The organism is Peribacillus sp. Bi134 (genome assembly GCF_918698065.1).
In the GTDB taxonomy this organism is placed as follows: Bacteria; Bacillota; Bacilli; order Bacillales; family DSM-1321; genus Peribacillus.
The window spans coordinates 1-57,671 of record NZ_CAKKLN010000002.1; the positions used below are offsets into that span (position 1 = coordinate 1).

Annotated in this window: 50 protein-coding genes, 4 tRNA genes and 1 rRNA gene (1 of these 55 running past the window's edge); 39 read left to right on the plus strand and 16 right to left on the minus strand. The window is 41.1% G+C overall.

All coding sequences use genetic code 11. From position 1 onward, the window contains the following. The 9 genes from LQ188_RS02980 to dnaA form a co-directional block, all read right to left on the minus strand. Positions 1–121: ribosomal RNA gene (locus LQ188_RS02980) — 16S ribosomal RNA — on the minus strand; the annotation flags it as partial. A gap of 327 nt (positions 122–448) precedes the next feature. Further along, on the minus strand, positions 449–1,516 hold the full coding sequence (locus LQ188_RS02985; protein WP_230176260.1) for an HD-GYP domain-containing protein: 1,068 nt from the start codon (positions 1,514–1,516) through the stop codon (positions 449–451). 389 nt (positions 1,517–1,905) lie between these two features. After that, positions 1,906–4,458, minus strand: a complete 2,553-nt coding sequence (gyrA, locus tag LQ188_RS02990) for a DNA gyrase subunit A (RefSeq protein WP_230176020.1) — start codon at positions 4,456–4,458, stop codon at positions 1,906–1,908. A gap of 95 nt (positions 4,459–4,553) precedes the next feature. Further along, the gene (gyrB, locus tag LQ188_RS02995; protein WP_063577547.1) at positions 4,554–6,479 is read right to left on the minus strand and encodes a DNA topoisomerase (ATP-hydrolyzing) subunit B; all 1,926 of its coding nucleotides are present in this window, start codon (positions 6,477–6,479) and stop codon (positions 4,554–4,556) included. Positions 6,480–6,553: 74 nt separating this feature from the next. Beyond that, positions 6,554–6,817: an extracellular matrix regulator RemB gene (remB, locus tag LQ188_RS03000; RefSeq protein ID WP_101223983.1), complete on the minus strand. Its 264-nt coding sequence runs from the start codon at positions 6,815–6,817 to the stop codon at positions 6,554–6,556. A gap of 12 nt (positions 6,818–6,829) precedes the next feature. Beyond that, positions 6,830–7,948 carry a DNA replication/repair protein RecF gene (gene recF / locus LQ188_RS03005; protein ID WP_048687943.1) on the minus strand — a complete coding sequence of 373 codons (1,119 nt, stop codon included), beginning with the start codon at positions 7,946–7,948 and terminating at the stop codon, positions 6,830–6,832. A 21-nt stretch (positions 7,949–7,969) separates the two neighbouring features. Continuing rightward, a complete protein-coding gene (gene yaaA / locus LQ188_RS03010; RefSeq protein WP_034316192.1) occupies positions 7,970–8,182 on the minus strand; it encodes a S4 domain-containing protein YaaA in 213 nt (70 codons plus the stop codon). A gap of 220 nt (positions 8,183–8,402) precedes the next feature. After that, positions 8,403–9,539, minus strand: a complete 1,137-nt coding sequence (dnaN, locus tag LQ188_RS03015; protein ID WP_101223982.1) for a DNA polymerase III subunit beta — start codon at positions 9,537–9,539, stop codon at positions 8,403–8,405. 192 nt (positions 9,540–9,731) lie between these two features. Then, positions 9,732–11,081 carry a chromosomal replication initiator protein DnaA gene (gene dnaA / locus LQ188_RS03020; RefSeq protein ID WP_057914144.1) on the minus strand — a complete coding sequence of 450 codons (1,350 nt, stop codon included), beginning with the start codon at positions 11,079–11,081 and terminating at the stop codon, positions 9,732–9,734. A 932-nt stretch (positions 11,082–12,013) separates the two neighbouring features. On the opposite strand from dnaA, the gene rpmH reads away from it, so the two are divergent. The 11 genes from rpmH (at position 12,014) to LQ188_RS03075 (ending at position 22,411) form a co-directional block, all read left to right on the plus strand. Further along, entirely contained in the window at positions 12,014–12,148 is a 135-nt protein-coding gene (gene rpmH, locus LQ188_RS03025; RefSeq protein ID WP_034316183.1) for a 50S ribosomal protein L34, read from the plus strand. Positions 12,149–12,228: 80 nt separating this feature from the next. Further along, entirely contained in the window at positions 12,229–12,585 is a 357-nt protein-coding gene (gene rnpA / locus LQ188_RS03030) for a ribonuclease P protein component (protein WP_230176021.1), read from the plus strand. 175 nt (positions 12,586–12,760) lie between these two features. Continuing rightward, positions 12,761–13,549 carry a YidC family membrane integrase SpoIIIJ gene (gene spoIIIJ / locus LQ188_RS03035; RefSeq protein WP_048687953.1) on the plus strand — a complete coding sequence of 263 codons (789 nt, stop codon included), beginning with the start codon at positions 12,761–12,763 and terminating at the stop codon, positions 13,547–13,549. Then, positions 13,546–14,166: an RNA-binding cell elongation regulator Jag/EloR gene (gene jag, locus LQ188_RS03040; protein WP_101223980.1), complete on the plus strand. Its 621-nt coding sequence runs from the start codon at positions 13,546–13,548 to the stop codon at positions 14,164–14,166. The genes spoIIIJ and jag overlap by 4 nt, the downstream gene beginning before the upstream one ends. Positions 14,167–14,498: 332 nt before the next feature. Then, entirely contained in the window at positions 14,499–15,884 is a 1,386-nt protein-coding gene (gene mnmE / locus LQ188_RS03045) for a tRNA uridine-5-carboxymethylaminomethyl(34) synthesis GTPase MnmE (protein ID WP_101223979.1), read from the plus strand. A gap of 21 nt (positions 15,885–15,905) precedes the next feature. Then, positions 15,906–17,792, plus strand: a complete 1,887-nt coding sequence (gene mnmG, locus LQ188_RS03050; RefSeq protein ID WP_230176022.1) for a tRNA uridine-5-carboxymethylaminomethyl(34) synthesis enzyme MnmG — start codon at positions 15,906–15,908, stop codon at positions 17,790–17,792. 30 nt (positions 17,793–17,822) lie between these two features. After that, positions 17,823–18,539: a 16S rRNA (guanine(527)-N(7))-methyltransferase RsmG gene (rsmG, locus tag LQ188_RS03055; protein ID WP_101223977.1), complete on the plus strand. Its 717-nt coding sequence runs from the start codon at positions 17,823–17,825 to the stop codon at positions 18,537–18,539. Between the two features lie 378 nt (positions 18,540–18,917). After that, positions 18,918–19,778, plus strand: a complete 861-nt coding sequence (gene noc / locus LQ188_RS03060) for a nucleoid occlusion protein (RefSeq protein ID WP_101223976.1) — start codon at positions 18,918–18,920, stop codon at positions 19,776–19,778. Between the two features lie 263 nt (positions 19,779–20,041). After that, positions 20,042–20,803 (plus strand): AAA family ATPase, encoded by a 762-nt coding sequence (locus LQ188_RS03065; RefSeq protein ID WP_034316249.1) that lies wholly within the window; start codon positions 20,042–20,044, stop codon positions 20,801–20,803. After that, positions 20,796–21,656, plus strand: a complete 861-nt coding sequence (locus LQ188_RS03070; RefSeq protein ID WP_230176023.1) for a ParB/RepB/Spo0J family partition protein — start codon at positions 20,796–20,798, stop codon at positions 21,654–21,656. The genes LQ188_RS03065 and LQ188_RS03070 overlap by 8 nt, the downstream gene beginning before the upstream one ends. Before the next feature lie 53 nt (positions 21,657–21,709). After that, complete coding sequence (locus tag LQ188_RS03075) at positions 21,710–22,411, plus strand: DUF554 domain-containing protein (RefSeq protein WP_230176024.1); 702 nt, start codon at positions 21,710–21,712, stop codon at positions 22,409–22,411. 54 nt (positions 22,412–22,465) lie between these two features. On the opposite strand, the gene yyaC is transcribed toward LQ188_RS03075, so the two are convergent. After that, a complete protein-coding gene (yyaC, locus tag LQ188_RS03080) occupies positions 22,466–23,101 on the minus strand; it encodes a spore protease YyaC (protein ID WP_101223973.1) in 636 nt (211 codons plus the stop codon). A 391-nt stretch (positions 23,102–23,492) separates the two neighbouring features. Between yyaC and LQ188_RS03085 the strand changes: the two genes are divergently transcribed. From LQ188_RS03085 to rlmN, 25 genes are all read left to right on the plus strand, one after another. Continuing rightward, the gene (locus LQ188_RS03085; protein WP_101223972.1) at positions 23,493–24,329 is read left to right on the plus strand and encodes a mechanosensitive ion channel family protein; all 837 of its coding nucleotides are present in this window, start codon (positions 23,493–23,495) and stop codon (positions 24,327–24,329) included. Positions 24,330–24,349: 20 nt separating this feature from the next. Further along, a complete protein-coding gene (locus LQ188_RS03090; RefSeq protein WP_034316158.1) occupies positions 24,350–24,547 on the plus strand; it encodes a DUF951 domain-containing protein in 198 nt (65 codons plus the stop codon). A gap of 167 nt (positions 24,548–24,714) precedes the next feature. After that, positions 24,715–25,815 (plus strand): redox-regulated ATPase YchF, encoded by a 1,101-nt coding sequence (gene ychF, locus LQ188_RS03095; protein WP_034316156.1) that lies wholly within the window; start codon positions 24,715–24,717, stop codon positions 25,813–25,815. Positions 25,816–26,011: 196 nt separating this feature from the next. After that, entirely contained in the window at positions 26,012–26,296 is a 285-nt protein-coding gene (rpsF, locus tag LQ188_RS03100) for a 30S ribosomal protein S6 (RefSeq protein WP_034316153.1), read from the plus strand. Positions 26,297–26,364: 68 nt separating this feature from the next. After that, complete coding sequence (gene ssb, locus LQ188_RS03105) at positions 26,365–26,889, plus strand: single-stranded DNA-binding protein (RefSeq protein WP_057278276.1); 525 nt, start codon at positions 26,365–26,367, stop codon at positions 26,887–26,889. Positions 26,890–26,937: 48 nt separating this feature from the next. Further along, positions 26,938–27,177, plus strand: coding sequence for a 30S ribosomal protein S18 (rpsR, locus tag LQ188_RS03110; RefSeq protein ID WP_053348323.1), 240 nt, complete (start codon positions 26,938–26,940; stop codon positions 27,175–27,177). A 237-nt stretch (positions 27,178–27,414) separates the two neighbouring features. After that, complete coding sequence (locus tag LQ188_RS03115) at positions 27,415–28,362, plus strand: YybS family protein (RefSeq protein WP_230176025.1); 948 nt, start codon at positions 27,415–27,417, stop codon at positions 28,360–28,362. A 41-nt stretch (positions 28,363–28,403) separates the two neighbouring features. Next, positions 28,404–30,374, plus strand: coding sequence for a DHH family phosphoesterase (locus LQ188_RS03120; protein ID WP_063595549.1), 1,971 nt, complete (start codon positions 28,404–28,406; stop codon positions 30,372–30,374). Next, entirely contained in the window at positions 30,371–30,820 is a 450-nt protein-coding gene (gene rplI, locus LQ188_RS03125; protein WP_101223970.1) for a 50S ribosomal protein L9, read from the plus strand. Before LQ188_RS03120 ends, rplI begins: the two co-directional genes overlap by 4 nt. A 140-nt stretch (positions 30,821–30,960) precedes the next feature. Further along, positions 30,961–32,325, plus strand: a complete 1,365-nt coding sequence (dnaB, locus tag LQ188_RS03130) for a replicative DNA helicase (protein WP_034316139.1) — start codon at positions 30,961–30,963, stop codon at positions 32,323–32,325. 279 nt (positions 32,326–32,604) lie between these two features. Beyond that, positions 32,605–33,897: an adenylosuccinate synthase gene (locus tag LQ188_RS03135; protein ID WP_230176026.1), complete on the plus strand. Its 1,293-nt coding sequence runs from the start codon at positions 32,605–32,607 to the stop codon at positions 33,895–33,897. Between the two features lie 275 nt (positions 33,898–34,172). After that, positions 34,173–34,248, plus strand: a tRNA-Lys gene (locus LQ188_RS03140). Between the two features lie 8 nt (positions 34,249–34,256). Beyond that, a tRNA-Glu gene (locus LQ188_RS03145) sits at positions 34,257–34,328 on the plus strand. Positions 34,329–34,351: 23 nt separating this feature from the next. Continuing rightward, a tRNA-Asp gene (locus LQ188_RS03150) sits at positions 34,352–34,427 on the plus strand. A gap of 29 nt (positions 34,428–34,456) precedes the next feature. After that, positions 34,457–34,529, plus strand: a tRNA-Phe gene (locus tag LQ188_RS03155). A 412-nt stretch (positions 34,530–34,941) separates the two neighbouring features. Then, positions 34,942–36,360, plus strand: coding sequence for a M23 family metallopeptidase (locus LQ188_RS03160; RefSeq protein ID WP_230176027.1), 1,419 nt, complete (start codon positions 34,942–34,944; stop codon positions 36,358–36,360). Between the two features lie 281 nt (positions 36,361–36,641). Then, complete coding sequence (gene yycF / locus LQ188_RS03165) at positions 36,642–37,349, plus strand: response regulator YycF (RefSeq protein WP_034316131.1); 708 nt, start codon at positions 36,642–36,644, stop codon at positions 37,347–37,349. Between the two features lie 5 nt (positions 37,350–37,354). Further along, positions 37,355–39,187, plus strand: coding sequence for a cell wall metabolism sensor histidine kinase WalK (gene walK, locus LQ188_RS03170; RefSeq protein WP_230176028.1), 1,833 nt, complete (start codon positions 37,355–37,357; stop codon positions 39,185–39,187). Further along, a complete protein-coding gene (yycH, locus tag LQ188_RS03175; RefSeq protein WP_230176029.1) occupies positions 39,184–40,515 on the plus strand; it encodes a two-component system activity regulator YycH in 1,332 nt (443 codons plus the stop codon). The genes walK and yycH overlap by 4 nt, the downstream gene beginning before the upstream one ends. Beyond that, positions 40,502–41,299 (plus strand): two-component system regulatory protein YycI, encoded by a 798-nt coding sequence (gene yycI, locus LQ188_RS03180; protein WP_230176030.1) that lies wholly within the window; start codon positions 40,502–40,504, stop codon positions 41,297–41,299. Before yycH ends, yycI begins: the two co-directional genes overlap by 14 nt. 6 nt (positions 41,300–41,305) lie before the next feature. Continuing rightward, entirely contained in the window at positions 41,306–42,100 is a 795-nt protein-coding gene (locus LQ188_RS03185) for an MBL fold metallo-hydrolase (protein ID WP_076368488.1), read from the plus strand. A 272-nt stretch (positions 42,101–42,372) separates the two neighbouring features. After that, positions 42,373–43,593 carry a S1C family serine protease gene (locus LQ188_RS03190; RefSeq protein WP_230176031.1) on the plus strand — a complete coding sequence of 407 codons (1,221 nt, stop codon included), beginning with the start codon at positions 42,373–42,375 and terminating at the stop codon, positions 43,591–43,593. 176 nt (positions 43,594–43,769) lie between these two features. Further along, on the plus strand, positions 43,770–43,931 hold the full coding sequence (locus LQ188_RS03195; RefSeq protein WP_101223962.1) for a CxxH/CxxC protein: 162 nt from the start codon (positions 43,770–43,772) through the stop codon (positions 43,929–43,931). A gap of 361 nt (positions 43,932–44,292) precedes the next feature. Beyond that, positions 44,293–44,772, plus strand: coding sequence for a 23S rRNA (pseudouridine(1915)-N(3))-methyltransferase RlmH (gene rlmH / locus LQ188_RS03200; RefSeq protein ID WP_101223961.1), 480 nt, complete (start codon positions 44,293–44,295; stop codon positions 44,770–44,772). Positions 44,773–44,851: 79 nt separating this feature from the next. Then, a complete protein-coding gene (gene rlmN / locus LQ188_RS03205) occupies positions 44,852–45,919 on the plus strand; it encodes a 23S rRNA (adenine(2503)-C(2))-methyltransferase RlmN (RefSeq protein WP_101223960.1) in 1,068 nt (355 codons plus the stop codon). A 61-nt stretch (positions 45,920–45,980) separates the two neighbouring features. Here the strand turns inward: rlmN and LQ188_RS03210 are convergent, their stop codons facing one another. Then, positions 45,981–46,313, minus strand: coding sequence for a heme oxygenase (locus tag LQ188_RS03210; RefSeq protein ID WP_230176032.1), 333 nt, complete (start codon positions 46,311–46,313; stop codon positions 45,981–45,983). A 293-nt stretch (positions 46,314–46,606) separates the two neighbouring features. Here LQ188_RS03210 and LQ188_RS03215 point away from each other — a divergent pair, with 293 nt between their 5' ends. Both LQ188_RS03215 and LQ188_RS03220 read left to right on the plus strand, forming a co-directional pair. Further along, the gene (locus LQ188_RS03215; RefSeq protein WP_230176033.1) at positions 46,607–48,055 is read left to right on the plus strand and encodes a DEAD/DEAH box helicase; all 1,449 of its coding nucleotides are present in this window, start codon (positions 46,607–46,609) and stop codon (positions 48,053–48,055) included. A gap of 338 nt (positions 48,056–48,393) precedes the next feature. Beyond that, positions 48,394–50,463, plus strand: coding sequence for a catalase (locus LQ188_RS03220; protein ID WP_230176034.1), 2,070 nt, complete (start codon positions 48,394–48,396; stop codon positions 50,461–50,463). A 53-nt stretch (positions 50,464–50,516) separates the two neighbouring features. Here the strand turns inward: LQ188_RS03220 and pepT are convergent, their stop codons facing one another. The 5 genes from pepT to LQ188_RS03245 form a co-directional block, all read right to left on the minus strand. After that, a complete protein-coding gene (gene pepT, locus LQ188_RS03225; protein WP_101224030.1) occupies positions 50,517–51,752 on the minus strand; it encodes a peptidase T in 1,236 nt (411 codons plus the stop codon). 141 nt (positions 51,753–51,893) lie between these two features. Continuing rightward, positions 51,894–53,357, minus strand: a complete 1,464-nt coding sequence (locus LQ188_RS03230; protein ID WP_101223956.1) for an alpha-amylase — start codon at positions 53,355–53,357, stop codon at positions 51,894–51,896. 293 nt (positions 53,358–53,650) lie between these two features. Next, positions 53,651–55,372 (minus strand): CotH kinase family protein, encoded by a 1,722-nt coding sequence (locus LQ188_RS03235; protein WP_230176035.1) that lies wholly within the window; start codon positions 55,370–55,372, stop codon positions 53,651–53,653. Positions 55,373–55,441: 69 nt separating this feature from the next. Continuing rightward, positions 55,442–56,137, minus strand: a complete 696-nt coding sequence (locus tag LQ188_RS03240; RefSeq protein ID WP_230176036.1) for a DUF4956 domain-containing protein — start codon at positions 56,135–56,137, stop codon at positions 55,442–55,444. Between the two features lie 32 nt (positions 56,138–56,169). Beyond that, positions 56,170–56,853 (minus strand): polyphosphate polymerase domain-containing protein, encoded by a 684-nt coding sequence (locus LQ188_RS03245; RefSeq protein WP_230176037.1) that lies wholly within the window; start codon positions 56,851–56,853, stop codon positions 56,170–56,172. Between the two features lie 256 nt (positions 56,854–57,109). On the opposite strand from LQ188_RS03245, the gene LQ188_RS03250 reads away from it, so the two are divergent. Further along, positions 57,110–57,671 carry the 5' end (the start) of an aspartate aminotransferase family protein gene (locus LQ188_RS03250; protein WP_101223952.1) on the plus strand. Its footprint extends 791 nt past the window's final position, so the window shows 562 of its 1,353 coding nt (coding positions 1–562); it begins with the start codon at positions 57,110–57,112; the stop codon falls past the right edge of the window.

Consider the following 57,671-nt stretch of genomic DNA (forward strand, 5'->3'; position numbering starts at 1 on the left):
ACGTGTTACTCACCCGTCCGCCGCTAATCTCAGGGAGCAAGCTCCCATCGATTCGCTCGACTTGCATGTATTAGGCACGCCGCCAGCGTTCGTCCTGAGCCAGGATCAAACTCTCCGAAGAAATGTTTGACTTGCTCATTTGCTTTTTTAATAGTGTGTGCTCACTTAAAATTTAACGTTGGCGCTTTGTTTTGTTCAGTTTTCAAAGAGCAATTTATCGTCGTTCGTTTGGAAACGACTTTAATAATATATCAACTATATTATTTTTTGTCAACAACTTTTTTTCTTTCGCTGTCGACTTAGTTATTATATCTAGTATCAGGAATAAAAGCAATAGTTATTTTAAAATAAATAATATACATGAATTCATAGATTTCAAATCCTCTGACTGTACACCTAATCAAGAAGAAAAAGCATACATTTTAAGAGTAAACTTTTTCTTTGAACTTTATAGTATTTCTTCTATATATAATTCACGATTAATCCCTAAATTGATTATTTGTCCACTATCCATCACCTTTATGACCGGTCTTGTTTGCGAGACGGCATCAATGAAAATGATTTCAGCGATGAATCCATTGTTCAGTTTGACCATGCTTCCCATGGAAAAATTAGCGAAGCTTGATAACAAGGTTTTAACTACCCCAATATCGAATTTACCAAAGTCATCATGTAAGATCATCTCCAATACCTTAAACGGTGATTGTTTCTTTCTATATGTCCTTTCGGAAGTCATGGCGTGAAATACATCTGCAACAGCAATGATTTTTGAGAATAGATTCATGGGCTTTGTTTTCAATCTTTTGGGATAACCCGTTCCATCTAACCTTCCATGATGCTCTAGAACGGCTAACTTCACACTATCCTTTATGCTTGAACTATCTTTAATCATCTTATAGCTGAAAATAGGATGAGCATGTATCTCCTCATAATCATCCGCTGTCAGGCTTTCCGTTTTATTTAATAACCTTGGTGACAGCTTTGCCATCCCGCAATCTGCCAGACATCCGCCAATTGCCGCTTGGTAGACATCAGCCCTATTGCATTTCATTTTATATGCAATATATCCTCCTATCAATCCAATGGAAATGGCATGATGATATACATATTCTTCTTTATTGCAATAGTGGTGGAGCATCAAAATGTTTCCTGGTTCCTCTAAAGCCTTATCCATAAGGGGAATCATGATTAAACGAATCATGGCCACCTCGACTTTACTGCCCGCCTGCCAATTTTTAAATAATCGTTTATATGTTTCTACTGACTTAAGATACAACTCCGTAAAATCCGATGACTCTTCGATTTCATCCAATTCTGGATCCATTACTTCTTTCGGCAGAAATTTCTTTCCATCAATCAAAGTTTTTTCAACGCTTACCTCTGTTATTAAAAAGGCTTGCAAAGCCTCAATCAATCGCTTGGTCAATATTGTTTTTTCATACATAATGGGGTGGTTCGAAAGACCTCTAATTTCTTTCGAGAGGATGCAGCCTTCAATTAAATAGCGAGTTTTCACTAGCAAAACGTTTCACCTCGGTAGTATTAATGAGTATCATTTTACTTGAAAAACATGGTAAAAACTATCTTTATTATGATTAAATACCTAAAAAAAATCAATTTATTAGCAAGCTTATGCGAAACTAACGAGTCTTTTTACCCATATTATCATTTTGAAATCCGCTAATGCGCAAAAAAAGGACCCAGCTTAATTGCTGGGTCTACAGTTTTTTTACGGCCTATACAATTTGAGCATTGATTTCCTCTACAGGTACTCGCTTTCCCGCAGGAGTCCCGCTCCAATCAACTTTGTTTTAACTTTTGATAGAACCCTTTGCCTTAAAATTCAAAGGGAATTTCAAAAGGGGTTCAGAATTAAAATTCCGAACCCCTTTTTTTATGAGAAGATTATTCTTCCGTATCTTTTTCAGTTTCTTCATTTTCTTCAATTACGGTAGGTTCAGGATCAGAATCCGGATCTAGATTTGTTACCGCCTCTATATCCATGTCTTTTTCTTCTTCTTCTTCCCTTCCTACGATGGCCACCGTAGAAACATATTCATTATCTGCGGATTCGAGTCGGATGAGCTTAACACCCTGTGTATTACGGCCCGTTTTAGAAATGCCTTCGACTTCCATTCGGATCAATACACCAGCTGCTGTAATCAGCATCAAATCTTCATCTTCACCCGTAACTGTTTTCACGGCTATAAGTTCACCATTTTTCTCAGTGACATTACATGTTTTTATTCCTTTTCCTCCACGGCTTTGAATACGGTATTCTTCCGCAGAGGTCCGTTTTCCATAGCCGTTTTTCGTAACGATCAGGACTTCTTCATCATCTTCAAGAATTTCCATTCCGACAACTTCATCATTCGTCCCTAAGGAAATCCCTTTCACTCCCGCCGCAGTACGTCCCATTGTCCGTACATCCGTCTCAGGGAAACGGATCATCATCCCGGCTTTCGTTCCAATTATGATCTGTTTCTCTCCATTCGTAAGACGGACAGAAATCAATTCATCATCTTCACGTAAGCCTAGGGCAATTAAACCATTATTACGGATATTTGCAAAAGACGACAAAGGTGTACGCTTCGATATCCCATGTCTGGTCGTAAAGAATAAATACCAATCGTCCGCAAATTCCTTCACAGGTATGATTGCATTGACCCACTCGCCTTTATCGACTTCCAACAAGTTGATAAGCGGCAATCCTTTTGCTGTCCTTCCATATTCAGGTATTTCATAACCTTTGGAACGATAGACCTTACCTTTGTTGGTGAAGAATAATAGAGTGTCATGAGTCGAAGTGGTTAACAAGTGACCGACAAAGTCATCTGTATTCGTGCCCATACCCTGTATTCCACGACCCCCGCGTTTTTGACTGCGGTATGTGGTTGCAGGCAAGCGTTTAATATAACCGTTATGCGTAAGTGTCACGATTATATTTTCCTCTGGGATTAAATCTTCATCTTCCAGGCTTTCAAACCCGGCTAATGTGATTTCAGTTCTCCGTTTATCATCAAAACGTTCTTTAATTTCAAGAAGTTCTTCACGAATAATTTCAAGAACCTTTTCCTCATCAGCAAGAATCGCTTTATATTCTGCAATTATAGCCATTAATGCCTGGTATTCATCTTCAATTTTTTCACGTTCCAGACCTGTCAAGCGCTGTAAACGCATATCCAGGATAGCTTGCGCCTGTTTTTCGGAAAGTGAGAATTGTGTCATTAAGCCTTCACGGGCAATATCTGTCGTTTGGGAACTGCGGATCAACGAGATGACTGCGTCCAAATTATCAAGTGCAATACGCAAACCTTCTAAAATATGGGCACGGGCCTCCGCTTTCCGCAGTTCAAATTCAGTCCTGCGACGTATGACTACCTGCTGATGCTCCAAGTAGTAGCGTAGGCATTGTTTTAAATTCAGCACTTTAGGCTGACCGTCCACCAAAGCAAGCAGATTGATTCCGAAGGTGGTCTGCATCGCAGTATGCTTATACAGGTTGTTTAAAAGGACATTCGCATTAACATCCTTTCGAAGCTCCATGACGATACGCATGCCATTGCGATCCGATTCATCGCGTAAGTCGGTAATGCCTTCGATTTTCTTATCTCGGGCAAGTTCTGCAATTTTTTCAATCAATCTTGCTTTATTCACTTGATAAGGGATTTCCTTAACAAGGATTACCTGCTTACCATTCGGTTTCTCTTCAATCTCGACTTTCGCCCGTTGAATGATTGACCCTTTACCGGTTTCATAGGCCTTTCTGATTCCGCTTCTCCCTAAAATCAAACCGGCTGTCGGAAAGTCCGGCCCAGGAATATATTCCATCAACTCTGGAATTGTAATCTCAGGATTCTTGCTTAAAGCCAATACGCCGTCAATTACCTCACCTAATTGATGGGGCGGAATATTGGTTGCCATTCCTACCGCTATTCCTGATGAACCATTCACCAACAAGTTCGGGAAACGGGCAGGCATGACGGCTGGTTCTCTTTCTGAACCATCGTAGTTATCCTGGAAATTGACCGTATCTTTATTTAAATCGCGGAGTAACTCCATCGAGATTTTCGACATTCTCGCTTCGGTGTACCTCATTGCGGCAGCTTGGTCACCATCGACCGAACCGAAATTCCCATGTCCATCTACAAGCATATAGCGATAGTTAAAAGGCTGCGCCATCCGTACCATCGTTTCATATACTGCCGAATCACCATGCGGGTGATATTTACCGATAACTTCCCCGACAATACGGGCTGATTTCTTAAATGGTTTATCCGAAGTCATTCCAAGATCGTTCATTGCATAAAGAATTCTTCGGTGTACCGGTTTCAAACCGTCCCTTACATCAGGCAAAGCCCGCGACACGATAACGCTCATCGCATAATCCAAAAACGATGTCCGCATCTCGGTACTTATATTTATTTCTTTAACACCTGATCTTTCATTTTCTGACATGGAGCCAACCTCCTATTAAAAGCTTATATCTCATTTAAGTTTAACTGTTCGTGCACTATGTAAAGAACAGGATGTAAAAAGCATCCTGTCAAAAATCAGATATCAAGATTTTTTACATAAATTGCATTTTCTTCAATGAAGTTACGTCGCGGTTCCACCTTGTCGCCCATCAGCATCTCGAAAGTTTCATCTGCCTCGGCAGCATCTTTCAAACTGACTTGAAGCAGCGTTCTCGTTTCTGGGTTCATGGTCGTTTCCCACAATTGCTCCGGATTCATTTCCCCCAGCCCTTTATAACGCTGCAGGTTAGGCTTTGGAGTACTTGGCAAACTTGCCATGATTTCTTCAAGCTCGCGGTCATTATAAGCATAATCCACTTTTTTCCCTTGCTGAATCTTGAAAAGTGGCGGCTGAGCAATATATATATATCCATACTCGATGATTTTTCGCATATACCGGTAGAAGAATGTCAACATCAGTGTTCTGATATGGGCACCATCCACATCCGCATCGGTCATGATAACAATTTTATGGTATCTGGCTTTTTCAGTATTGAATTCATCACCAATGCCTGTTCCAAGTGCTGTGATGATCGTACCTATTTCTTCATTATGCAGGATTCTGTCCAATCGCGCTTTTTCAACATTCAGGATTTTACCCCTTAGCGGCAAGATAGCTTGGAAATGGCGGTCCCGCCCTTGTTTTGCCGATCCTCCCGCAGAGTTTCCTTCAACGATGTATAATTCGCTGATACTCGGGTCCTTAGAAGAACAATCTGCCAATTTACCTGGTAGATTGGATACTTCCAAAGCACTTTTCCTCCGGGTCAATTCACGTGCTTTCTTCGCAGCCATTCGGGCTCTCGCTGCCATTTGCCCTTTATCTACTATTTTTCGGGCCACGGCAGGATTTTCGTATAAGAAGGCATCAAGTCGTTCCGAAAGAATGGAATCAGTAACCGTTCTTACCTCAGAGTTTCCGAGTTTGGTTTTCGTCTGACCTTCAAATTGCGGATCAGGATGCTTAATCGAAATGATTGCCGTTAAACCTTCCCGGACATCTTCACCTGAGAAATTGGCATCCGCTTCTTTTAAAAGACCATTTTTCCGTGCATAATCATTGATGACACGGGTCAAAGCAGTCTTGAATCCCGATTCATGTGTACCGCCTTCATAGGTATGAATATTATTGGCAAAAGAAAAGACATTGCTGATATAGCTGTCATTATATTGCAAAGCCAATTCAACGGAAATTCCATCTTTCTCGCCTTCCATGAAAATCGGTTCCTCATGCAATACCTCTTTAGAACGGTTCAAATGCTCAACATAAGATTTGATACCGCCCTCATAGTGGAACTCCCTGATTTTTTCTTCTTCTTCACGTTTATCTTCAATGATCAGCTTCAACCCTTTATTCAGGAATGCAAGCTCACGGATTCGTGTGGCTAATGTATCAAAGTCATATTCCAAGGTATCCGTGAAGATTTCACCATCAGGAATGAAGTGTACAGTCGTTCCTGTATGATCGGTTTCCCCGATGATTTTCAAATCTTCCTTTGGGATACCGCGGTTAAATTGCTGATAATGGATTTTACCTTCACGATGAACGTAAACTTCCAATACCGTGGATAAGGCATTAACTACTGATGCCCCCACACCATGCAGACCGCCGGAGACCTTATAACCTCCGCCGCCAAATTTACCGCCCGCATGAAGGACCGTCATGATTACTTCTACAGCTGGGCGTCCCATTTTTTCATGGATCCCCACTGGAATTCCCCGACCATTATCGACTACGGTTATGCTATTGTCTTCTTCGATCGTCACTTTGATTTCCGTACAGAAACCAGCCAGTGCCTCATCAATACTATTATCGACAATTTCCCAAACAAGATGGTGAAGTCCTTTTGCAGAGGTAGTGCCGATATACATCCCCGGACGTTTACGAACTGCTTCTAAGCCTTCTAAAACCTGTATCTGATTCTCATCGTATGCCTGAGCTTGTACTTCTTTTTGTTCCATTGTCATACGTATCACCTACACTTTTCTTTTGGCATTTATCAATTTTCAGGAGTAATTATACGTTTAGCTACAATTCAAAGAATATCTATATCATCGATTAAGAGCGATGGCTGCAGTGAACGCTTTTTCAAAGTGGACGACGCAAGCGGTGAATAATATACCTGTTTGTCCGTCACTACAATCGATTTAACCGAGTTTTTTGCTAAATGGTAAGTTACATCAGACTTTTTCTCCAAAAATTCACTCATGATTGGAGAGGCCTGAAGCAGCTTCTTATCTAAAATGGCTATGACATCGTCCGTTTTCACAAGAATGTCTTCACCAATATGGAGATACATACATTCACCTCATCATTTAACCTTTTTTATACTTCCTTGACTAACATAAAAGGTGGACGCTTCTCTTAGGGTTTGATGATCGATTCCATCAACGGAGGGTGTCGTCACGAATGTTTGCACTTTCCCTTGTATTGTATTCAGTAAATGGGATTGGCGGAAATCGTCAAGTTCCGATAACACATCATCCAATAATAAAATGGGATACTCGCCGATTTCTTCATGGATCAGCTCAATTTCGGCAAGTTTCAAAGACAGGGCTGTCGTTCGCTGTTGTCCTTGTGAACCGTATGTCTGGACATCCCGGTCATTCACAAAAAAAACCAGGTCGTCACGATGAGGACCTACCAGTGTTACACCCCGTTCAATTTCCCTTGTTTTTATTTTATCAAATTTTTCTGTGTATACTTCTATCATTTTCGTCAAATCCATAGATTCTGATACATCAAGCGACGGTTTATATTGGATTTTCAATACTTCTAGATTTCTGGAGATCCCCGAATGAATCGGCTCTGCCCATTGCTGGAGCTTTAAAAGAAACTCGTATCTTCTTTCGACAATTTTCGCTGCATACTGAATAAATTGATCGGTCAGCACGTCAAGCATCGTCGTATCCGTTTGTTTTCGGGTCTGCAGAAGCTTTAAGTAATGATTTCTTTGTTGAAGTATTTTATGATATTGGCTCATATCATGAAGGTATACGGGAGAAACCTGGCCAATTTCCATATCTATAAAACGGCGTCTGACTAGAGGACTTCCCTTTACAAGGTTTAGATCCTCAGGCGCAAACATGACCACATTCATATTTCCGACATATTGACTTAACTTTCTTTGTTCAATATGGTTGCACTTCGCCTTTTTCCCTTTTTTTGAAATGGTCAGCTCAAGTGGTATTGAGGTATTTCTCTTTCTAACTCTTCCCTCTATTTTAGCATACTCTTCATCCCAGCGAATAAGTTCTTTATCATTTGAGGTGCGATGAGATTTTGCCATTGCTAAAACAAAAATAGATTCCATGACATTTGTTTTTCCTTGAGCATTTTCGCCGAGGATTACATTGACTTTATTCTCAAAAGTCAGATTCAATTCGGTATAGTTGCGGTAATTTTTCAAACTTATATTTTCAATATACATATTCCGCTCTTCCCTTATGTTTTAGCTTGTAATTGTGTAGGTGCCAAATCCAGGAATCTCTATTTTATCACCTGATCTTAATTTTCTGCCTCTTCTCACGTCTAATTCGCCATTAATGTAAACCTCGTATTCACTTAAGAACCATTTCGCCATTCCGCCGCTTTGGATTAAATCGGCCAATTTCAGGAATTGTCCAAGCGTAATATATTCAGTATTGATTTTTATGGAGTCCATTTCATGCCTCACTCATTTCTAAGTAGTCTTTAATATTTCATTTTACTAAATTAATCCCATTAAGACAAAGTATAGCTTTTTCAGTTCTTATTTTTAGCGATTCACTGTTCCGTACAGCATTAAAAAAACGCCAAGAACCCTTTGGAAACCTATGTTTAAATATAAAAAAATTAAAGACCTGCTATACAAGCCTTTAATTTTTTTGAAATATTATTTTAGCTTAATAAGTTCTTACTGGGAGAATTAATTGCAGCATGGAATCATCATGTAGCGGACGAATGACAAACGGACGCATTGCCCCTGTGAAATTAATTTTTATATCGGAACCTTCCAATGCCTTTAGAGCATCCATTACAAATTTGGCACTGAATGAGATTTTCAGGTCTTCACCTTCAATGGCTTCTGCCTGAACCTCTTCAATTACTTTACCAATTTCAGGAGTATTGGAAGAGACTTCGATGATACGACCTTCCAGGGTTGTCAATTTGACGACATTATTTCTTCCTTCTCTCGCCAATAAAGAAGCCCTGTCGATCGCTTGCAGGAAATCCTTGGTGTGAACAGTCACATCGGTTTTGCTATCTGATGGAATCAAGCGTGATGTATCAGGGTAATTCCCTTCAAGAAGTCTTGAGAAGAATAATAAATTTTCAGCTTTGAAAAGTACTTGGTTTTCGGTAATGACGATTTCAATGAGTTCGTTTGTATCATCAAGGATCTTACTTAACTCATTCAAACTTTTACCTGGGATGACAACGCTATAGGTCCCGTTAATTTTATTTTCTATTTTGGCTGTCCTCATTGCAAGCCTATGACTATCTGTTGCAATACAGGTCAATTCGTCATCTTGAACCTTCAAGTTTACACCTGTTAAGATGGGGCGTGTTTCTGACGTGGACACTGCAAAGCCAGTTTGTCTGATAAGGGTCTTTAAAAGGTCGGTTGGAAGTTTGAAAATATTTTCTTCTTCAATGATCGGAAGATGTGGATATTCCTCAGGATCCAGTCCATTTAGATTAAACTCAGCTTTTCCAGAGCGAATAATCGTTTGGAAGTTGTTCTCCACTTCAATTTCTACAGTATCCATCGGCAGCTTTTTGACAATTTCACTGAAAAAACGGGCATTCAGGACAATACCGCCGCTGCTTTTAACTTCAACGATTTCATCTCCGTCAACCTCAGCAGGAATGAATGATTGGATGGAGATATCAGAATCACTTCCTGTTAGAGTGACACCCTCACTAGTAACGCTTATTTTTATCCCCGTTAGAATCGGAATCGTCGTCCTTGATGTGACTGCTTTCATTACTTCTTGGACACTATGAACTAATCGATCTCTTTGGATTATAAATCTCATGTTTCATCCTCCAATTTTTTATTGCCGAATAGGCATATTTATTAATAATTTTTATTAAAAAAGATAGTAGTAATAGTAGTAGGGCCTGTTGATATGTGGATAAGTCCACTCAACCTAAGGAAAAACAGTCTATCCACATGTGGACAGACTGTGTGTAAGTAGTCGTCAGTTATTCACATTATCCAGAATCCATTATACCCTCAGCTGGTCCTGGATTTCTTTAACCTGACGTTGAAGCTGGGTGTCCGTTTGCATGAGTTTGGAGATTTTTTCATGCGCATGGATAACGGTCGTATGATCGCGACCTCCAAATTCATCACCTATCTTGGGCAGGGATGAGTCCGTCAACTCCCTGGAAAGATACATGGCGATCTGTCTCGGAAAGGCCACGGATTTAGTCCGTTTTTTCGCCTTGAAATCCTCAAGTTTGACACTATAATGTTCACCGACCGTTTTCTGGATTTCCAAGATGGTGATTATTTTAGGTTTTGAGCTAGGGATGATATCTTTTAATGCTTCAGCTGCCAAATCGGCATTTATATCCTTATTAATCAATGAAGAATAAGCGACGACACGAATAAGTGCACCCTCAAGCTCACGAATATTGGAATCGATTTGATTGGCGATATAGAGCATGACTTCGTTCGGGATATCAAGACCCTCAGCTTTTGCCTTTTTACGCAATATGGCAATCCGCGTTTCTAGATCAGGTGGCGTGATATCCGTGATCAAGCCCCACTCAAACCTTGAACGGAGGCGATCCTCTAGTGTAGGTATCTCTTTTGGCGGGCGGTCACTCGAGATGACGATTTGTTTGCTTTCTTCATGCAACGCATTGAATGTATGGAAAAACTCTTCTTGAGTTTGTTCTTTTCCCGCAAGGAATTGAATATCATCAATTAATAAAACATCCACGCTTCGATATCTATCACGGAATTCCCCAGCTTTATTGTCCCGGATCGAGTTGATGAATTCATTCGTGAACTTTTCAGACGATAAATAAACGACCTTCGCATTCGGATTATGCTCTAGAACATAATGCCCGATTGCATGCATTAAATGAGTTTTTCCAAGGCCGACGCCCCCGTAAATGAATAAGGGATTATAGGCTTTGGCCGGAGCTTCTGCGACAGCGAGAGACGCGGCATGGGCAAAACGATTGCCGGAGCCGATGACAAATGTATCGAATGTATTTTTCGCATTAAGCATATGCTGTGGAAATGCAGCATGCTCTTTATCCTGCTTTTTTATCTTTTTAGGCTGAACAGGAACGGTAAAATCATCATCTTCTTGATTGGGGGGAATGATGAATTTTGCTTCCAATTCCTCACCGGTAAGTTCAAACAATACATCGGAAATAAGATGGGAATAGCGTTCTTCAAGCCAATCCCTGGCAAATTCATTGGGAGCGGTGACTGTTAAAGTATCACCTTGCAGTAAATAGGCCTTGGTTGATTTAAGCCAAGTCTCAAAGCTTGGTTTACTGATTTTTTTTTCGATTTTTCCGAGCGCCTGGTTCCAGAGGCTATCGATGTTATCCAAACTTATCCCTCCTTTGCAAAATATTTTTAATAATTGTATCTAAATGTATAGGCACAAATAAACTCATCGATTGCCGTCTTTATATTAATTTTGACAGCAAAGGTTCGGTGAGCTGTATTAAGGGATTTTTGTGTTGTGTAATGAAGTGCCTAAAAACTATATCTTGCGCTGTACAACCTTTGTACAGACTACATCTGGTGAACCAGTGTAGATTTGAATGTTTATTCATCAACAGGTATTTTAAGAAATATATAATAAAGAAGAAAAAAGGGTTTTCGACAATATCCACCATCTGTGGACAGATTAATATACACAGGTCGGATAAACTATCCACAAGTTATTCACAGTCTGTGGATAAACCTTACCTGTTGATAAAGTTATTCAGAGTGAAAACACAAATATAATATCAGAAATTCAGGCGTCTTGCAATGGGTTAGAAAACTTTATCCACAACTTACCGAGCTTGTGGGAAAAACTTTTCCACAGGCCATTGTTATGTGCAAAAGTCCATGAAATGGGATGTGGATAGAAAAAAACATGTCGAAATTTATCCACAGACCGTGATTATCGGCTGAACTAATTTGTTTTGAACGAAGTTGTTCAAGCCGAAAGTACTGCATGGGACAGATCGAAAGATGATTCACGTCCATTCTTATTATTTGTCGAATGTTGTTTCGATCAAGGAAGGATTCATTGCGAATCTCATATTTGTGCTCATGGATAAAATGATGGAAATTTGCCTTTCCCCAAAAATTTCTATATCAGTTCGGAGCAAAATCATTTACAATAGGCTAGGTAGTAAAAAAAGGCCAACTGGACATTGAGCATTAAAAAAGAAATATTTTTATGGATGAGGTTGACAAGTAGAAACCTCCATCTATATAATTGTAAAGACTGTCTTTAACTGTTATTCCTCAGGGAGGTGTCATATAATGAAAAGAACTTATCAACCGAATAACCGCAAACATAGTAAAGTTCACGGTTTCCGTGCACGTATGAGCACGAAAAACGGACGTAGAGTAATCGCTGCACGTCGCCGTAAGGGCAGAAAAGTATTATCTGCATAGACCACTGAAAAGTCTCAGTGGTCTTTTTTCGCAAAATAAGGGATTTACTGAGACTCAATTCATGTAATGAAGGTGTAAAAATGAAAAAAAAGTTAAGGATTAAGAAAGAGGACGAATTTCAGCTTGTGTTTAAAAAAGGTGAATCTTCTGCTAATCGGCAATTCGTTGTCTATGTCCTTGAAAAGCCAGGTCAGGATTATTTTCGGATCGGCCTTTCAGTCAGTAAAAAAATCGGGAACGCCGTTGTTAGGAACCAAATCAAAAGATACATACGGCAAGCGTTTTTGGAATTGAAAGAAGATGTAGAAGAGGGTAAGGATTATATTGTGATTGCTCGAAAACCAGCGGCGGAGATGGACTTTAGCCAGGTGAAAAGCAGCTTGATCCATGTCCTTAAACGTTCTAAATCACTAAACTTTAAAATGAAAAAACAATAAAGTCCCCTTAATATCGAATAAGCACTCCTCGGATCATGTGGTTACTTGAGAAAGATGACATAGAAAATCCCGATTGTAACTGTGGAAAAAGTGGATTGCTTTTCCTTGAAATCTTCTATCAAACAGTTCACAATTGTTTCAAAAAAGATTGATTGAAGTTAGGAGGAAATTACGGTTGAAAAAACGAATATTACTCATTATTGGACTAGCCTCGATAATGATGTTGTTAGCAGGGTGTACGGAAATTAAAGAACCTATTACTGCGGATAGTGAAGGTTTTTGGAATTCATACATTGTCTATCCATTATCAGCCCTGATCATCTGGCTTTCTGAAGCATTTGGCGAGAACTATGGTTTGGGAATCATCGGTGTTACACTAATCATTCGCTTAGCATTACTTCCATTAATGATTAAACAGGTGAAAAGCTCGAAAGCAATGCAGGCCATTCAGCCTGAAATGAAAGAACTTCAAGCAAAATACAGCTCAAAAGATGCTGCCACACAACAAAAACTACAGCAAGAAACAATGGCTCTATTTTCAAAATATAATGTGAATCCATTGGCGGGATGTTTGCCGATATTGGTGCAAATGCCGATTTTGATCGGATTTTACCATGCAATCAGCCGTACGGAAGAAATTGCTTTACATAGTTTTCTTTGGTTTGATTTAGGTTCCCCGGATCCTTATTATATTTTACCGGTCGTTGCAGGTATCACGACTTTCATCCAGCAAAAGATGTCCATGGTAGGAATGAACTCCAATCCACAAATGGCGGCACAAATGACGATGATGCTTTACATCATGCCAATCATGATTGTTGTATTTGCTATTAATTTCCCCGCTGCTCTTTCTCTTTACTGGGTAGTTGGTAACATTTTTGGTATCGTTCAAACATATTTCATCAAAGGTCCGGATCTTAGAAAAGCAGCTGCGGAAAACGCGGGAGGGGCAAAGAAAAAGTGAAAAAAGTGACTGCTACAGGACAATCTGTCGAAGAAGCAGTAAATTTAGCTTTAGCTCAATTGAACAGCACTAAGGATCGCGTGGAGATTGAAATAGAAGATGAAGGCAAAAAAGGATTTTTTGGTTTATTTGGTGCAAGGAAGGCAATCGTCCATGTGACGTTGCCTCCGGATCCCATTGAAGAGACACTTGGATTTTTGAAGAATGTCAGCGTGGAAATGGGAGTCAATGCACAAATTGATGTCACCCGTAAAGGTAAGAATGTAACATTCCATTTATCAGGTGATAAAATTGCCTTATTGATTGGAAAAAGGGGTCAAACACTAAATTCACTTCAGTATTTAGCACAGCTGGTAGCAAATCGATATTCGAAGCAGTTTTTGAATATTACTGTAGATGCAGAAGATTATCGAAATCGCCGCAATGACACCTTAATCCAATTGGCCGAAAGAATGGCAAATAAAGCCTTGAAAACAGGTAAAGCTGTTTCACTTGAGCCGATGCCATCCTACGAACGAAAGGTCATCCATAATGCTCTCTTGGATTATCCAAAAATAAAAACGACTTCGAGTGGGACGGAACCATATCGCCACTTAGTCATTACTCCACTTAAATGAACCTTCTGCTTTTAAGCAGGGGTTCTTTTTTTTAGGCCTGCTATCAATGTGTGTCGAATATTTTTTTACAAAGTATCAATTCAACAATAAGTGACATATTTCTCTATATATCCTTGATCCGTAAAGGGATGCGGACGATATTTGTTATTCACATGTGGATAAGTTAAAATGAATGTTACAGAATATGGATTAATGGCATGTGGATAACTCTCGAGAGGAAGGAGTATCTACTTTTTTTCATCTATATACTATGGTATTGTAGTAATTTAGGGATTCGACAATTTTGTTATCAGAATAAAAAATAGAAACATCAATATATAAGAGGTGAAAGCATGGAATTCGATACAATCACCGCTATCTCTACTCCCTTAGGGGAAGGGGCAATCGCCATCGTTAGGATCAGCGGTGATGAGGCCATAGAAATAGCCGACAGGATCTTTAAAGGGCCAGGTGGAAAAGGATTGCTTGATGTGAAATCACACACGATTCATTATGGCCATCTTATCCAGCCTAAAACAGGTGAAATCATAGAGGAAGTCATGGTTTCGGTCATGATGGGTCCAAAGACATTTACAAGGGAAGATGTAGTTGAAATAAATTGTCACGGTGGAATCGTTTCGGTCAATCGGGTATTGCAGCTCATTCTCTCACAAGGTGCTCGTTTAGCGGAACCTGGTGAATTCACGAAACGGGCTTTTTTGAATGGCAGGATCGATCTTTCGCAAGCTGAGGCCGTTATGGATTTAATCCGCGCTAAAACGGATAAAGCGATGAATGTTGCATTAGGTCAAATGGAAGGCCGGCTTTCGAAATTAATCCAAAACCTGCGACAAGAAATTTTACAGACCCTCGCACAAGTCGAGGTTAATATAGATTATCCGGAATATGATGATGTCGAAGAAATGACGCATCGTTTATTTTTGGAAAAGGGCAGTTATGTGAAGAATGAAATAGAGAAGCTGCTTCACACGGCCCAACAGGGCAAGATACTTAGGGATGGGCTTGCGACCGTTATCATAGGGCGCCCTAATGTCGGAAAATCTTCTTTGCTTAACAGCTTAGTTCATGAAAATAAAGCGATTGTCACTGATATTCCAGGTACAACACGTGACGTAATTGAAGAGTATGTCAATGTTCGCGGTGTACCGCTTAAACTTGTCGATACAGCAGGAATTCGCGAAACGGAAGATATCGTTGAACGAATTGGAGTTGAACGGTCTCGTGCAGTATTAAAAGAGGCTGATTTAATATTGCTTGTATTGAACTATTCGGATGATTTCACTGCCGAAGATGAGAAACTGTTTCAAGCGGTTGAGGGTATGGATGTTATCGTTATCATCAATAAAACCGACCTTCCACAAAAAATCGATATGGCAAAGGTTAAGGAAAAGGCGGCATCCCATAAAGTTGTTTCCACCTCATTACTGGAGGATCGAGGAGTCGATGAATTGGAAGAAGCCATCGCTTCTTTATTTTTTGAAGGTTCTTTAGAAACGGGAGACCTGACGTATGTTTCCAATGCCAGGCATATAGCTTTGCTTGGACAGGCATTACAGTCTATCGAAGATGCAATCGATGCTATTGAAATGGGTACGCCGGTTGATTTGGTTCAAATCGATTTCACGAAAGCTTGGGAGTTACTTGGAGAAATCATTGGCGAAAGCGTTCAGGATAATTTGATCAACCAATTGTTCTCTCAATTTTGTTTAGGAAAATAAGCGTAAAAGGAGGAAAAGGATATGCAATACGAAGCAGGTAGCTATGATGTCATTGTTATTGGTGCCGGTCATGCTGGCAGTGAGGCAGGCCTTGCAGCTGCAAGAGTAGGAGCTAAAACGTTGATGATCACCATTAACTTGGATATGGTCGCCTTTATGCCATGCAATCCCTCCGTTGGCGGGCCGGCAAAAGGGATAGTCGTTAGGGAAATTGACGCTTTAGGCGGTGAAATGGGAAGAAATATCGACAAGACCCATATTCAAATGAGGATGCTCAATACGGCAAAAGGTCCGGCTGTTCGTGCGCTGCGGGCGCAGGCAGATAAATTTCTCTATCAACAAGAAATGAAAAAGACGATAGAAGACCAAGAAAATTTGACATTGATTCAAGGAATGGTAGAGGAATTAATTGTTGAAAACGACGTATGTACGGGTGTCATCACTAAAACAGGCGCGGTTTACCGTGCGAAAACAGTCGTAATCACGACGGGAACATATTTACGCGGTGAAATCATTTTAGGGGAATTGAAATATTCAAGCGGCCCAAATAATCAGCAGCCTTCCATCAGGCTTTCTGAGCATTTAGAGCAGTTAGGATTTGATTTGGTCCGTTTTAAAACAGGAACGCCGCCACGTGTGAATAGCTCTTCCATAGATTACAGCAAAACGGAAATTCAGCCTGGCGATGAAGTGCCACGCGCATTTTCTTATGAAACGACAAAGTTCATAACGGATCAATTGCCATGCTGGTTAACGTACACGAATGAGGGGACACATCAGCTCATTGATGAAAATCTGCACCGTTCGCCAATGTATTCCGGAATGATAAAAGGAACCGGACCGCGTTATTGTCCATCGATAGAAGATAAAGTCGTTCGTTTTAATGATAAACCACGGCATCAGATCTTCCTGGAGCCTGAAGGCCGTAATACAAAGGAAGTTTATGTGCAAGGTTTATCCACCAGTCTGCCTGAAGATGTACAAGTGAAAATCCTGCAAACAATTCCAGGACTTGAAAAGGCGGAAATGATGCGTGCTGGATATGCAATTGAATATGATGCTATCGTTCCTACGCAGCTATGGCCCACACTTGAAACGAAGAAAATCAAAAATCTGTATACTGCTGGCCAAATTAACGGGACATCCGGCTACGAGGAAGCAGCAGGACAAGGGTTGATGGCCGGTATTAATGCAGGATTGAATGCAATGGGTAAAGAAGAACTGATTTTAAGCCGTTCGGATGCCTATATTGGTGTTCTCATTGATGACCTTGTGACGAAAGGTACGAATGAACCATACCGTTTGCTGACTTCACGTGCAGAATACCGTTTATTATTGCGCCATGATAATGCCGATTTACGCTTAACGGAAATTGGATTCAATATCGGGATGATCAAAGAAGAACGCTACAATCGTTTCCTTATGAAAAAAGAAGCGGTTGAAATGGAAAAGGAACGACTGAAAACAAACTTCATCAAACCGACCAAAGTGGTTCAAGAAGTCATTACTGCAAGCGGCGGCAGTGAGTTGAAGGATGGAATCCGTGCCTCCGATTTATTGAAACGGCCTGAAATGGATTATTCCCACATTCAGAAGTTGGCGCCAAGTGATGTCGAACTGAGCTATGAAGTGACGGAACAGGTCGAAATCCAGATCAAGTATGAAGGATATATCGAAAAATCCTTGCAGCAAGTCGATCGCCTGAAAAAAATGGAGAATAAAAAGATTCCAGAGAATATCGATTATGATGCAATTTCTGGTCTTGCAACGGAAGCACGTCAAAAATTAAAGCAGGTCCACCCGCTATCAGTAGCTCAGGCTTCAAGAATTTCAGGTGTGAATCCCGCTGATGTTTCCATTTTGCTTGTTTATTTGGAACAAGGTAAGATCGCCAGAGTATCTCAGTAATGGAAATACCCGAAAAGGATTGAAGCAGACATGAATATTGAACAGTTCCAACAAGCACTGCTGGAGAAAGGAATCGAGCTTTCTCCTCAACAGCTTGATCAGTTTGACACTTATTATCGATTATTGGTGGAATGGAACGAAAAGATGAACTTAACAGCCATCACTGATAAAGAAGAAGTTTATCTGAAGCATTTTTATGATTCAATCAGTGCAGCCTTCTATTTTGACTTTAATAAATCATATCGAATTTGCGATGTTGGGGCTGGAGCTGGATTTCCGAGTATTCCATTGAAGATTTGTTTCCCTGATATCCACGTCTCGATTGTGGATTCCTTGAATAAGCGAATTTCTTTTTTGAATCACCTTGCGGATTCGTTGCAATTAAAGGGAGTTTCCTTCTATCATGACCGGGCTGAAACCTTTGCCCAAAAACCGGAGCATCGCGAATCCTATGATATTGTCATGGCGAGGGCGGTAGCCAGGATGTCCGTTTTAAGTGAACTATGTTTGCCGCTTGTTAAACCGGATGGGACTTTCATTGCCATGAAAGCGGCTAGTGCACAAGATGAAATGGACACTGGGAAGAAGGCCATTTTTACGTTAGGCGGAGAAATCGAAGAAATTCATCCTTTCACATTGCCAGAGGAAAATAGTGAAAGAAACATCATTACTGTAAAAAAAGTGAAGAAGACTCCTAAAAAGTACCCGAGAAAACCAGGGACACCAAATAAACAGCCTATTGAATAATCCTTGAAAGAGGAGTATGTTTTCATAGTAAGCGCAGATGATTCAGATATATGGCTGGTACTTGCCCTTATTTTCTTTTACTATAAATGTATGAACTTATTATTTTCACTCAATACTGCATTTGCTAGCAAAAAGACATTTAGGTACATGTTAAAACGTGTGCCCTGTGCTGGCTGATTCAGGGAAATAGTCTAGGGCATGCCGGCCGATATTCATAATAACCGGCCTTCCATTCCTCATTATTGCCTTGATGGCGCCAGTCGACATGTTTTTTACAGTGAAGGGCCATATGTATAACCATGTCGGGAAATGTATGCAGGACTTGTCCTTTAAATAGAGAATATGTTATTTGGGAGTTTTAAAAGGTGGTGTAGGAAGATGAAGCATCCTTTTTCGCGGTTCTTTGGGTTTGGCGAAAAAGAAGAAGAGCAACTAGAGATGGAGACACCTAGCAATAATAATGAAGAGATAAGAAAAATTTCCATTTCTGATATTGTGCCTAATCGATTTCAACCAAGGACCGTTTTTAATGACGATAAAATTGCTGAATTGGCTCAAACGATTCATACTCATGGGATCATTCAACCAATTGTAGTAAGGGCTTATGGTCAGGGAAAATATGAAATCATTGCAGGTGAGCGACGTTTCCGGGCCATGCAAAAGCTTGGCTGGGAATTGGCACCTGCTATAATCAAGGATTTCACCGATACAGAAACGGCTTCCGTCGCGCTGATAGAAAACCTTCAGCGTGAAGAACTGACACCGATTGAAGAAGCTTTGGCTTACGGAAAACTATTGGAGTTGCATAGTTTAACCCAAGAAGCTCTGGCACAAAGACTGGGAATAGGTCAGTCTACCGTGGCGAATAAGCTTCGGCTGCTTAAGCTGCCACAGGAGGTTCAGGATGCACTTCTTCAAAAGCAAATTACGGAACGCCATGCCCGCTCGTTGATACCGTTAAAGAGTCCTGAAAAGCAGCTTAAACTGCTTGTGGAAATCATCGAAAAAGGGTTGAACGTCAAGCAGACCGAAGAGCAGGTCGTCAAGCTCCTGACGGGTACTGTGCAGAAGCCGAAACCTAAGCGTAAAGCGTTTAGTAAAGACATGAGGATTGCCGTGAATACCATACGCCAATCACTCAATATGGTTACAGACAATGGAATAAATTTGGATGCAGAGGAAGAAGAATTCGAGGAGTATTATCAGTTCACGATTAAAATACCCAAGAAAAAAACTTGATTCCCTATCCTTAGCCCGCTTGGTAGTCTTCGATTACCAAGCTTTTTTATTTTCACTCCAAAACTGGCATTTTCCTCCTTGAAAACATTCAACTTTCCCCGGATTTTTAATGCTTTTAAGTGTGTTTGAAATTTTATGAGGAATTTCAGAAAACGATTTCTTCCAGTAACATTCATGATAAAATAGAAAGAAATAAATGGATTTACGGTACAAATCAATAGATTTATATAGCGTGATGAAGATAGTTGAAAGCAGGTGAATTCGTGGGGAAGATTCTCGCCATTGCCAATCAAAAGGGCGGTGTTGGAAAAACGACAACTTCTGTCAGTCTAAGTGCTTGTCTTGCATATATAGGACAGAAAGTCTTAATGGTCGATATTGACCCGCAGGGAAATGCGACAAGCGGTGCAGGTATCGACAAAGCAGATGTGGAACAATGTATTTATGATGTATTGGTTGATGATGTCGAGGCCAGTACCGTTATCATGGAAACAAAGGTAGAAAACCTATATGCCATACCTGCGACAATTCAACTTGCAGGTGCAGAAATTGAACTGGTTCCAACCATCTCAAGGGAAGTCCGATTAAAAAGGGCATTAGAAGAGGTGCAAAGCCAATATGATTACATTGTGATTGACTGCCCTCCGTCATTGGGTTTGCTTACGCTTAATGCCTTAACGGCTGCTGATGCAGTTTTGATTCCGGTACAATGTGAATATTATGCATTGGAAGGTTTGAGTCAGCTGTTGAATACGGTCCGCCTCGTCCAAAAGCATTTGAACCATGATTTGAAAATCGAGGGTGTGCTTTTGACGATGTTGGATGCAAGAACAAATCTAGGTCTCCAGGTCATAGAAGAAGTAAAAAAATACTTTCAGGATAAAGTCTATCAAACCATCATTCCCCGCAATGTCCGTTTGAGTGAGGCACCGAGCCATGGAGAACCGATAATTATATATGATCCAAAGTCACGTGGGGCGGAGGTCTATCTAGAACTGGCAAAGGAAGTGGTATCAAATGGCTAAAGGACTTGGCAAAGGACTTAACGCACTTTTCAACAGTGGGGAGATCAGTAAAGATGAAATCGTGCGCGAAATCAAAGTAAGGGAATTAAGGCCAAATCCTTATCAGCCCCGAAAGAGCTTTCGGCTTGAAGCTATAGAGGAATTAAAGCAATCCATCATGGAACACGGGATATTACAGCCGATTATTGCCCGGGAAAGCATTAAGGGCTATGAAATCGTGGCTGGGGAAAGGCGTTACCGTGCTGCCAAGGAAGCAGGTTTAAAGACAGTTCCGGTCGTTGTGAGGAAATTGAGCGAACAGCAGATGATGGAACTGGCGATTTTGGAAAACCTGCAACGGGAGGATTTGAATCCGATCGAGGAAGCCGTCGCTTACCAAACACTTCTTGAAAAATTGGAATTTACCCAGGAGCAGTTGGCCAATCGGCTGGGTAAAAGCAGGCCCCATATAGCAAACCATGTTAGATTACTTTCTTTGCCTGAAGGGATTAGGAGATATATCTCCGATGGGGAAATTTCCATGGGCCATGGACGGGCATTACTAGGTTTAAAGAAAAAAGAGTTGCTTAACCCGGTAGTGGATAAAATCCTCAAAGAAGGTATGAATGTCAGACAGCTAGAGCAATATATACATCAATTGAATGATACCGTTTCACGTGAAACCAAAACTAAGAAACAAGAGAAAAAAGATATATTCATAAAGCAACGGGAGACAAGTCTGCGTGAAAGACTAGGAACGAGCGTAACGATAAAACAAAGCAAGAAAAAAGGAAAAATAGAAATAGAATTCTTTTCAAAAGAAGATTTAGAGAGAATTTTGAACTTGATCGATCAAGAGAACCTTTCCTCTTAGATTGCCTTTATGAAAAGATCGTGACGACTTATGCAGAAAATTAGGTGGATGAGATGGTATTATTAGGGGCCTTGGTGAATGGTGCCTGCATTTTAATCGGTTCGATTTTAGGAAGGTTTTTACAACATATACCTGAAAAGATAAAAGAAACGGTCATGAGCGGCATTGGTTTGGCTGTCATGGTCTTAGGTTTACAGATGGGGTTTAAAAGCGATAATTTCCTTGTTGTCATTTTAAGTATTGTCGGAGGGGCTGTCCTTGGTGAATGGTTGAATCTTGAGGGTAGGCTTAATTCTTTAGGCAATTGGCTTGAACGCAGGATGAAAGCGAAGGAAGGAACTTCGATATCCCAGGGGTTTGTAACGGCTACACTCATATTTGGCATTGGGGCGATGGCCATTATTGGTGCCCTGGATAGCGGCATCCGGAATGATCATGACGTTTTGATAACAAAAGCGATCATCGATGGATTTACTGCATTGGTCCTCGCCAGCACGCTCGGCATAGGTGTACTTTTTTCAGCATTTCCGATCATTCTATATGAGGGGTTAATGGCGATTTTTTCAAGGCAGATCAATACGATGGTCCCAACTGCTTTAATGGATTCCTTCATATTGGAAATGACGGCAACTGGGGGAGTCATGATTTTGGCAATTGGTATGAATATTATCGGTGTCACCAAAATAAGGGTGGCGAATCTGCTTCCAGGCATAATGATCACCGCCATTCTGGTTACTTTCATGTATTATGTATAAAAAAGAAGGAAGGGGATGACCCCTTCCTTCTTTTTTATCATAGGCAAAAATCGATCAAAGGGTTTTTTCTTGCTTGAATGACCATGTGAAAGGAGTGATGGTAGGTTTTATTGGATAATGATTTTGTGCTTCATGAATTCCCTCGGCAATGGTTTTGGCCATTTTTAGCACAAGATTAAGACGAGTGTTCTGCAAGACCATGAACTCCATGAATCCACTTACATTCACGATTCCTGTAATATGGGCATTTCCAACGGAAGGAAGATCTTTATTGACCCCAGCACCTGGCTTCACTGGTCCCTGGCCGATTTGAACTATGCCGACGCTTTTCATTTTCCCTAAGCAAGCATCGATTCCGACTATAAATGGATTGGTATGCATCTTTTTGATTTCATTTAATTTTTCCTGTAAATTCATCGCATGTATAGGGTCATCCAGAGTACCATAAACATGGAATGAAGAAGAGCTGTTTTCAGCTTTTTCACTAAGCAGAGTGCCGACAAGTGGTCCGAGTGAATCGCCTGTGGAACGGTCTGTGCCTATACAGACGATGACGATTGGTTGAAGCTTTCCGGTAGGTAGGAGGTTGATCAATTCCTGGGAAATTTGTTTGGATGCATCCGTATCTTCATGCAGGATGCGACTCAATCTATTTTTATTATTATTAAATAGACTAGAATTCAGATTCATCGGCTCAACTCCTTTACTTTATTTGGTATTACAGTATACGGATAAAAAGGGGAAAATATACGGTATTTAACATAATGGATGAGGGAATTTTTTGTAGAACATGCAAACAGGTGAAGGGGATATGAATCGACGTTCTTCCTCTACCAATTGCTTTCATTTATACTTTCTAGTAAATAATCACTTGAATATTTGGGAAAAAACTTCTAATTCTTTTACCTATATACCCATAATTTTTTTGTACAGAAACCATTATTTATTGATAAAATAGAGAAAATCTCTCTAATTCATGGTTATCTCCATGCATGAAGGGTAGAGGAATACGTCTATATGGGAAAAATCATATATAAGATATAATAGTTTTGCAGTTATTTGCATTAAGCAGGAGGAAAATATGGATCGCATTTATGATAGCGTTACAAAAGAGATATTGGATGAAAAGATATGGCTGCTGATGGGCGAGGGCATTATTAAAATCTTCCTTGTTCTGTTGTTATCGCGTATTATTATTACAATAGGAAAGACTATTCTGAATAAATTTTTCAAAGCTCGTTTAAGAAGTCCAATTCGGGTATCGGAGCGCAGGGAAGCGACACTCATTAAATTGCTGGAAAATATCATTACTTATGTCATCAATTTCATTGCCTTGTTGATGATTCTGGAGATTTTTGGACTTCATGTGATGCCATTACTCGCTGGTGCTGGTGTTCTCGGTTTGGCCATTGGATTTGGCGCACAAAGTTTGGTCAAGGATATAATTACCGGGTTTTTCGTTATTTTTGAAGATCATTTCTCGGTTGGGGATTATATTAAAATCAATACTTTTGAAGGGGAAGTCATTGAAATCGGGCTTCGTACAACAAAAATCAAAAGCAGTGCAGGTGAATTGCACTTCATACCTAACGGCAGCATCATCCAGGTCACGAATTATTCGATTTTAAACAGTATGGCTGTTGTTGATGTGACCATACCTAATGATGGATCGGTCGAGCGTGCCGAGAAGGTGCTGATTGATCTTTTAAACAGTATGGAAGGCAGATACGAAGCCCTGGTCAAAGCACCAGAATTTTTGGGAATTGAAAAAATCAGTCCTGAAGAAATCGTCTTTCGGGTTAAAGCGGAAACGAAGCCGATGCATCACATCGAAATCAGCAGGATATTAAGAAATGAAATAAGTGCTGCGCTTGATTCAAGTGGGATTAAATCTACGTACAATGGCAGCGAGTCATAGGAGTTAGGGGGCTCATGGTTATGGAAGAAAAGGAATTTGCACTTAAGGATATTGTGGAAATGAAGAAACCACATCCGTGTGGAGTGAATAAGTGGAGAATTATACGGCTCGGTATGGATATCCGGATAAAATGTGAAGGGTGCGGTCATAGCGTGATGCTGCCCCGACGTGAATTCGCAAAGAAAATGAAAAAAGTTCTGCAAAAGCATGAGGAGTGATCATGCTTTTTTTTTGGGAGTGAAAGTAGTCCTGCGTTTCTCATGATTTACTTGTCTTTTTAGGAAGCGAAATCTATAATTGGGAAAGGTTTAGGTAATTGGATGGTCTTATAGAAGATCAGTTCTTTTCCCATATGTACGAATCATCTTGAAGGAGTGAAATATAAATGGCTTTAACAGCTGGTATAGTCGGTTTACCTAACGTAGGTAAATCCACTTTATTTAATGCAATTACTCAGGCAGGTGCGGAATCTGCCAACTATCCTTTCTGTACGATCGACCCTAATGTCGGGATCGTGGAAGTCCCAGATCACCGTCTGCAAAAATTGACTGAATTGGTTAAACCGAAAAAGACGGTTCCGACAGCATTTGAATTCACGGATATCGCCGGGATTGTAAAAGGAGCAAGTAAAGGAGAAGGATTGGGTAATAAATTCCTTTCCCATATCCGTCAAGTTGATGCCATTTGTCAAGTCGTCCGTTGTTTTGCAGACGATAACATTACCCATGTTTCCGGAAAAGTAAATCCAATCGATGATATTGAAGTCATCAACCTTGAATTGATCCTTGCCGATTTGGAATCTGTTGTCAAACGCATCGACCGTGTCGGAAAAATGGCCAAGCAAAAAGATAAAGCCGCTGTTGCAGAACATGAAATCCTTGTGGCTTTAAAAGAAGCACTGGAAGATGAAAAGCCTGCACGTTCCGTTGAGTTTACTGAAGAGCAGCAAAAAATCGTGAAGGGCATGCATTTACTTACGGCGAAGCCGACGCTTTACGTAGCGAACGTGAGCGAAGATGAAGTGGCGAATGCTGACGATAATGAATATGTACAGCAAGTTCGTGAATATGCTGCGAAGGAAAATGCCGAAGTAATCGTGATTTGTGCAAAAATCGAAGAGGAAATTGCAGAGCTTGAAGGTGAAGAAAAGGAAATGTTCCTATCTGAACTTGGCATCGAGGAGTCAGGTCTTGATCAGTTGATCCGTGCTTCTTATAATCTGCTTGGATTGGCAACATACTTTACAGCTGGTGTACAGGAAGTGCGTGCTTGGACATTCCGAAAAGGAATGAAGGCCCCTCAATGTGCAGGCGTCATTCACACGGACTTCGAACGTGGTTTCATCCGTGCCGAAACGGTTTCTTATACCGATTTACTTGAAGCGGGCAGTCATGGTGCTGCAAAAGAAGCGGGTAAAGTCCGTTTGGAAGGAAAAGAATACATCGTTAACGATGGCGATGTTATCCATTTCCGTTTTAACGTTTAAGATTCAAAGACCCTACCGTTCCATATGTAGGGTCTTTTTTTTTGCGATTTGAATCATCAGATTACAATTAATTGTAATAAGTCGAACCGTTCGTTGCAAAGCCTCTTTAACTATGCTATAATTTTATCTTGTGAGTAATTATAAATAATTGCTCCTTGCCCAATTGGGCCGCTTAGACCAAAAGGAGGTGACAGTGATGAGAAAATACGAAATTATGTATATCATCCGTCCAAACATTGAGGAAGAAGCTAAAAAAGCTTTAGTTGAACGTTTCAACACAATCCTTTCTGATAATGGTGCGGAAGTAGAAGCAAAAGAATGGGGTAAACGCCGTCTTGCATACGAAATCAATGATTTCCGTGATGGTTACTACATGCTTCTTAAAGTTAACGCTGAAAGTGCTGCGATTCAAGAATTCGATCGTCTTGCTAAAATCAGTGAAGACATTATTCGCCACATGGCTACTAGAGAAGAAGTTTAATTCAATATTTATATAAATTCTAATCTTGTTTCACATGAAACAAGCTTGAAACCTAGGGGTTGATTCTGATGATGAATCGCGTAGTTTTGGTAGGACGCTTAACTAAAGATCCTGAATTACGATATACACCTAATGGGGTTCCCGTAGCTACCTTTACTTTGGCTGTGAACCGTAGTTTTACGAATCAGCAGGGTGAACGTGAAGCGGATTTCATTAACTGTGTAGTTTGGCGTAAACCGGCAGAAAATGTAGCTAACTTCTTGAAAAAGGGCAGTTTAGCTGGCGTGGATGGACGTGTCCAAACACGTAATTATGAAGGACAAGACGGCAAACGCGTATATGTGACGGAGATTCTGGCTGAGAGCGTTCAATTCCTTGAACCACGAAGCAGTTCAGCGGGTGAAAGAAATGAAGGCGGTTCTTACGGTGGAGGTCAAAGAAGTTATGGTAATAACGGAAATGACAACAATTCGTATGGACAAAATCCTAATCAGAATCAACGGAGCAATAACAACTACACTCGTGTAGATGATGATCCATTTGCAAATGACGGTAAGACAATCGACATTTCAGATGACGATCTTCCGTTTTAAACAGCCGTTTAAAATGAAAATTCAAAAAAGCAGGGAGGGAAATATATTATGGCAATGGGTGGACGTAAAGGACGCGGTAAGCGTAAAAAGGTTTGTTATTTCACATCTAACGGAATCACTAAAATTGATTACAAAGATACAGATCTTCTTAAAAAATTCGTCTCAGAACGCGGTAAAATTTTACCACGTCGTGTAACTGGCACAAGCGCTAAATATCAACGTAAATTAACGATTGCTATTAAACGCTCACGTACTATGGCATTACTACCATACGTATCTGGTGAATAATAAATTGGCACATTGAGGAGTTATCCTTAATGTGCCTTTTTTATAAGTTATCGCTTTTGCCTGAAAACTGCTGAATTGCGGTTTTTTTTATTTCAGAAGGAAGTTATCCGCGCGTTTTCCTCAGAAAAAATAATCATATCCTAAAAAAGAATGTGATGTTTGAAATATCCTGGCCGTAACGGATACAATATAAAGATGGAGATAAAGACATCAATAATAACAGGGGGTGAAATAAAGATGAATAGCGGGAGACGAATTGCCGAGGGCGGAGCACTTCTGGCACTATATTGCATTTTATTGTTCATCACCATTCAAATCCCACCATTGGGTATTTTCACTACTTTCTTTTTACCCATTCCATTCATACTGGTCACAATCAAACAAAAGTTATCGTGGAGCCTTGGTTACTTATTTGTAGCCTCGCTATTGTCGATCCTCATCGGGACGATATTGTCTGTTCCGCTGACCTTGCTAATGGGGGCGACGGGAATTGCGATCGGCTATTTTTTGAAAAAGGACAAACCGATGGCACCTATGTTCATAAGCGCAGTCCTTGTCTTTCTGGGGGGCATTTTATTAATGTATGCAGCTTCAGTTTTGATAACGGATGTTAATTACATAGAAGAATCGATGAACATTCTTGAGGGGTCCATTGAAAATTCAATCGGCATCATGGATTCTTTTGGACAGGAACCGACGGAACAAGTCAAAAAGCGGATGTATGAATCAATCGATATGATGAACACCCTGATGCCAAGTTTATTCGTCTTGATGTCCGTCATCATGGTTTTATTGATTTTCCTTGCGGCGCACCCCATTGTGAAGAGATTCAGTGATAAGGCGTTAAAATGGCCACATTTTCGAGATCTGCGACTCCCGAAAAGCCTTTTATGGTATTATTTAATTACGATGCTTCTTGCTCTTTTTGTGAATACGGACAAGAACAGTTTTGTATATATGGCCATAACGAACCTATTTTTCATACTGCAGTTCTTCATATTATTACAAGGGTATTCCCTGATATTCTATATTGCTCATGTTAAGTCATGGGTTAAGGCCATACCTGTTTTAATCGTGGTTTTTTCTTTGCTTCTGCCGATTCCGATTATTACGACGGCCGTCCGGTTTTTAGGTATAATAGATTTAGGATTTCCATTTAGGGAGACAATCAAGAAAAAGGAATAGAAGACTTTTTTGTAAAACAGATGCTTTTAGGAGCTGAAACTATGCCATCTTATTTGAAAGAATACTCGATTAAGTCCCCATTATATGGGGTGCTCGCCGCGGTCGTTTTACTTTTGGGCGTCCTGGCTTATTATAATTGGGTTATTGCACTTGTTGGATTATTGATTCTTGCTGGTTTATTTTATTTAACATTAAGAATGGTAGAAAAAAAGCAACGGAAGACAGAAGAGTATATAACGACTTTATCTTACCGTTTAAAGAAGGTAGGCGAAGAAGCGTTATTGGAAATGCCGATTGGGATCATGCTCTTTAATGAGGATTATTACATTGAATGGACCAATCCATTCCTGGCTTCCTGTTTTAGTGAAGACTCCTTGGCAGGAAGATCGCTATACGATGTTGCGGACTCGATAGTACCGTTAATCAAGCAAGAGATCGAGACAGAGACACTTACGCTCCACGATCGGAAATTCAAGGTGGTCCATAAGCGTGATGAAAGGCTTCTTTACTTTTTTGATGTGACGGAGCAAGTGGAAATCGAGAAATTATATGAAGATGAGCGAACGGCAATTGCGATCATTCTTCTTGATAACTATGATGACTTGACCCAGGGTATGGATGATCAGCGTAAAAGCAGCATTAATAGCTTGGTTACCTCTCTTCTTGATAAATGGGCAAGGGATAATGGCGTTTTCTTTAAACGGGTTTCCTCGGAACGATTCATCGCTGTCTTTAATGAGCATATCCTTCAGCAGCTTGAAAAGGGGAAATTCTCGATTTTGGATGAAATCAGGGAAACGACGGCCAAGCAAAATGTGCCATTGACCTTGAGCATCGGTGTCGGCTCGGCCGTGTCATCCTTGCCGGAACTAGGTACGCTTGCACAGTCCAGCCTGGATCTCGCTTTAGGACGTGGCGGTGACCAGGTAGCCATAAAGCAAGCGAATGGAAAAGTGAAATTCTATGGCGGCAAAACCAATCCGATGGAAAAACGCACGAGGGTCCGTGCCCGTGTTATTTCGCATGCATTGAAGGATATAGTACTTGATAGCGATAAAGTCATTGTCATGGGCCATAAAAACCCGGATATGGACGCAATCGGTTCAGCGATCGGCATCTTGAAGGTTGCCCAAATGAATGAACGTGAAGGCTATATTGTCATCAACACCCAGCAGCTCGATAGCAGCGTCCTTCGTTTAATGGAAGAGATCAAAAATAAAGAAGAGCTGTATGCCCGGTTCATAACACCTGATGATGCATTTGAAATGATTACGGATGAGACGCTGCTGGTTGTGGTTGATACGCATAAACCTTCCATGGTAATTGAAGAGCGGCTATTGAATAGGATCGATAAGGTTGTGGTCATCGATCATCATCGCCGGGGTGAGGAGTTCATCAAGAACTCATTGCTCGTCTATATGGAGCCATATGCGTCTTCAACGGCAGAACTTGTGACCGAACTGCTTGAATATCAGCCGAAACGCTCAAAGATTGATATGCTGGAGTCGACGGCGCTTCTTGCGGGTATCATCGTCGATACGAAAAGCTTCACCTTGAGAACGGGTTCACGCACTTTCGATGCCGCCTCTTATCTAAGGGCGCATGGGGCTGATACGGTACTTGTCCAGAAATTCTTAAAAGAAGACGTGGACACTTATATCAAACGTTCGAAGCTCATTGAAGAAGTCATCTTTTATAAAAAGGGAATTGCCATTGCAGCGGCAAAAACCGATCAGGTTCATAATCAGGTGCTCATCGCTCAGGCTGCGGATACCCTATTGACCATGGATGGCGTTGTCGCTTCCTTTGTAATGGCTAAGCGATCTGATGATACAGTTGGCATAAGTGCGCGCTCTCTCGGTGATATCAATGTACAGGTGATCATGGAAATGTTGAATGGAGGCGGACATCTAACAAATGCCGCCACCCAGCAGGTATGCTCCATTGATGAGGCCGAAAGTCGATTGAAAGCAGCTATTGATGAATATTTAGAAGGGGGACATAAAGAATGAAAGTGATATTTCTTAAAGACGTAAAAGGTAAAGGGAAAAAAGGGGAAGTTAAAAATGTTGCAGATGGTTATGCACATAATTTCCTGCTTAAACAAGGATTGGCGGTTGAAGCAAATAATTCAAATGTAAAAACTTTGGAAGCCCAGAAAAATAAAGAAGAATCACTTGCAGCAGAGGAGCTGCAGCAAGCTGAAGAATTGAAAGTGCAGCTGGAGAAGTTAACGGTTGAACTATCAGCCAAAGCCGGTGAGGGCGGGCGTTTATTCGGTTCAATCACGACTAAACAAATTGCCTCCGAGCTTCAGAAAAAACACGGTATCAAGATTGATAAACGTAAAATGGAGCTTGCTGATGGCATCCGTTCTTTAGGGCATACAAAGCTTCCAGTCAAGCTTCATCCTGAGGTCACTGCGACACTGACTGTGCATGTGAAAGAAATTAACTAATTTTAGCTGTTTCATATCTGTGAAAAATTGATAAAATAGAGATAGACGAAAAATGTGATTGGGCATGTTGTCCTTTCACTTTTTTCTTTTTTACTAGAAACATATAAAAGGTATCCTCTTAGATTGGGAGGTTTTAAGATATGATAGAACAATTTCAGGATAGGATTCCCCCTCAAAATATAGAAGCCGAACAGGCTGTACTGGGAGCCATTTTTCTAGAGCCCTCTTCATTGACCGTTACATCGGAAGTTTTGATTCCGGAAGACTTTTACAGAAGCTCTCATCAAAAGATTTTTAATGTGATGCTTAAATTGAATGACGAAGGAAAAGCTGTCGATTTGATTACGGTGACAGAGGAACTGGCTGCGACAAAAAACCTTGAAGAAGTTGGCGGTGTTTCTTATTTAAGTGAATTGGCCGGATCGGTACCTACCGCCGCCAATATTGAATATTATGCCCGCATCGTCGAGGAGAAGTCATTGCTGCGTCGTTTGATCAGGACAGCGACCAATATCGCTCAGGAAGGCTACAGTCGCGAGGACGAGGTCGAGGAGCTGCTCGGGGAAGCAGAAAAAACGATCATGGAAGTGGCCCAGCGTAAAAATTCCGGGTCTTTTCAAAATATTAAAGATGTATTGGTTGCGACTTACGATAACATAGAAATTTTGACTACCCGTAAAGGGGATGTCACGGGAATACCGACAGGGTTTGCTGAACTGGATCGAATGACAGCAGGGTTCCAACGTAATGACCTCATTATAGTGGGTGCCCGTCCTTCGGTTGGTAAAACCGCTTTTGCATTGAATATCGCTCAAAACGTTGCAACCAAAACGGAGGAGAATGTAGCGATTTTCAGTCTTGAAATGGGTGCAGAGCAGCTCGTTATGCGTATGCTCTGTGCTGAAGGGAATATCAACGCTCAGAATTTACGGACAGGTTCCTTAACTGATGAGGATTGGCGTAAACTGACGATGGCGATGGGAAGCTTGTCGAATGCCGGCATTTATATCGATGATACGCCAGGTGTGAGGATTGGTGAAATCCGTTCAAAATGCCGTCGTTTGAAGCAGGAACATGGCCTTGGCATGATATTGATCGATTACCTGCAATTAATTCAAGGAGATGGTCGTTCAGGCGACAATCGTCAGCAAGAGGTATCCGAGATTTCACGTTCACTCAAAGCGCTCGCTCGTGAACTTAAAGTGCCCGTCATCGCCCTTTCCCAGCTATCGCGGGGAGTGGAGCAGCGTCAGGATAAGCGCCCGATGATGTCTGATATCCGGGAATCCGGGAGTATCGAGCAAGATGCGGATATCGTCGCATTCTTATACCGTGATGATTATTATGATAAAGAATCCGAGAACAAAAATATCATTGAAATCATTATAGCGAAACAGCGTAATGGTCCAGTAGGCACGGTTTCGCTTGCATTCGTGAAAGAATATAATAAATTCGTTAACCTTGAACGCCGCTTCGATGATGATTCGATGTCTCCCGGCGCATAGAAAACTGCCTGCCATTATGCAATGGCGGGCTTTCTCTGTTTCGGGAAAAAGAAAGTGCGTTATGATAATAGAAAAAGAAATCAGAGGGTACAATAATGTTTGACAATCCAAAAAAACCGGAAAGAAATTTCTCATATTTACGAACAAAGAATTTTTTAAAAAGTGTATTGTTCGGATTTTGTATTGACTTCCAGTTTGGATTATTGATAAAATAGGTTTGTTTGATAAGAACCGGTTAATGATCGGTATTACGTGAACCTTTGGAGGTGCTTTATTCAGATGTCATCAGTTGTAGTAGTCGGTACACAATGGGGAGACGAAGGTAAAGGTAAAATAACAGATTTTCTATCCCAGAATGCGGAAGCCATCGCTCGTTATCAAGGTGGGAATAATGCAGGACATACAATAAAATTTAACGGCGTTACCTATAAACTGCATTTAATTCCGTCAGGGATTTTTTATAGTGATAAGATTTGTGTCATTGGAAATGGTATGGTGGTTGATCCAAAAGCTCTTGTAGAGGAGCTTGCTTATTTACATAGCCATGGGGTGAGTACGGATAATCTTCGTATTTCAAACCGTGCACATGTCATTCTTCCTTACCATATCAAATTGGATGAAGTCGAAGAAGACCGTAAAGGCGCCAACAAAATTGGAACGACTAAAAAGGGAATCGGCCCTGCATATATGGACAAAGCTGCTCGTAACGGAATCCGCATGGCAGACCTTTTGGACCGTGAAATTTTCGAGGAAAAATTGTCTCAAAATCTTGTCGAAAAAAACCGTATGTTTGAACGTTTCTATGAAACGGAAGGTTTCAAAATCGAAGATATCTTGGAAGAATACTATGAGTACGGACAACAAGTGCAGAAATATGTTTGTGATACATCCGTTGTATTGAATGACGCACTTGATGAAGGAAAACGGGTATTATTCGAAGGCGCACAAGGTGTTATGCTTGATATCGATCAAGGAACATACCCATTTGTCACTTCATCTAACCCGGTTGCAGGTGGAGTTACGATCGGTTCTGGTGTAGGTCCTACGAAAATCAACCATGTGGTTGGAGTATGTAAAGCATATACAAGCCGTGTGGGCGATGGTCCTTTCCCTACAGAATTACATGATGAAGTCGGCAACCAAATCCGGGAAATTGGCCGGGAATATGGTACAACTACAGGCAGACCACGCCGTGTAGGCTGGTTTGACGCTGTTGTCGTTCGCCATGCTCGCCGTGTCAGCGGGATTACCGATTTATCATTGAACTCTATTGACGTATTATCAGGTCTTGATACGGTCAAAATTTGTGTGGCTTATGACTACAAAGGCGAGATCATTCATGAGGTTCCAGCGACTTTGAAAGCGATTGGCGAATGTAAACCAGTCTATGAAGAGCTGCCAGGCTGGTCAGAAGACATCACAGGCTGCAAATCATTGGATGAGCTTCCAGAGAACGCTCGCCATTATGTAGAGCGCGTATCTCAATTGGTAGGCATTCCTTTGACCACTTTCTCTGTCGGTCCTGACCGCAACCAAACTAATATCGTGAGAAGCCCTTGGCGTCTAGCGTAATTCATGAAAAAGGAGCTGGCTTTTTTTGCCGGCTCTTCTTTCGTTATTAAGATCAATGCATCATCTGTCACGTTCGGGAGGTCCAGGATACCGAATGAATGGATTAAACTGTAGGGAAAATGAAAAAGATAAGAAAAAAATAATTTTATTTCAAAAAACTATTGCCTAAACTATACTAACCATGATATTATCAAAAGCGTCGTCACAATAGAACAAGCGATTAACAAGCTGCAGATGTTAAGTTCACATCATGCAAAGAAACATTTCATTAGAACGAGCCATTAGCTCAGTTGGTAGAGCATCTGACTTTTAATCAGAGGGTCGAAGGTTCGAATCCTTCATGGCTCACCATTTTTTCCGGCCCATTGGTCAAGCGGTTAAGACACCGCCCTTTCACGGCGGTAACACGGGTTCGAATCCCGTATGGGTCACTTCTTTATATAAATTCTTTACTGGTCCCGTGGTGTAGCGGTTAACATGCCTGCCTGTCACGCAGGAGATCGCGGGTTCGATTCCCGTCGGGACCGCCATTTTATTTTTATACTAAAATAGAATATTTGGCTCAGTAGCTCAGTCGGTAGAGCAAAGGACTGAAAATCCTTGTGTCGGCGGTTCGATTCCGTCCTGAGCCATCCTTTAATAAACGCCTTTCCTTAAGGGCGTTTTTTTGTTTTGCATTCAGATGTATTTTGAATGAAATACTGTTAATGGATTGTTAACATTTTGTAACATTCCAATTTAGACCAATTCGGCATATAAACCGCTTTTGGCCTTGCTGGGCTTAGGTCCACTCCCTTTTCCGCAGTTTATTGAAACTTTCCCATTACCGTATTTATTGGTACATGTTGTCACCATTTATACAGTTCTATTACATTATGAAGTCTGTTTCTTGTTTTTTTTCTTAATATGGTAGAGTTATGAGTGATAAAAAATCATTATAGCAATCAGTCATGAGCATGTTGATATTTAAAATGGACTAATAAAACTCGAAATAAATTTGATTAGTTTCTTAATTGGTGACTGAGCCGTTAAGGAGGACAATATATGTTTAGCTCAAAAGGTAAGGGGATCATCATGTTGATGGTTTCCGTCATTTTAGTGCTTGCAGGAAATCGGGCAACTGCTGCTGGGCTATCGGAAACTGCAACCATACAGCATGTTTATCTTAACGATGAGTTCGTCGGAAGTGTCACGGATGAAACGGAGATCGAAAAGATCGTAGCCGATAAAGTAGAAGAAGCACAGGAAGACTATCCTGACTTTACATTCGATAAGGAGACACAGCTGACTTTTGTACCTGAAGAGGTATTCGATGAAGAGGTAAAAGAGGATCAGGCTGTTAAGGGAATTCAAGATCAGTTGAATGTGAAGGCAGAGGCGTATGAAATCGACATAGATAATCAGGCGGTCGCTTATGTTGCGTCAAAGGAAGATGCCGAGGACGTTCTGGAGAAAATCACTTTATTATATGTAGATGAAGAGGAATACGCTGAATACGAATCAGGTAAAAAAGAAAGTGAAAAAGATTTGGATCCGTTAAAAGAGTCAGGAAGTAGAATTCTGGACATCGAATTTTCACTTCCAGTTACGTCTATAAAGACAATGGTATATCCAGACGAAATCAAGAGCGTCGATGAAACCCTCTCCATGATAGAAGAAGGAAAGGAAGAAACGACAATCTATGAGGCTAAGGAAGATGAAGACCTTGAAGCCATTGCCACTAGGCATGATATGGACCTGGGTCAACTGCTGGAGCTGAATCCGGGACAGGATGAGAACAAAGATGTTAAAGAGGGCGAACGTCTCTATGTGACCCAGCGTACCCCCTATTTGAACGTTATGGTAGAAAGAGAAGTATTTAAGGAAGAGAGAATTCCTTTTCAAAAGAAAGTGAAGGAGGATGACGAACTCCTTAAGGGCGAGATCATTACTGAACAAATAGGGAATGAGGGGATTCTTGCGTTCACCTATAATGTATCTGAAACAAACGGAAAGAAAATCAGTGAAACGATCGTAAAAAAAGAAGTCACGGAAAAAGCCAAAACAGAAATTACCAGAAAAGGCACCAAGGTCATTCCTTCACAGGGAAGCGGTACATATTCATGGCCTGCAGATGGGGGCTATATTTCCAGTAAGCAGGGCCAGCGATGGGGGAAACTTCATAAAGGTATTGATATTGCCCGGCCAACCACCAGGACAATAACGGCAGCAGATCATGGGATAATCGAAACTGCAGGAAACTCCGGAGGATATGGAAATAAGATAACGATCAATCATAATAATGGATATAAGACAGTGTATGCCCATTTGGATTCAATAGATGTAAAAGCAGGACAAAAGATTGAAAAAGGCATGAAAATCGGCATGATGGGTTCAACAGGGCACTCGACTGGTGTCCACCTCCATTTTGAAATATATAAAAATGGGTCTCTCGTTAATCCGCTAAACTTTATAAGTCAGTAACCAGTGGAAGTCTTCGAAAAATATTCGAAGACTTCTTCTGCTTCATACATAGATGAGAATAATAGGAAAAAGGTGATTTAATGCCTATAAAATGATAAAGTAGAATAGAGACAATTTGCTTTCATTTCCGGTGTTCAGCCCCTTTTATTGGGTATATATATGTAAGTTTGCTGAACTAGGTTGCGAAGATTGGTGCAAGCAGAAGGAAAAGTGAATAAGGTCCCGGATAAGGACACGGTTTTTAATAGATTCAGTTCAGTTATTAAAAAGGAGATAAGTACATGGATAAAAAGATTCTGGTAGTGGATGACGAAAAGCCAATTGCTGATATATTACAATTCAATCTAAAAAAAGAAGGCTATGAAGTTTTTTGTGCTTATGATGGCAATGAAGCCCTCAAAATGGTAGAAGAACGGCAACCTGATTTGATTTTACTTGATATCATGCTGCCGCAGCGCGATGGGATGGAAGTTTGCAGGGAAGTAAGAAAGAAGTATGAAACGCCGATCATCATGTTAACGGCAAAAGATTCAGAGATAGATAAGGTCTTAGGATTGGAGCTTGGTGCAGACGACTATGTGACAAAGCCATTTAGTACCCGGGAAATAATTGCCCGCGTTAAGGCGAACCTAAGACGTCAGCAAGCTGTTCCGGTTCCCGATCAAGAAAATGAACCGAAGGAAATTACGATAGGAACGCTCACAATCCATCCGGATGCCTATGTGGTTTCCAAACGGGGCGATACGATTGAATTGACGCATCGCGAATTTGAGTTGCTTCATTACTTAGCGAAGCACATCGGTCAGGTCATGACAAGGGAGCATTTATTGCAAACCGTGTGGGGCTATGATTATTTCGGGGATGTGAGGACGGTCGATGTAACGGTCAGACGTCTTCGTGAGAAGATTGAAGACAATCCAAGCCATCCTGGCTGGATTGTAACTAGAAGAGGGGTCGGTTATTACCTGCGTAACCCTGAACAGGAGTAGTTTCTATGAAAAAGGTTGGTTTTTTTCGCTCAATCCATTTTAAATTTGTTCTGATTTATGTTTTGCTCATTTTCGTAGCAATGCAAATAATCGGGGTATATTTTGTTGGGGAATTGGAAGAAAATCTTGTTGGGAACTTTACGAAATCAATAAAAGGCCACGTTAACCTGCTTACCTACAGCATTGGTGAAGAAATGGAAAAAGAGAGGGGAGAGGAAGATCCAACCCTCGAAGAAGCGATTGATACGATATTGACAGACCGGGATAATTCATCGAATGATATTTCGGAAGTACGTGTCATCGACACCCGCAGCAGACGCGTGATCGGAACTTCAGCCCCAGGTAACCAGGATATTGTAGGGAAGAAGACAACAGAGGTCCTTATTAAGAATACGCTCATTTATGGAAAAGAAGATAATGATATATTCCGGGATAAGAAAACAGGCAGACGGCTCTGGGTCCTTTCGACACCCGTTGAAGCAAATGGGGAGGTCATTGGCGCCGTCTATGTAATAGCTGAGATGGAAAATGTCTTTGAGCAGATGGATGAAATCAATAGCATCTTCATGACGGGTACGGCCATCGCCTTAGTCATTACGGCCATCTTGGGGATCCTGCTCGCACGAACGATCACTAGGCCAATGTCTGATATGAGAAAACAGGCACTGGTGATGGCGAAAGGGAATTTCTCCAGAAAAGTCAGGGTATATGGCGATGATGAAATTGGCCAGCTTGCCGTCACTTTCAATAATTTGACCAAAAAGCTTCAAGAGTCGCAATCAAGTACAGAAGGAGAGCGGCGTAAGCTATCATCTGTACTTGCCAATATGACGGATGGCGTAATTTCAACGGACAGGCGCGGTCGGGTGAACTTGATTAATGAACCGGCGGCACAATTATTGAATGTCTCGCGTGAAACCGTCATGAATCAACCGATCATTGAGGTTTTGGGTCTTGAAGAAGAGTATAAATTTGAGGATTTACTGGAAGAGCGAGAGTCCGTAATACTTGATTACAGCAAAAAAAACCGGCCTTTCATTTTGAGGGGGAACTTTTCGGTCATTCAAAAGGAAACGGGATTCGTTAATGGTTTGATTACTGTTTTGCATGATATAACAGAGCAGGAAAAAATCGAGAGTGAACGCAGGGAATTTGTTGCCAATGTATCGCATGAATTGCGAACTCCTCTAACGACGATGAGAAGTTACCTGGAGGCATTGGCTGAAGGTGCATGGAAGGACGAGGAGATCGCTCCATCCTTTTTAAGTGTTACCCAAAATGAAACGGAGCGGATGATCAGGCTTGTTAATGATCTGTTACAGCTTTCGAAAATGGACAGTAAAGATTACAGGCTTAAAACAGGCTGGGTGAATTTCAATAAATTCTATGACCACATCATCGATCGTTTTGAAATGACGAAAAATGATGACATCACGTTTAAGCGTGATTTGCCGAAGGAAGCTTATTTTGTGGATATTGATGAAGATAAAATTACCCAGGTTCTCTATAATGTAATCTCCAACTCATTAAAGTACTCACCTGAAGGGGGTCAAGTGACTTTCCGCGTCAGGGCATCTGATGGCTTTATCATTGTGAGCATTACAGATCAAGGAGTGGGTATCCCGAAAAACGTCATTGATAAAATTTTCGACCGCTTCTACCGTGTGGATAAAGCAAGGGCCCGTAACTTAGGCGGGACAGGGCTTGGTTTAGCGATTGCAAAAGAGATGGTCGTGGCGCATGGCGGGAAAATATGGGCGGAAAGTGTGGATGGAAAAGGAACTACCGTGTTCTTTACACTTCCTTACGAACAGGAAGAAGAGGATGATTGGTCATGAATTTTGAACGTGCAAAAAGTATCATACTGATTATTTTGGTTGGGACAAGCATTTTTTTGACATGGAGCATTTGGACTTACGAGCCTGAATATGATCCATTTGAACAATCGTCGGAATTTATAAAGATTAAAAGCGATGTCCAGATTGTCAGTGATGTCATTAAACCAGTCAGTATCCTTTTCCATGGCAATGGGCAGCATTTCCAGACTTCCAATCCGGCAGAAATGAATGAAATGGAAAAAGAATTTACGCAATGGCGTTTCAGAGGCTTAAAAGAGGTATCCGTAAACAGGCTGCAAAGGAAATTTGATGATTTTGTCCATGAAGATGGGTCGATTGAAATCGAATTTTCCGATGATATACCCATCGCCCTTTATAAAACGGTATTGAATATTACGGATAAGGAAGTGCCTAAATTTTCATTTGACCGAATCATCATTAAACAAAAGGATATCAGCGGAAATGAATCTGCCGTTTATTTTGTTTCCTACGATCAAGAGAAGATTTATCAAGGCATGGTGAACTCTAAAAAACTTAGGAATTTCATGGATTCATTTTATAGGGATTCCTACGATAAGCACCCTGAATACACGGCCGAAACGATAAACAGCAAAAGGACGCTGTTCGTCCCGGAAAATCCAGTGGAGATCAACAGACTTGAGTATTATATTGACTATTTGGATATTGGAAACTTGAAAAATGCATTATTTAATTATCCGAAGTTCGTACGCCAGGAATCCGTTTCGGTCGGTGAGGAATACACGGATGGAACAAGACTAATGACGGTCAATAAAGAGAATTACTTAATTTCTTATATCAATCCGGCACAAAAGAGCAAGTTTTTCGGCAGTTCCAGTGACCTTCTGCAAAAAAGCATCGATTTCATCAATGATCATGCTGGTTGGGAAGATAACAATTACCGCTTTGCCTACATGTCTGAGAATGAACAACGAGTGGTATTCCGCTTATTCGTGAATGGTTATCCGACCTTCAATGATTACGGAATGACTGAAATCGAGCAAATTTGGGGGAAAGAAGAAATTTATAGCTATGACCGCCCGTACTTTTCACTTGACTCAGTCCTCCCGTCAGAAGGAGCCGCAGTGACCTTAGCAAGCGGAAAAGAAGTATTGAAACAGCTGAAATCGAAAGATAATATCGATTTCAAAAGCGTGGAGGACATCTCGATAGGTTATAGATTGAATAAATCCCTCGATTCCAAACTTGTGACTCTAGTTACACTAGAACCCACTTGGTATTATCGTGTAGGCGATAAATGGTTTATTGTGCCTTTTGAAGAAGGAGGCGATCAAAGTGGATTGGAATAATACAAAGTCGATATTCATCATGGTTTTCTTCATTTTGAATATTTTTCTTCTTTATCAATTCCTGGAAAAGATTAATGACTCCCAATTAGAAAGCTTTACGGAGCCTCTTACGGATGAACTTTTGAAAGAAGATGAGATTTCAATAGAAACCCCACTTCCGAAACAAAAGTTGAAGGATCAATTCCTGATAGCCCAAAGCAAGACCTTCGAGAAGAAAGATATACAGCACCTAAAGAATCAAAAAGCAAAAATCATCGATGATAAGAACCTTGTGGGTACATTTAAGATACCGGTTGGCATGAAAGCGGAAATTAATGCTGCTGACGTGGATATATTCCTGAAGGAGTATATATTAAATGGAAGTGAGTATCATTTTTGGAGCTATGATGAAATCAGCCAGACCATAATCTGCTATCAGGTGGCAGATAAAAAGATGTTTTATAATAATAGTAAGGGGAAGGTCACTTTATATCTGAACAAGAAGGGTGAAATCGTCTCCTATGAACAGATGTATTTAGAGGGGATCGAAAAATTCAACAAACCTAAAGAATTGGTATCTGCTTTAACTGCTATTGGAGAATTGTATGATAATGGCGATATCGCCCCCAAAAGCAAAGTCACGAATATAAAATTAGGTTTTTACAATTCGCTGCAGACGACATCTGTGTCACATTTACTTGTGCCAACATGGTGGGTGGTCATTGATGACGAAACGGATCTCTTCGTGAACGCTTTTGATGGAGAGGTCATTGAATTGAATACAGAAGAAAAAATACTGGAGTGAGTATAGATGACAATGCATTTTAGTGTTCTCGCAAGCGGGAGTACAGGAAATGCCTTTTTCGTGGAAACGGAGGATCAATCATTCCTTGTCGATGCCGGCTTAAGCGGTAAAGCCCTGGAAGCGTTGTTTCAGGATATAGGCCGTGATATGTCAAAGCTATCCGGTATCCTTGTTACCCATGAACACAGCGACCATATTAAAGGTCTTGGCGTGGTTGCCAGAAAACATAAACTCCCGATATATGCGAATGCAAAAACATGGAATGCCATGGATCGATCAATCGGTGAAATTGCAACCGAACAAAAATTCACATTTGAAATGGAACAGGTCAAAACATTTGGCAGCCTTGATATAGAATCTTTTGGCGTTTCACACGATGCGGCAGAGCCGATGTTTTACGTCTTTCATCATGAAGATAAGAAACTTGTGGTCATTACCGATACAGGGTACGTAAGTGATCGGATGAAAGGAATCATCTCTAATGCCGATGCATATGTATTCGAAAGTAACCATGATGTGTCCATGCTGAGGATGGGAAAATATCCATGGAGCATCAAGCGCCGAATTTTAAGTGATGTCGGACATGTTTGTAATGAAGACGCCGCCCTAGCCATGAGTGAAGTGGCCGGTGATAAGACCAAGCGGATTTACTTGGCCCACTTAAGCCTTGATAACAATATGAAGGATCTAGCAAGAATGTCGGTGGAACAAACGTTAAAGACAAAGGGGATCATTGTCGGGGAACAGTTTTCCTTATATGATACTGACCCGAAAAGACCAACGGAACTTGTTACATTATAAAATATAAGGAATGGATGAGGGATACCTTGTTCATTCCTTTTTATTTTTAATAATTTCAAATTGTAAGTTACGAATCGGATTAAAAGGGGTATCGTTTGGTTAGAACTGTATAGGTAAAAGGTGAATGGCTGTATATTAGTCAATTTTAAGTTTCCCTTAAATAAAAGCATGCATTTTTTTAGAAAAATTTCGGTAATTGAGTATAATTGAGGGAGGATACCAAACAATAGAATTGCTATAATTCATTCCTAAAATGAGAGGATGGGGCGGTCTTGGGTTATTATGATCAGAATGATGAGAACCAAAATAAACGGAAAAAGAGCCATACGAGCTATTTTCTAGCAGGCTTGGGGGGCGCCATTATCGGGGCCTTACTTATTTTATTGGCCTTTCCGGGAAGTGGACTGTTAAATAACGATGATAACGAAATTACAACGGAAAAATCAACGGGAAGTGAGTCCACGGAGCAGGCTCAGCAAAACCTTACTGTGGATGTAACAAGTGCCGTCACCAATGCCGTTGATAAAGCCAGCGACGCAGTGGTCGGCATCACTAACATTCAGGAAACGAACTTCTGGGGTCAAGGGAGCAACGCCGAGGACAGTTCGGCAGAAGCCGGCACAGGTTCGGGAGTCGTCTACAAAAAAGATGGCGGCAAGGCCTATATCGTCACGAATAATCACGTAATTGAAGGCGCGAATGAACTGGAAGTGACATTAAGTGATGGCACCAAATTGCCAGCTGAACTACAAGGCAGTGACCCATGGACAGATTTAGCCGTCATTGTCGTGAATGGTGATAAAATCAAGACCATTGCAGAATTCGGAAAATCCGGCAAATTGAAACCTGGTGAGCCCGTAATTGCCATTGGTAACCCATTAGGCCTTCAATTCTCTGGATCGATCACACAAGGGATCATCTCCGGTTTGGAGCGCACGATAGAGGTGGATATCAATGAGGACGGCCAAGTGGATTGGAATGCGGAGGTCATTCAGACCGATGCAGCGATTAATCCTGGTAACAGCGGGGGGGCACTCGTTAATATGTCAGGGCAGGTCATCGGAATAAATTCGATGAAGATTGCAGAAAATGCAGTGGAAGGAATCGGTCTTTCCATCCCAATCGATTCAGTTATCCCGATTATTAATGATATAGAGGAATTTGGTGAAGTGAAACGTGCTTTCTTGGGTGTGAACTTGGCATCTGTAGAAGAAATTTCCCAATACCATCAACAAAATACATTAAAGCTGCCAAGGAAAGTTACATTTGGCGTTGCGATAACAGGCGTTCAAAGCAACTCACCAGCATCCAAAGCAGGATTGAAGGAATTTGACGTCGTAGTTGGAATGGATAATGAAAAAATCCATGATGTCGTGGAATTAAGAAAATACCTTTACAATGAAAAACAAGTCGGTGATAAAGTTAAAATCACTTATTACCGTGACGGAAAGAAAGAGACTACGGAAGTCACGCTTTCAAGCAGCGAAATTTAAAGCATAAAAGGACAGGGGGCAGAAAATGCCTGCTGTCCTTTCTATTTCCTTGCGCTTTTCTTATTTTTTGTTACGATTACCTGTGGATATATCCTGAAATTAAGAATCTCAAGTAACTTGTGGATAATTGGGAATGGAAGTACTGGGAATAATGAAGAGGAAAGGAGACATGAAAGATGAAATTATATTGCTGTCAGGAACACGTTGACATGGCGCTGGATGAAGTGGTATACGAATGTGAAACCTATCCTGTTTTAACGCTGGTTTCCGAAGAAAATCAGTTATCAACAACCTGTGAATATTGTCGAAACGTGGCAATATATCTAGTAGGGAACTAATATTCCCATACAAGATGTGGATAGATTTTGTGGATATGTGGATAACTTTTGTGGATAACATGTTTGTAACCTGTTCTTAACATTTTCCGAAGAATAAACTGGAGGGTTGAATTGTTTAAATCAAGCTTTTGGTTGTACGAATAATCAACCATAAATCCAAACTAAGTCCAGCCCAATTTCTTCAATATACATTAAAAAATAATGAAAGTTACCGTTGCCGCTTTCAGGGGCAGCGGTTTTTATTTTTAAAAAATTGGAAAGGATATGCTTGTTTTGCTTATAGGTCACTGTAAGGTATGATAATAGGTAGGCAAATCCAACAATTGATAGTAAAAACATTAATGAAAGCTAGAGGATATATATGAAAATAACGATTATTACTGTTGGCAAGCTAAAGGAAAAATACTTAAAGCAAGGAATTGCTGAATATACAAAAAGGTTAAGCGCCTATGCTAATATAGAACTTGTCGAAGTACCGGATGAAAAGGCTCCGGAGAACCTGAGTGCAGCGGACATGGACATTGTAAAGCAAAAGGAGGGTGAACGAATCCTGGCGAAAGTCAGCCCGGACACCTACGTAATAACGCTTGAGATCAGTGGAAAACAGCTTACTTCAGAGCAGCTGGCCACTCATATGGATCAGCTTGCCACCTATGGAAAGAGCAAAATTGCTTTTATCATTGGCGGGTCGCTTGGGCTTGGCACCGAGGTGTTATCAAGAAGTGATTATGCCCTTTCCTTCTCGAAAATGACCTTTCCTCATCAATTAATGAAACTGGTTCTAGTGGAGCAGATATATCGGGCTTTTCGGATAAATAGAAATGAACCGTATCATAAATAAGAACTGATTCCGGGGGAATTCCCCGTAAGGTTAAAGAGTTAACATTTTAAATTTTAATGTAATGAAAAGAGGGTAACGAATGAATAAAGAGTCCATTTATGGTTTAACATTCGAACAATTGACAGCATGGCTTTTGGACCATGGCCATAAAAAATTCAGAGCTTCCCAAGTCTGGGAGTGGCTTTATAGAACACGTGTGACGAATTTCTCTGAGATGACGGATGTTAATAAAGACTGCATAAAATTACTTGAAGAGCACTTTGTCATCCAGACTTTGACTGAGCACGTTAAGCAAGAATCAGCAGATGGTACGATCAAGTTTCTGTTTAAATTACAGGATGGAAACCTTATCGAAACGGTTATGATGAGACATAAATACGGAATTTCAGTTTGTGTCACCACCCAAGTGGGCTGCAATATTGGCTGCAGTTTCTGTGCCAGTGGATTATTGGCCAAAAGCCGTGATTTATCCAGCGGGGAAATAGTGGAACAAATCATGAACGTTCAACTGCATCTGGATAAATTGGAACAAGGGGATGTTGTAAGCCATGTTGTTGTAATGGGTATTGGCGAACCGTTCGATAACTTTGAAAATATGATAGACTTTTTGAAGGTGCTCATGGACCATAAGGGTCTTGCCATCGCGGCTAGGCGCATTACTGTTTCGACGAGCGGTCTTGCCAATAAGATTTATGAATTCACCGATACCCAATTACAGGTGAATTTGGCCATCTCATTGCATGCGCCGAACAATGAACTCAGGACACGAATCATGAAAATAAATCGAGGTATTCCGATAGAAAAGTTGATGAAATCTCTTGATTATTATTTAGAGAAAACGAATAGGAGAATTACGATTGAATATATCCTATTGAAAGATGTCAATGACCACCAAGAAGAAGCCGAGCAACTCGCCAATCTACTTGAGGACAAAAAACATCGCCTCTATGTCAATCTGATCCCATATAATCCTGTAGATGAGCATAGTCAATACCAAAGAAGTGAAAAAGAGTCCGTTCTCTCGTTTTATGATACGCTGAAAAAGAGAGGCGTAAATTGTAAAATTCGCCAAGAACATGGAACGGATATTGATGCGGCTTGCGGTCAGCTTAGAAGCAAACAAATCAAGAAGGCTGAAGCTAAGTAAATCCATTAAGATAAAACAAAAAGAGGCCGCATATTTTGCGGCCTCTTTTGGCGTGATTTCATTATTTGGCTATTTCCTTTACCGAGGCGACTTCATACGTTGTAAGCTCGCTGCCTAGAATTGGAGATTCTTTTTTTGCATCACCGGAACCAGGTTCAGGCCGTTTATGTGCAGCTTTGAATGCATCGCTATTTCTCCAAGCAGTAAAGTTATCAAGGTTTTCCCAATACATATTAACGCTCAGTTCATCGTAATCCGACAAATTCTGCGTTAATAATACTTCAACTTTTACGAAGCCTTCCATAGTATCAAGTGGACCTGGTGCAGTAAATCCTGGGGCCATGACTGCGCCCATCCCTTTTTTGACTCTGATTCTATTCGTTACGATTATCATAAATCAGCTCTCCTTTTGGACTTCGGTTAGAATCTACACCCTATTTTCCGCAATTTCATACATATTTTAGCATATTGAAAGAAGCAGGGTCCATTTTGATTAACTCGGATCATGAGATCCTGATGACCCTTGTTTTAATGAAGACGGACGCTACATTATATTGAAATAAGGTAATTGGATTTGGATATTACAAGGTTTATCGATGCATATCGCGTATAATAGAACTCTGTATAAGGAAATTACGATTATGGAAACAATAAGGCAACATACTAAACAACAAAAGAGGCTGTTATATGAATGAATTGAGTTTTACTGATTATACATTAAGCGATGAAATTGTAAGGGCATTAGAAAGCTTGGGATATCAACATCCAACCGAGGTGCAGCGTGAAGTGATTCCAGTGGCGCTGAAAAGGCGTGATCTTGTCGTTAAATCACAAACGGGAAGCGGCAAGACCGCTTCATTCGGCATACCGATCTGCGAAATGGTCGATTGGGAGGAGAATAAGCCTCAGGCGCTTATTTTAACACCGACACGTGAGCTTGCCGTGCAGGTTAAAGAGGATATTACGAATATTGGCAGGTTAAAGAGGATAAAGGCTACTGCGGTTTATGGAAAACATCCATTCGCACTCCAAAAAGCGGAATTGAAACAAAAAAGCCATGTAGTCGTTGGAACCCCGGGACGTGTTCTGGATCATATCGAAAAAGGGACATTCGCCTTGGAACGCTTAACTCATTTAGTTATTGATGAAGCGGATGAAATGCTGAATATGGGCTTCATTGAACAAGTGGAAGCCATTATTAAAGAGCTTCCGAAAGATAGAGTAACCATGCTGTTCTCTGCTACGTTACCTGAGAGTATAAAAAAGCTATGCAAGCAATATATGAAAGATCCTTTGGATATTGAAATCAAAGCAAAGGGATTAACGACGGAGAAAATTGAACATGCACTTATTGAAGTGAAGGAAGATGATAAATTTTCCCTGCTTAGGGACGTCACCATCACGGAAAACCCCGATAGCTGCATCATTTTCTGCCGGACAAAAGACAGGGTGGACCAAGTATGTGAACAGCTGCTGGAGCTGGAGTATCCGTGTGATATGATTCACGGCGGCATGCTTCAGGAAGATCGCCTTGCAGTGATGAATGAATTCAGAAGAGGTGAATTCCGCTATTTGGTTGCGACAGATGTTGCTGCACGTGGAATTGACATCGACAATATAACCCATGTGATTAACTATGACCTGCCATTGGAAAAGGAAAGTTACGTACATCGGACTGGAAGAACGGGCCGTGCCGGCAAAAAAGGAAAGGCCATTACTTTTGTGACGCCGTATGAAGATAAATTCCTTGCTGAAATCCAAGGATATATCGGTTTTGAAATCCCTAAGATGGCTGTTCCTTCAAAAGAGGAAGTCTCCAATAAAAAAATGGAATTCGAAGCGAAACTGGAAGCTCGTCCAAAGATCAAAAAAGATAAAAGCGAACAATTGAATAAACAAATCATGAAGCTGTATTTTAATGGCGGCAAGAAAAAGAAACTCAGGGCTGTGGATTTTGTCGGAACCATCGCTAAGATTGATGGAGTGAATGCAGAGGACATCGGGATCATTACGATTCAGGACAATGTTTCTTATGTGGAAATATTGAATGAAAAGGGACCGCTTGTCTTGAAAGTGATGAAAAATACGAAAGTAAAAGGCAAACTTCTGAAGGTTTCAGAGGCCTTTAAGAACTAAAGGGTGTTGAATGTAAGAAGCGGGAAGACCGAAAGTCGGTCTTCCCGCTTCTTTTTATTCAAAACTGGGGACAGGAAGAATTCGACCTATCTAAGACATAATTCGACCTACCCCGGGAACAATTCGACCTACCTCCAGAATAATCCGACCCACGCCAAAATGATCCGTCCAGGAATAATAACCTTTGTTTAATGAGGTCGTTAAGATTCTTTTTCTGAATTCTGTTTATCCATCAAAACAGAGTGGTATATGAGGAAGGATAATGCAGTTATTATGAATCAATAAATACATACAACACGATTTAATCTGAATTCATAGACATGGAGGGATTGAGTGGGATGACGAAAGCAAATGAAAGCGGAAGAATCGATGAGCAAAGTAAGCAGCGGCAGTTGGATCAATATCGAGTGGACGATAATGGGGAAAAGATGACGACTAACCAAGGTTTGCGTGTTTCTGAGGATGAGCATTCTTTGAAAGCGGGAACCCGTGGTCCAACTTTGATGGAGGATTTTCATTTTCGTGAAAAAATGACTCATTTTGACCATGAGCGTATTCCTGAGCGGATTGTCCATGCGCGGGGATCTGGTGCACATGGATATTTTCAGGTATATGAACCGATGACCGAATATACAAAAGCCAAGTTTCTTCAAGACCCTTCAGTCAAGACACCAGTATTCGTTCGTTACTCCACTGTGGCAGGTTCCCGAGGTTCGGCAGACTCGGTCCGTGATGTAAGGGGATTCTCTACAAAGTTTTATACGGAGGAAGGAAACTATGATTTGGTCGGAAATAATATTCCGGTATTTTTTATCCAGGATGCCATTAAGTTCCCGGATCTAATTCATGCGGTTAAACCGGAGCCTCATAATGAAATACCTCAGGCCGCGTCTGCCCATGATACTTTTTGGGATTTCGTCGCCAACAATGAGGAAACGGCACATATGGTCATGTGGCATCTATCTGATAGGGCCATACCGAGAAGTTTCCGGATGATGGAAGGGTTTGGTGTCCACACATTCCGTTTTGTAAATGAGCAGGGCGTGGCCCATTTCGTTAAATTCCATTGGAAGCCTGTACTGGGAGTTAAATCCCTTGTCTGGGATGAGGCACAGAAAATTGCAGGGAAGAATCCTGATTTTCACCGCCAAGATCTGTGGGAAGCGATAGATACCGGAAATTATCCTGAATTTGAATTTGGCGTCCAAATGATTAAGGAAGAAGATGAATTCAAATTCGACTTTGATATCCTTGATCCTACTAAACTATGGCCGGAAGAACAAATCCCGGTTAAAATAATCGGAAAAATGGTTTTGAACCAAAATACGGATAACTTTTTTGCAGAGACGGAACAGATAGCTTTCCATCCGGGGCATGTTGTGCCTGGTATTGACTTTTCAAATGATCCGCTGCTTCAGGGACGTTTATTCTCATACACCGATACCCAGCTATCCCGTTTGGGAGGACCGAACTTCCATGAGCTTCCGATTAATAGGTCGGTTGCCCCCGTCCATAATAATCAGCGCGATGGCATGCATAGGATGTCAATAAATCCAGGGCCGGTCAGCTACCACAAAAATTCCCTTGCAGGCAACTCTCCTGAACCTGCTTCGGAAGAGGAAGGCGGCTATGCACATTACCAGGAAAAAGTCGATGGCAGAAAGGTCCGGCAGCGCAGTGAAAGCTTCAAGGATCATTACAGCCAGGCTAAACTATTTTGGAATAGCATGACGGAAGTGGAGAAGGAGCATATTATACAGGCTTTCCACTTTGAAGTGGGAAAAGTGAAGAATAAGGACGTTCAGCAGCAAATTGTCGAGATGTTCAGCAATGTAGATGTCGAACTTGCCAAAACGATCGCTATTGGAGTGGGCGTGAAGCCTCCATCCAACAAAAGTGAGGTCAAAATGGACTTGGCTTCTCCAGCTTTAAGCCAGGAGCAAATGAAAGTGAACACGGCCGCAACAAGAAAAGTGGCAATCCTGGCCGCAGATGGTTTCAACGGGCCGGAGGTTGATCAAGTCTTGGAATCATTTAAATCTGCAGGTATAACGGCTGAAATCATCAGCATTAATCGTGGGTTGATTACAAGTTCTGAAGGACAGCAGGCCGAGGTGAATCAGACATTCCTGACAGCCGATTCGGTACTTTTCGATGCTGTATATGTGGCAGGAGGCCAGGAGAGTGTCGATGCCTTAAAGGCGTCCAAGGAACCCATTTACTTTGTTGATGAAGCTTACAATCATTTCAAAGCGATTGGAGCGGGAAAAGAAGGAGCCGAGATCTTATCGAAGGCAGGCATCGTTTCCAATGATCCAGCCGGAGGCATTGTAGCTATTACGGATAAAAATAGTGGTTATGCCTTTATCGAGGCAATTGCCAAGCACCGTCACTGGACACGCGCTTAATATTGAATCAAAACCCCCAGACTTGGAGTCTGGGGGTTTTTCAATAAACCATGCTACTTTGCCTTTTCTTCAAAAAGCGATGCAATGCCAACGATAACCTTAGTGGCCAGTAGCATATTATCGACGGAAATAAATTCATATTTGCCATGAAAGTTCTCCCCGCCCGTAAAGATGTTGGGTGTTGGCAGTCCCATATAAGATAATTGAGAACCGTCCGTACCACCGCGTATTGGTGAGATTTTCGGTTTTATATCGAGTTTCTCCATTGCTTCATGGGCAATATCCACGATTTCCTTAACGGGCTCAATTTTTTCCTTCATGTTGAAGTATTGGTCGTGTAATTCAAGCTGGATCCGGTTTTGCCCATATTTTTCTTTTAAATCCTCGCTTACTTTTGTTATATATTCCTTGCGGTCATTAAATTTTTGGCGGTCGAAATCCCTGATGATGTAAGAAAGCTTGGTCTCCTCCACATCACCGTGAAATGAAAGCAGATGATAAAATCCTTCGTAACCCTCCGTATATTCCGGTGCTTCCGCCACTGGGAGCCTATTATGGAATTCCATTGCGATTTTGGCTGAATTGACCATTTTTCCTTTAGCCGTACCAGGGTGAATATTCGTCCCTTTGATCAGGATTTTGGCCGATGCTGCATTGAAGCTTTCATATTCAAGTTCTCCAAGTGGGCCGCCGTCCACGGTGTAGGCAAATTGGGCACCAAAAGCATCTACATCAAACTTATGGGGTCCCCTTCCGATTTCCTCATCGGGAGTAAAAGCAACACGGATTTTTCCATGCTTGATTTCCGGATGCTGAATCAAGTAATCCATGGCAGTCATGATTTCGGCAATTCCAGCCTTATTATCTGCTCCCAACAGGGTTGTCCCATCCGTCGTAATCAAGGTATGCCCTTTATAGTTCTTAAGCGAAGGAAAATCATCAGGTGAAAGAATGACATCCAATTTTTCATGTAAAGTAAGATCTTTGCCATCATAGTTGTCAACGATTTGCGGTTTTACATCTTTTCCAGTGAAATCCGTTGCTGTATCGACATGGGCCAAGAAACCGATTGTCGGGACATCCTTATTTGAATTGGCTGGCAAGGTTGCCATGACATAGCCGTTCCCATCAATTGTCACATCCTTCATCCCAATGGATTGAAGTTCCTTGACCAATGCATTTGCCAAGGTCAGCTGTCCGGGTGTAGAAGGGCATGAGGGATTTTCCTCATTCGATTGGGTATCCACTTTCACATAAGAAGTGAATCTTTCAATGATTTCATTTTTCACTTTTCCTTCAACTCCTTTTTCCCTTATCTTACCATGATTGACCGGAATGGAAAAATTATCTTTTTCCAAATCTTCTTGGGTGGTGTAATCAGCAAAGAACAGCATATCTGCAAAAGACATGCCGTTCCTTGCTTTCTCTTTTTAGAGTGGATTATTCAAGGCCCATACGGATACGCTTTTTCCATGAACGGGGAATGTCGCGAACCCATCTTCTTCAATGGTGATGTGGTCATCTCTATGATAGGTTAAATCACTCCAGATTTCACCAGCCCGATGTTCACCGACGAACATCCTTTTTTCACTGTTGTGATCTCCATTAGAGATAATGACCGCACACCCTGAGCCTTCTAGCTCTTCAACTCCGTGCCGGACCCAGCCTATCGTATTTGGATCATCAAAGTAATCGGTTTGTTCTCCGTAAGCTTTTTCATACCTAGCGAATAATAGGCGATCCAGGATATCCTTTTTCCCAGGCACCGGAGAAGGTCCGCCGATTCCATAATAGTCTCCGTAAAAGACACACGGATAACCGCAAAGTCTAAGCAAGGTAAGTGCATATGCCGATGGCTTGAACCAGTCCTTTACCCAAGACTCCAGGGATTCATGAGGCTGGGAGTCATGGTTATCGACAAAAGTGACAGCCTCTGCTGGATTGGTTTGGACGAGGGTATCATCAAAGATGGTTGAGAGGTCGAAGTCTGTTCCTGCGTTTGAGGCCTCATGAAATTTATAATGCAGGGAAACATCGAACAAGTTGAGGTCATGATTGGTTTGCTCTAAGTAAGTTTGACAGGCTTTAACATCCGCCTTCCAAAATTCGCCGACCATGAAAAAATGTTCCTTTGTATAAGGAATGAGTTCTTGGAGAAATTCGTTGATGAATTCATAATCGATATGTTTAACGGCGTCCAAACGAAAACCATCACACTTTAACGTATCAACCATCCATTTTCCCCAGCTAATCATTTCCTTACGAACTTCCGGCAGGCTGTAATCGATGTTGGCAAACATTAAATAATCGTAGTTTCCGAATTCATCGATGACATGCTTATTCCAGTGCTTATTTTCGCCTGTGATGCGAAATACACCCATTTTGTCGTTTTCGGCATCATAGTCTGTACCATTGAAATGAGTATGGTTCCACTTAAAGTCAGAGTATTTATTTTTACGTCCCGGAAAATCGAATTTGGTCCAGCCTTCCATTTCGAATGGTTCTGAAATATCTTCCATACGGTTGTCTGGATTGACTTCAATCACCTCAAATTTTTCGGTTCCGTCAGCTCCTGCCTTATGGTTCATGACTAAATCGATATAAACGCAAAGTCCGTAGTTATGACAGGTGGCTATTGCTTGCAGCAATTCATCTTTGGTTCCATATTTGGTACGAACGGTTCCTTTTTGGTCAAATTCCCCCAAATCGTAACCGTCATATATTCCATATCCATTATCCCCAACGGATTGCCCTTTGGTGACTGGCGGAAGCCAAACGCAGTCAATTCCTATATCCTTCAACTTTGAGGCTGAATATTTCAATCTTTCCCAATGAGAACCATCTGCCTCAAGATGCCACTCAAAAAATTGCATCATCGTATGATTTCTTTTCATCCGTTCCCCCCCTGACACCGACCTGTTTTTAACAATAGTGAAACTAATGCGATCGGAAAAAGTGATAATGGAAATCTTTACCCACTAAAATCAAATGATAAACAAGTGAACAATCCTCAGGATAGAGGTTCATTTACCTCTCTATTTTACTATTTTATACCAAATAAGGGTATTTTATATTGATTAGTAGCTAAAAATAATTCAAATGTGGAGGAATAACCCGGAGAATGCCTATACGCCATTCAAAAAAGGTATCCCGAATTTTAGGGATACCTCAGTTTTTCGTAAGTCTATTATCCTTTTTTACCTCTTCGTTTAAAGAAGTGGGCGAAAGCCATTGCACCTAATAGTAAGATTAGAAGCACGGAAGATAGAATGATCGTATCTTTTGATGAGGCGCTGTTACCTGCCCCCTTTTGGGCCATGTTCCCGGTTAAACCAGGAGGTGCACCATTCCCGCCCCGGTCCATGTCCGGTGGCTGCATCGCAGCCCCATTCTCGCCACCCATGTTTGGCGGTTGCTGGCCTGCATTTGCGTCATCGCCGATATTAGGAGCTCCGCCGCCCATACTGCTTTCTGTCTCGGCTTTCACGACCAAATCTCCTGAAAGCTGTGCCAATATTGATTCAGCACGTTTGACAGCGAAGTCAATCAGGGTTTCCTCGCCTGACGTTGCTTCTGTATACTCGTCCATTGTATAAAACTTGGTCGGGTCCTTTTTCACATATGATGTGATCAATTTAGTAATTTCAGTGGTCATTGCTGTCATATTTTCTTCAGAGAAAAAATCTGTGGCAATGTCATTTAGATAATCATAATATTTTTCACGGTACTCGTCGTTGGAAAGCAGGGCATTCAATAAAGGGCGCTCTTCAAGGGTTGTACCTGAAACAGGCTCGGTAATGCTGAAGTTGATATTACTTTCATTCATGAAATTTGAGCTCATATCCATCATTCCGCCACCGTTCATATTCGGTGCCCCTCCAAGGGGTTCCTTGTCATCCTGCTTAGCGGCATCGGCGTTACCCTCAGCAGCCGTTCCATTTTTTTGGTCAGCGGTTTCTTGATCAGAGTCGCCCGCCAGTCGCCCGCCTCCTCCGGAATAACCGCCAAATGACATATTATAGTCCCAAGGCAATATCGAAAAGACCCCGTTCTCTTCATACAGGTAGTAATTGTGCTTTTTATCTCCTTGATAGTGATCGAGGTTGACAAGGGCAGTATTGGCTGCGAAATAGCGCAGCATCTCATCGACATCCAGGACTTCCTCCAGATTCCCGCCATTATTGATGGCATCGAGCATTTTGATCATGGAGGATTGGTCCGAATTATCGTTTGTTTTCAAGTTTAATCCTGTGTAGTCATCAATGTCTTCGCTGATCCACTTTAAATCGCTTCCCGTACCATCCGGATAATAGAGATCGCCTGTGCCATCAGTGAAGTTGGTATTTAGAAAGGTTTCTTCTATAGCTTCCACCCCTAGATAAAGGCCCCATTCCTTTCCGTTGATGGTCACGTACATATAGGAATGTCCTGGAGTCGCTATGCCCATCTTATCCATTAATTCATAGGAAAGGTATTCTCTCATATAGGTTGGATCACTGTAATTATTGTTTAGGGCCAACTTCTTCAGACCGTGTAAATCTTGATCTTCCTGATAATAATCAAAGTCTATCTTCCAGCTGTAACGATCGGAATCTCCCATTTGAACAACGGAATTCAAGGAAAGGTTTCCCTTGGTGCGAAATCCCACGTTTTTAACCGTCTCCCCATCTATCGTTACATCGGCATTAACGATTTCCTTTTCAGTGGGGTTATCCAGGATGGAATCCAAATCCTCATCAGCCAATGTTATATCCACGGTTGTCACCTTACTTTGATCAAATACAGATTCTGTATAAGTATTTCCTTTAGTGGCTTTTTCAACTTGAAGATTGGGAAGGAAGAACATCACTGCTATAAAAATCATTATCAATAATCCAATGGTCGCTACAACATATCTTGTTTTTAACATGCCTTGGCTCCTTCCTCCTGTAGTCTTATATAGAGGGGTGGGCATGGATATTTATGTCCGCCATCTATCTTAAGCTGTGAAGTTGCTATCATAACTTAACATGATGGCAGAGTGAACGCTGTTCATGTCCTTGACTTGATTAATGAATTCGGCATTATTATCTTTTAATCGAATTTCATATGTCACTTCGAGGTTATTATCCGCCATGACGGATTTCGATTTGACGGAATGCTTTTTCACCTTGTTGGATATCATTTCTTCCAACGTTTTTTCAATTGAAGCATCTGAATATTTAACGATTAATAAAAATGGATTTTCAACAGTGATCCGATTGGCAAATATGAGCATGACGATACCTATTAAGATGGCACCGATAATAACCAGCGGAATTAGTCCTGCCCCGCATAAAATCCCGGAGGCCGCTGCCCAGAATAGGAAGACCAAATCCATGGGATCTTTGATAGGCGTTCTGAATCGTACGATTGAGAGTGCACCGACCATACCAAGGGAGATAACGATATTCGTTGATATGCCCATGATGATCAAAGCCGTGGCCATTGTCATGATGATGAGGGATATATTGAAATTGTGTGAGTACATCACACCTGAAAAGGTCTTCTTATAAATGACGTAAATGAACAACCCGATGGCAAATGCCAACAGTAATCCAATTAGGGAGTCAATGATTGAAAAGCTCCCGGTCTTGTCCAAAAAGCTTGATTTGAAAATATCATTAAAGGTGGTGCTAGTCGTCGTCGTATCCATTTACTATTCCTCCAAATATTATGTTTGCTCAATCAGCCGTATCTTCTGCTTAGTTGGTATTTTGAAAAGGCCGTTTTTCTAGTATCGATGATGGATAACAATTGTTTGATGATATCCGGAAGAAATTCGTCAAACTTTATTTCCAGGATGACACAATTCGGGTCTAAAGCATCAACCACGATTAATTCGGGATTCAGGAAGTCCGTATCCCGATAGCTCGTTTTCACATTACTGTCAAAGGTGACCCGCACATTTCCGTACTCATAGATGAATACCTCCCTTTCATAGTCAACGACGGTTGTCGGCTTGATTTGGAAAAGGGTCATTTGAACGTATAAGTCCCTGAGTATATCCCTTGAATCTTCGGACATCCAATCTATATCCCCAGAACGGATCCGTTCGTATTCCTCGGCAGAAAGCCTGCACTTCTGTTTATAGGTAAGGTTATTCCGCTTACTCTTTTTTTCTAGATTGATGAAATCGGTATTGTGATCATAAAGTCTAGCCCTGAACTTATCCCTGTGATAGAATCCTTCTGTTTTTTGCCGCAGGATTTTATTGTCAAAGTTATCGAAATAGACACTTCGAATTAAATATTTCCCATCCAGCCCATGCGGATCAAGCCTCATGAAGTTTTGCAGATTTTTTCTTAATAAATGACAATCCGCCTTGGAGATTGCATGTTTGAGCTCCCGCCTTCCCTTTAAACCATTCATTGTTGTTCCTCACTTTCCTTGATTTTTGACTGCATTCAGCTTATAAACAGAATCTTAATAAAACCTTAACAACATTTTTATATTCAATAGATTAATAGAGAATAGGCCCCAGTTTTAACCTTTTCTTAATTTTATTGGAATTTACTAGAAGAAAAATGAGTGAATTTACTCATTGAGAATAATTATCATTATCAGTAGAATAAGGTCCATGATAATGATAATTATTCTCAATCAATTCAATACATGGAGGTTCACTATGGTAACGAATATGCTTACAAAAAATGATCAACTACTGGAACAACAAAATACAAGGGAATCAAATGCCCGATCTTATCCTAGAAGATTACCCATGGCGATCGATCAAGCGGAGGGAATTTACCTAACGGACATGGATGGAAAACGATATATTGATTTTCTTGCCGGGGCTGGAACATTAGCGCTCGGACACAATCATCCGGCTGTGCTTGAAGCAATGGAAAAAGTTCTTAAGGATAAACGTCCTTTACATACATTGGACTTTACGACGCCGATCAAAGAGCAGTTCGTCGATGAAATTTTTGAATGCCTGCCTGAGGAATTCAGGAAAAATGCAAAAATTCAATTCTGTGGTCCTACTGGCGGAGATGCCATTGAGGCAGCACTTAAACTGGTTAAAACAGCGACAGGCAATAGAAGCATATTATCCTTCCAAGGAGCTTACCACGGGGCAACGCATGCAACGATGTCAATCAGCGGCAATACAAAGCCAAAGGAAAAAATACAAGGGTTGATGCCGGATGTACAATTCCTGCCGTATCCCTATCAATATCGCTGTCCCT

Bases quoted from the DNA above. Each gene is read 5' to 3' on its own strand.
- gyrA (WP_230176020.1), bottom strand. From the start codon at position 4,458: ATGTCAGAAAATGAAAGATCAGGTGTTAAAGAAATAAATATAAGTACC.
- gyrB (WP_063577547.1), bottom strand. From the start codon at position 6,479: ATGGAACAAAAAGAAGTACAAGCTCAGGCATACGATGAGAATCAGATA.
- remB (WP_101223983.1), bottom strand. From the start codon at position 6,817: ATGTATCTCCATATTGGTGAAGACATTCTTGTGAAAACGGACGATGTC.
- recF (WP_048687943.1), bottom strand. From the start codon at position 7,948: ATGTATATTGAAAATATAAGTTTGAAAAATTACCGCAACTATACCGAA.
- yaaA (WP_034316192.1), bottom strand. From the start codon at position 8,182: ATGGACTCCATAAAAATCAATACTGAATATATTACGCTTGGACAATTC.
- dnaN (WP_101223982.1), bottom strand. From the start codon at position 9,539: ATGAGATTTATAATCCAAAGAGATCGATTAGTTCATAGTGTCCAAGAA.
- rpmH (WP_034316183.1), top strand. From the start codon at position 12,014: ATGAAAAGAACTTATCAACCGAATAACCGCAAACATAGTAAAGTTCAC.
- rnpA (WP_230176021.1), top strand. From the start codon at position 12,229: ATGAAAAAAAAGTTAAGGATTAAGAAAGAGGACGAATTTCAGCTTGTG.
- mnmE (WP_101223979.1), top strand. From the start codon at position 14,499: ATGGAATTCGATACAATCACCGCTATCTCTACTCCCTTAGGGGAAGGG.
- mnmG (WP_230176022.1), top strand. From the start codon at position 15,906: ATGCAATACGAAGCAGGTAGCTATGATGTCATTGTTATTGGTGCCGGT.
- rsmG (WP_101223977.1), top strand. From the start codon at position 17,823: ATGAATATTGAACAGTTCCAACAAGCACTGCTGGAGAAAGGAATCGAG.
- noc (WP_101223976.1), top strand. From the start codon at position 18,918: ATGAAGCATCCTTTTTCGCGGTTCTTTGGGTTTGGCGAAAAAGAAGAA.
- LQ188_RS03070 (WP_230176023.1), top strand. From the start codon at position 20,796: ATGGCTAAAGGACTTGGCAAAGGACTTAACGCACTTTTCAACAGTGGG.
- LQ188_RS03075 (WP_230176024.1), top strand. From the start codon at position 21,710: ATGGTATTATTAGGGGCCTTGGTGAATGGTGCCTGCATTTTAATCGGT.
- yyaC (WP_101223973.1), bottom strand. From the start codon at position 23,101: ATGAATCTGAATTCTAGTCTATTTAATAATAATAAAAATAGATTGAGT.
- LQ188_RS03085 (WP_101223972.1), top strand. From the start codon at position 23,493: ATGGATCGCATTTATGATAGCGTTACAAAAGAGATATTGGATGAAAAG.
- LQ188_RS03090 (WP_034316158.1), top strand. From the start codon at position 24,350: ATGGAAGAAAAGGAATTTGCACTTAAGGATATTGTGGAAATGAAGAAA.
- ychF (WP_034316156.1), top strand. From the start codon at position 24,715: ATGGCTTTAACAGCTGGTATAGTCGGTTTACCTAACGTAGGTAAATCC.
- rpsF (WP_034316153.1), top strand. From the start codon at position 26,012: ATGAGAAAATACGAAATTATGTATATCATCCGTCCAAACATTGAGGAA.
- ssb (WP_057278276.1), top strand. From the start codon at position 26,365: ATGATGAATCGCGTAGTTTTGGTAGGACGCTTAACTAAAGATCCTGAA.
- rpsR (WP_053348323.1), top strand. From the start codon at position 26,938: ATGGCAATGGGTGGACGTAAAGGACGCGGTAAGCGTAAAAAGGTTTGT.
- LQ188_RS03115 (WP_230176025.1), top strand. From the start codon at position 27,415: ATGAATAGCGGGAGACGAATTGCCGAGGGCGGAGCACTTCTGGCACTA.
- LQ188_RS03120 (WP_063595549.1), top strand. From the start codon at position 28,404: ATGCCATCTTATTTGAAAGAATACTCGATTAAGTCCCCATTATATGGG.
- rplI (WP_101223970.1), top strand. From the start codon at position 30,371: ATGAAAGTGATATTTCTTAAAGACGTAAAAGGTAAAGGGAAAAAAGGG.
- dnaB (WP_034316139.1), top strand. From the start codon at position 30,961: ATGATAGAACAATTTCAGGATAGGATTCCCCCTCAAAATATAGAAGCC.
- LQ188_RS03135 (WP_230176026.1), top strand. From the start codon at position 32,605: ATGTCATCAGTTGTAGTAGTCGGTACACAATGGGGAGACGAAGGTAAA.
- LQ188_RS03160 (WP_230176027.1), top strand. From the start codon at position 34,942: ATGTTTAGCTCAAAAGGTAAGGGGATCATCATGTTGATGGTTTCCGTC.
- yycF (WP_034316131.1), top strand. From the start codon at position 36,642: ATGGATAAAAAGATTCTGGTAGTGGATGACGAAAAGCCAATTGCTGAT.
- walK (WP_230176028.1), top strand. From the start codon at position 37,355: ATGAAAAAGGTTGGTTTTTTTCGCTCAATCCATTTTAAATTTGTTCTG.
- yycH (WP_230176029.1), top strand. From the start codon at position 39,184: ATGAATTTTGAACGTGCAAAAAGTATCATACTGATTATTTTGGTTGGG.
- LQ188_RS03185 (WP_076368488.1), top strand. From the start codon at position 41,306: ATGACAATGCATTTTAGTGTTCTCGCAAGCGGGAGTACAGGAAATGCC.
- LQ188_RS03195 (WP_101223962.1), top strand. From the start codon at position 43,770: ATGAAATTATATTGCTGTCAGGAACACGTTGACATGGCGCTGGATGAA.
- rlmH (WP_101223961.1), top strand. From the start codon at position 44,293: ATGAAAATAACGATTATTACTGTTGGCAAGCTAAAGGAAAAATACTTA.
- rlmN (WP_101223960.1), top strand. From the start codon at position 44,852: ATGAATAAAGAGTCCATTTATGGTTTAACATTCGAACAATTGACAGCA.
- LQ188_RS03210 (WP_230176032.1), bottom strand. From the start codon at position 46,313: ATGATAATCGTAACGAATAGAATCAGAGTCAAAAAAGGGATGGGCGCA.
- LQ188_RS03215 (WP_230176033.1), top strand. From the start codon at position 46,607: ATGAATGAATTGAGTTTTACTGATTATACATTAAGCGATGAAATTGTA.
- LQ188_RS03220 (WP_230176034.1), top strand. From the start codon at position 48,394: ATGACGAAAGCAAATGAAAGCGGAAGAATCGATGAGCAAAGTAAGCAG.
- LQ188_RS03230 (WP_101223956.1), bottom strand. From the start codon at position 53,357: ATGAAAAGAAATCATACGATGATGCAATTTTTTGAGTGGCATCTTGAG.
- LQ188_RS03235 (WP_230176035.1), bottom strand. From the start codon at position 55,372: ATGTTAAAAACAAGATATGTTGTAGCGACCATTGGATTATTGATAATG.
- LQ188_RS03240 (WP_230176036.1), bottom strand. From the start codon at position 56,137: ATGGATACGACGACGACTAGCACCACCTTTAATGATATTTTCAAATCA.
- LQ188_RS03245 (WP_230176037.1), bottom strand. From the start codon at position 56,853: ATGAATGGTTTAAAGGGAAGGCGGGAGCTCAAACATGCAATCTCCAAG.